The following is a 57,671-nucleotide window of genomic DNA, read 5'->3' as shown; positions in this document are numbered from 1 at the left end:
AGAACCAGAAATAGGCAAATGAGAATCAAGCTTTATAAATACATTTCCAGCAATTTTAATCTTTTCTATATTTTCTAATTCGCTTTTAAAAGTATTAATGCATTGTAAAGGACTTTCTATAATGCCATTGCTTTTTAAGGTTTGAGGGAAAAGAAGCTTTAAAAGTGGAGCAAAACGATTGAGTCTTAATCTTGCATCTTCTATATCTTCAAATTTAATTCCTTTAGAATTTAATTCTTCTTGTATATTGACATTTAAATTATCATTGAGCCAAAAACATTCTTTAACTTGTTTTAATTTTTCTAATAACATAATTATCCTTTAAATAAAATTAGATAAAATAAAGCTAAGACCTAGTCCCACCAAAGAAGCAACCGCAGTTGCACCTGTATAATACTTAAACATTTCTTTCATATTTAATTTTAAAGTTTCTTTAATAAGCCAAAATAAACTATCTGTAACTATAGTGCAACCTATGGCTCCACTGCCTATTGCTAAACATAAAGCTTCTTTGCTTATATTAGTATCTAAGCTTGAAACTATACCTGCTGCACTTATCATCGCCACAGTAGCACTGCCAACACTTGCGTGTAAGATGATAGCTATAAGCCAAGCGAGAAAAATAGGATTGAGGTGAAAACTACCAAGAACAGCCTTTAGAGCATCTCCTATATGGCTTTGGATTAAAATTTCATTAAAAGCACCTCCTGCACCGATAATAAGTAAAATTCCAGCAATTTGTAAAAAGGAATTTGTGCTTAAGTCGAGTAAATTTTGCATTTTATAATGTAGCCTTAAACCTAAGGTATAATAAGATACAAGCACACTAATTATAAGAGCTATTATAGGATTGCTTATAAACAAGATGATAGGATTTGTAAAAAACACCTTGCTAAGCATCAAAATAAGTGGTAATAAAATTGTAAAATAAGTTAAAAAAATTCCGGGATTTTTCTCTTTTTGTGCTTCATTTATGATTGTAAAATTTTCATCTTTAGAAAAATGAAAAAATTTCAAATAAACAATGCTTCCAAAAAATGCACAAATAATGCCTATTATTAAAGAAAAAATAATAACCTTAGAAATATCAGCTCCTAAAGTCGATACTATGGTTGTAGCAGCAGGGTGTGGAGGCACTAAACAATGAACGCACATTAAAGAAGTTCCTAGAGCAATGCCTATTTTAATGCGTGAAATATGCATTTGCCTAGCAACTACGAAAATCAAAGGTGCAAGTAAAACAAAGCCAACTTCCACAAATACAGGAATTCCAGCTATAAAACCTACCAATATCATAGCTATATCAGCTCTTTCTTTTCCAAACAAAGAAAGCAAAGAATTCGCAACTACTCTTGCTCCTCCACTCACTTCAAGCATTTTGCCTAAAATGGCTCCACAACCTATAATTACAGCTAAAAAACCCAAAGTGCCGCCCACTCCTTTTTCAAGTATATCTGCTATCTTTTCTAAAGGAATTTTAGTAAGTAAAGCTACAAAAATGCTTGCTAAAGAAAGGGCTAAAAAAGCGTGGATTTTAAGTTTTGTAATAGCTAAAATGATAAAAACAATCGCTAAAATAAGAATGCAAATCAATGAAAAATGGCTCATTTTAATCCTTAGTTTTTGTTTATTTTAAATAAAAGCAAAACAATTTAAACTTAAATTTATCTATTTTTACAATAATTTTTTAAGATAATAAAAATTTTTGTTACTATTTTAAACATCATTTTTAAGCATAAATTCTTTTTTTTAAGAAAATTTACTTGTCGCTCAAAATGGGCAAAGTGAGAAATTTAAAGTTTTAGAAAGCGGGTATTTTGATTATCCTCAAAAGCCACTTGAGTATGAAAATGAAGAATTAAAATATAAAATCTTAGCTTTCACTCTTTTCTAGCACTTCAAAATAGGCTTTCTCAAGCTTAATAAGCTCGCTTTGCGTAAGTTCAAGTTCTTCATAAAGCTTTGCAACGCCTTGCTCTTGGTATAATTCTTGCTTTGAAAGGGCGTGTTCTAATTCTTTGATTTTTGTTTCAAGATGAGTTATTTTATCGGGGTAAGTTTTTAGAATTTCTTGTTCTTTGTAGCTGAGTTTTGTGCTTTTGTTTGTTTTGGCATTTTTGCTTTTATTTTCAGCGTCATCAAGCTCTTTAAGGTTTAATTTCTGGCTTAGCTCCTCAAATTCTTTTAGCTCTTTTTCATCTTCTAAAAGTTGAGTATAACTTTTATGTTCTATCTCAATAGTAGCATTTGACTTAAAAACAAAGAGTTTTGAAACGATTTTATCCATAAAATATCTATCATGACTTACCAGTAAAATTGCACCATTAAAGCTTAGCAAATACTCCTCAAGTATATTAATAGTCGCAATGTCTAAATCATTTGTTGGCTCATCAAGCACGAGCATATCGTATTCTTTAGTAAAAAGCAAGGCTAAAGCCACCCTGTTTTTTTCACCTCCACTTAATACAGCTACATTTTGAGTTAAAAACTCCTTAGGAAATAAAAATTGCTTTAAATAGCCATAAATATGCATATTTTTACCCCTAACCTCCACCCTATCGCCTCCATTTGGGCAAAAAATTTCTTGTAGAGTTTTTTCGCCTTCAAGCAAGGCTCTTGCTTGATCAAAATAGCCAATTTTAAGCTCCCCTCTTTTCATCTTGCCACTATCTGGGCTAAGTTGTCCTAATAAAATCTTTAAAAGACTTGACTTGCCACAGCCGTTTTTACCTACTATGCCTATACGCTCAAATTGTAAAATACGCGTTGAAAAGTCCTTAAATAAAAGCTTTTCGCCCATACTTTTGCTGATATTTTCAAGCTCAAAAAGCATTTTTTGACGATTCGTGCTTTGAATTTGAGTGAAGTTTTTTTGTGCTCTTTGTAATTCAAGTTTGAGTTTATTAATTTGGCTTGGATTTTTCTTAGCTTCTTCTCTCATCTTTAAAATTCGTTCTTTACGCCCTTCATTTCGCTTAAGTCTTGCCTTTACCCCGCGTCTTAGCCACTCTTCCTCACTTTTAAGTTGTTTAACTAAGGTCTCATAGCTTTTACTAAGGCTAGCTAAAAGTTCAGCTTTTTTAGCTAAATAATAAGTATAATTTCCCTCAAATTTCCTCAACTCTCCTTCTTCAAGCTCCACACAGCGAGTAGCTACTTCATCGATAAAATAGCGATCATGGGAGATAAAAATTACGCAGGATTTTGAGTTTTTAAGATAATTTTCTAAAAAAGCACACATATATACATCTAAATGATTGCTTGGCTCATCTAAAAGCATAATATCAGGGCTTTTAAGCAAGATAGCACACAAGGCTATACGTCTTAGCTCACCCCCACTTAAAGAAAGCAAGCTTCTTTGCTCAAAACGTAGCAAATCAAGCTCTTTTAAGGCTCTATTCATTTTATTTTCTAAATTCCAAGCATCTTTGCTTGTGATAAAATCAAAAAGCGTATTAATCTGCTTTAAAAGTTCTGTATTTTCAGATTCGCTAGCAAGTTTTTCATTTAAGCTTTCATAGGCTTTTAAAGCCTTAAATTCCTCAGCCAAATGCTCTTTTAAAGCCTCTTTAACGCTTAAGCTTGAGTTAAAATCAAGCTCTTGAGCTAATAAAGCTACGCTTATATCATTTTGCTTAATCACGCGTCCGCTATCAAGTTTAAGCTTGCCATAAAGAGCTTTTAAAAGGCTTGATTTACCACAGCCATTTTTGCCGATAATAGCGATTTTTTCGCCCTTATTTGCACTGAAATTCACATCTTTTAAAATGATTTTTTCGCCAAATTTTTTGTTTGCCTCTATGCACTCAAGTAAAGCCATTTTTACTCCAATTCAAAAGAAAACTCACTGCCTTTGTTAAGCTCGCTTGAAATTTGAAGATAGCTTTTGTGTAGGCTGAGTATTTTTTTTACTAAAAAGAGCCCTATTCCAAAAGAATTTTCACTTTTTATATCAACTTTATAAAATTTTTTTGTGATAAGCTTGATTTGATCTTTAGCTATGCCTATACCCTTATCTTTAACGCTCGCTTTTTTATCTTTTATACTTAAAACTACCTCGTCTTTACTGTATTTAAGGGCATTTGAGATGAGATTTATAAGCACTTGTTCAATTAAAAACTCATTGGCAACAACCATAGAACTTTTACCTTCAAGTTTTATCCTACCATCATTTAAAGCTATTTTTTGAGCAAGCTTATACAGATCAAATTCGTTTTTTTCATTTTGACTTAAATTTAAATTAAAAACAAGATTAAGCTTAGTGGTGAGAAAATCAAGCTTTTTACTTTGATTTTTAATCTTCGCTAAAAGTTTTTCTTGACTAGCCTTATCTTGAAAATGCTCATTTTTTAGGCTTTCAACGCTTAGTTCTATAACGCTAAGTGGATTTTTAAGCTCATGGGATATGGCTGAGATAATGCTTGTAAGCTGGGTATTTTTGAGGTTGATCTTATCGCTTTGTTTTTTGTTTTGTTTTTGTTTTTTAAGTAAGGCGGATTTGGTTTCGTAAAGCTTTGCATTGAGTAAATTAAGCTCTTTAAAGATAGAGTTTTCAAGTAAAATTTCATCTTTGCTGTCTATTTTACTTAAAAAAATTAAAATTTTCTTAAAGCTTTGTTGTAATTTTTTAGCAAAAAAGCCTATCAGCACAAAAAAAGCTAAAGCACAAAAGCTAAAAATCCCAAAAATACCCAGCCAATAATTTTTAAGTTCTAAAATTCTTGGATACACCAAAAGTATAAAAAAATCATCTTGATTGATCTTATAAAGCTTATATAAAAGCTTTTTACCTTTAAATTCAGTCTCTTGAATGCTTTCATTGGCATGTTTTAAGAAAAAATCATACTCTTTAAGTGAAGAGAAAATACTCTCGTCTTTTTTGATGATAAGATCAATGCGAGTTTGTATGCTAAATTCTTTTATATTATTTTCATTAAGGCTTTCAAATAAAGAAAAACGTAAGGCATCATCAAGGGTTTTTAGCTTTTGCTCATACTGCTTAAAAAGCAAGGTTTGTATATTTGAGTAAATCAGCACTGCTGCACTTAAGGTAAATATACTTAAAATGCCCACAAAAAGGAGCATAAAAATGTGTTTTGTTTTTAGCATAATTTATAGCCAATGCCCCTAACACTAATGATATGTTCTTTAAGGCTTGGAAATTTTGCCCTAAGCCTTGTTAGAGCTATGTTTATGGTTTTGTCATTTACATTATCATCTTGCCAGACATTTTCACTCAAAAATTGCCTGCTTAAAAGGGTATTTTTATTTTCAAAAAAGCATTTTAAAAGCTCAAATTCTAAATTTGATAAGATCACTTCCTTGTCTTTAAAAAAGCATTGGTGATTGTTTAGATCAAGCAAGAAGTCTTTATAAGCTAGAGTTTCGCTTTCTTTTTTACTACGTTTAAGCAAGGCTTTGATACGAAAAACGAGCTCGTTAAAATCAAAAGGCTTGATAATATAATCATCACAGCCCTTTTTAAAGCCTTCTATTATATCTTCTTGCAAGCTTTTTGCGGTGAGAAAAATCACAGGCTCGTTATAACCCTGTTTTCGAAGGCTGACAAGCTTTTCTATACTATCTCCGCTTGGTAAATTTCTATCCACAAGCAAAAGATCAAAATCCTTTTCATCTAAGCACTCACGCACTCCTTGAAAATCAAACAAGCTTTCAAGCTCAAAACCCTCCTTTTGAAGTCTTAAAGTTAAAAGCTCGTTTAAGTCTGTATCATCTTCAATTAAAAGTATTCTCATAATTCTGCATAATATGCATACACACAAGCTTCAAGCCCATTAAGCTCATCAAGGACTTTTTTATCTATCTTTTCATCAAGTAAAATCACAGCTAAAGCATAACCTGAGCCATCGCGTCCTAGTCTAAAATCAGCGATATTGATATGATTTTGTGCCAAAATTCCACTAATTGCTGCGATAACGCCCGGAATGTCCTTATTTTTAAAGATAATCATCTTTCCTTTTGGTTTAAAATCAGTCTTAAAGCCATTTAAAGAAACAATTCTTTGATTATTTTCCTCAAATACAGTTCCAGAAACACTAAAGCTTGAATTTGCAGTGCTTATTTTTACGCTTATTTTGTTGTTATAGCCTGAATTTGGCAGAACTTCAAAGCCAAGTTCTATACCCTTTTCTTTGCACACAAACTCGGCATTGACATAATTTATACTATCGCCCAAGATATTTTTTAAAGCTCCAACGCTAGCAAAAGTAAGCAAGGACTTCGCATATTCAGCCACTGCTCCTTCTGCTTCAAGCTTGATACTTGTAATGGCAGTTTTTTGCATTTGAGAACATAAAAATGCCATTTTTGAAACAAGTTCAACATAAGGAGCGATAAAAGGCGGTAAATCTTCTGTTTTTATAGGTAAGTTTAAAGCATTAGCAAAGGCTATGTTACGTGCTGCATTTAAAGCTTGTTCGCAAGCTTGAATGGCGATATTTCTTTGACTTTCAAGGGTATTGGCTCCAAGATGAGCGGTAACTGAGATATTTTCAAAGTCTAAAAGCGGGTTATTTGTAGCTGGTTCTTTATCAAAAACATCTATACCAAGCCAAGCGATCTTGCCACTTTTAAGCCCCTCGCAAAGTGCTTCTTCGGTGTAAAGTCCGCCCCTTGCACAATTAATAAGCCTTACGCCATCTTTCATTTTAGCAAGCTCATTAAGCCCTATCATACCCTTAGTTTCAGTTGTTTTTGGGGTGTGAATGGTAATAAAATCACTTTGAGTTAAAATTTCATCTAAACTTTTGGCTACTTTCATATCTAAATCTGTGATTTTTGAATGTGGCACATAAGGATCATAAGCTAAAATTTTCATACCAAAGGCTTTTGCACGAATGGCTACTCTTGAGCCTATATTTCCAAAGCCAATGACTCCTAAAACCTTATCTTTAAGCTCTATACCATACCATTTTTCTCTTTGCCATTTTCTTTCTTGCTTGAGTTGGTTATGTGCATTGACAAAAGATCGAGCCGCACACAAAAGATGAGCAAGACTCAATTCAACAGCTGCTATGGTATTTGCCGTTGGGACATTCATCACGATCACGCCTTGCTTTGAAGCAGCATTTATATCGACATTATCAACCCCTACTCCGGCTCTTATTAGGGCTTTAAGCTTTGGTGCGGCTTGCAAAAACTTCTCATCTACATCAGTTGAACTTCTTGTAATTGCTACTTCAACATCACTAAGTTTGGTTAAAAGTTCATCTTTTGGCACTTTTGCCGCTTCGATAAGTTCTATATCTTCAGCCTTTCTTAAAAATTCTACACCCTCATCTAAGATCGCATCACAAACGATAATCTTTTTTTTCATAGCCATATCTCCTTTATCTGTGTGTTTATATCATAAATTTTAAGTCTTGCTTGTATATCTTTAAGCAAGTTTTGATTATCTGTATCTAAGAAAATTTCAGTATTTGTTCCAGTTGAGGTAAGCGAATATTTTACCTTGAAAAAATTTAAGGTTTGTTTGAGACAAAACAAAGAATATATATCATTTTTATCAACAATAAGCTGAAAAAATCTGCTCTTGGGCTGGTATTGACTCGTATCTGGAGTAAAAACCATAGAAAATTGTTCTACAGCAGGCGTGTAGTTTTTAGGGCTTAAATTTGCAAATCTATCCTGCCAAGTTTGATTATTTTGCTCTTGAATAGAAATTTGTGTTTCGCTTTCTTCATGCAAGTCATTAAAATTTGGCGCTGCATCATTTTCTGAAAAAAATAAAGAAAAGATAGCTATCAAAAGCCCTAAAAACAATACAGCTAAAACAGCAAAAAAGCTATATTTTTTCATCGCTCATTTTATTTAAGAAAGTTGTTCTTTGATGATATCGCCTAAACTTACTCTATCATTATTGTTGGTTTCGTTAAGAACTTCTCTTTCTTTCATTCTTTTGAGATTTTTTACGCTAAGACGAATCCTGTTTTTCTTTTCATCAACAAAACTAATGACTGATTCTATCTCATCGCCTACTTTAAGTTCTTCCATATCTTTAACGCTAATATCTTCTTTGTGAATGAGCGCATCAACTCCGTCTCTAAGTTCAACGAAAATACCAAAATCCTTAATGTCTTTGATCTTGCCTTTTACGATCTTGCCTATACCAAATTCTTTGATATAAGTTTGCACCGGACTTTGGCTGAGTTCTCTTATGCTTAAAGAAACTTTTTGATTTTCTGGATCAATTTTGATGATCTTTACTTCAAGTTCATCGCCTATTTTGTATAGGTCTTTGCACTTATCATTTCTATCCCAAGAGCAATCTTCATTATGAAGCAAAGCTTCAATTCCATCTATAACTATAAAAGCTCCAAAATTAGTAAGTGAGCTTACTTTTCCTCTGATAATATCGCCTACTTTATATTTTTTTACAAATTCATCAAAAGGCTTTGCAAGAAGATTTTTTAAAGAAACTCTTAAACGCTTTTGATTTGGATCAATTTCAATCACCTCAACTTCAAGTTCTTGTCCTTTGCTGATATAATCTCTTGGGTGTTTGATATTTTTATCCCAAGAAAGCTCACTGATATGCAAAAAGCCTTCTATATCATTTCCCAAATCCACGAAAGCACCATAATTTTCTATATTTGAAACGATAACCTTAATCGTATCACCAAGCTCTAAGCTGTCTTTAATCTCTTTCCAGGGATCAGGTTGAGCTGCTTTGATCGATAAAGAAAGGTGTTTTTTGTCTTTGTCGTATTTTATAGCTTTTACACTTACACTATCACCTTCTTTATAAAGTGCATTTGGATTGACATGCCCTTTATATGAAATTTCGCTATAATGCACAAGCCCATCTACACCGCCAACATCAACAAACATCCCATAACTTGTGATTTTTTTAATGACACCCTTGATGATCTTATCCTCTTCGACAATATCGCTGACAAGTTCTTTGCGTTTCTTGCGTTCATCATCAAGAATTTTTTTGCGTGAAACGACTATGCTTTGTTCATCTTGATCGATCTTAATAATCTTTACTTTCAAGCTTTTGCCAATAACATTACTATCTTTTGCAAGATACTGCGAGCGAGGTAAGAAAAACTCAACACCATCATCATCGACACAAACAAAACCACCTTTGTTTTTAGAGATGATTTTTACATTAAGGATTTTATTGTCATCTTCTGTATAATTTTTGATAAATTCAACAACTTTTTGCTTTCTTAAAGCTTTTTTATGAGAGACAAGAGGCTTGCCATTACGATTTCCTATCACAGCAACTTCAAGTTTGTCACCTTCTTTATAGAGTAAATTTCCTCCAGCATCTTTAAGTTCGTCTATTGCTAGAATTCCTTCTGATTTTTTGCCTATATCAACAAAAGCTTCTTCGTCTTTAATCGCAACAATCACACCTTGTGTTATGGCACCTTCATCTTTTTTATCAAATTCTTTTAACAATTGCTCAAAGTTTTCTTCATCAGTGAAATCGTCCATACTTGTTTGAACTTTTTTGTTCGCCTCAGCCATCTTGGTCCTTTTAAAAATAATAAAAGCTTCATTGTAGCAGATTTTTTCTTTAATTAGAGTTAATTTTTACTTAAATTCTCTATTTTTTTGATGACCTTTTGTATGATCCAATCAGGAGTTGAAGCCCCAGCACTGATCCCGCAGTGTTTTTTACTTTTAAACCACTGGGCTTTTAGTTCAGCTTCAGTTTCGATTAAATAGCTGTCTTGACAATTATTTTGTGAGATTAAAAAAAGCTGTTTTGTATTTGCTGAGTTTCGTCCACCAACGATGATCATCACATCGCTTTTCTTGGAAAGTTCTAAAATAGCTTCTTGATTTTTAAAAGTTGCATCACAAATAGTGTTGAACACCCGCACTTCTTTGCAAACTAGCATTAAAAAATTGACAATCTTCATAAAATTTTCAGCTTTTTTTGTAGTTTGACTCACCACAGCGATTTTGCTTGGTAGCTTTATGTCCTTAAGTTCGCTTTCGTTTAAAATCACATAAGCTTTTGTGCTTACATAGCTTTTCACGCCTTTTACTTCAGGATGATTTTCATCGCCAAAAATCACGACTTCATAGCCTTCAGCACTCATTTTTTCACAAATTTGTTGAGGCTTGGTTACAAAAGGACAAGTCGCATCAAAAATTTCTATATCTTGCTTTTTAAGCTCGGCTAAATCCTGCTTAGTAATGCCATGTGTGCGTATGATAGCTTTTTTTTCATTGCTTAATTCTCTTATATTTTGCAAGGTTTTGACATTAAAACCCTTAGCAAGCCTTGAAATTTCTTCATTATTGTGGATAAGCGGTCCAATCGTCGCTGCATCTTTGATCTGTTCAGCTTTTTTAATCGCTCTTTTTACCCCAAAACAAAAACCATAATTCTTAGCTAACTCAATAATCAATCTTTGCCCCCAAGCTTAAAAGTATATTTTTAAAATTTGGAAAAGAAGTATTTATGCACTCACTCTCGTCTATTTCAATGCCACACACAAGCCCTAAAATCGCAAAACTCATAGCTATGCGGTGATCGCCAAAGCTTTTAATTTGTGCTTTTTTTGGTATGCCACCTTCAACCTCAAAGCCATCTTTAAGCTCGCTTGCCTTAATGCCACATTTTTGTAAATTTTCAACCATAGCTTTAATCCTATCGCTTTCTTTTACGCGTAATTCTTTAGCGTTTTTAAGCACACTTTTGCCCTTTGCTAAAGCAAAAGCTATAGCTAAAGCTGGAGCTTCATCGATGAGCCAAGCGATATTTTCACTGACTTTTACAGCCTTAAGTTCGCTACTTTTTACCCAAATTTCACCGATTTGTTCGAAGCTTTTTTCATAGAGTTTGTATTGTATGTTTGCACCCATTTTCTCAAGCACCTTAAAAGCTTCTATACGGGTAGGATTAAGCAAAACATTTTGAATGCAAATTTCACAACAAGGCAAAATACACGCTGCTAAAGCAAAATAAAACGCTGATGAGGGATCATTTGGTATAGTGATATTTAAAGGCTTTAAAGGTTCTTTTAAAGGACTGATCTCAAGGCTAAGTTCATCTTGACTTATCTTTAAAGGTGCATTCATCGCCTTTAGCATAAGCTCGCTATGATTTCTACTCAAGCTTATCTCGCTAAAATAAGACTTCTTGCTTGCCATAAAGCCAGCTAAAATCATTGCTGTTTTTACTTGAGCTGAAGAAATTTCACTTTTATAATCAAAGCCTTTAAGCTTGCTTCCTTGCACACAAATAGGCGCAAGATTTGCATTATCCCTGCCATAAATTTGTGCTCCAATGGCTCTTAAGGGCTTGCTTATTCTTTGCATAGGACGTTTGTTAAGGTATTCATCTCCGCTTAAGACAAAAAAGCCCTCAATCCCACTTAACAAACCTAGCATTAAACGCATGCTCGTGCCTGAATTTCCGCATTCTAAAACCTGATTTGGTGAAATGACTTTTAAGGGCGGGGTGATAAAAACTTCATTGTCTTGTCTTAAAACCTCTGCACCTAGAGCTTTGACTATATTAAGAGTGTTTAAAGTGTCTTCAGCCAAAAGATAGTTTTGAGCATGATTTTGCCCTTTGCTAAGCAAGGAAAAAATCGCAAAGCGATGAGATATACTTTTATCTGCAGCGATTTGATCTAGCTTTGCGTTAATTTTTTTATTGAGAGGATAAATTTTCATCGTAACTCTAACTTTAGTTTTGCTTTTAAGTGTGCTAAAATCGCTTCTATAGCAGCTGTTACTTCGCTTTCTTCAAGAGTCTTATCTAAAGACTTGAAAAGGAAATTTATGCTTAAACTAAACTGCTCTTTTAAGCTTTCATCATGATAAATATCAACTATCCTAAAGCTTTCTAAGATAGGAATTTCAAGCTCATTTACGGCTTGTTTTAAAGCACTATATGCAAAACCTTTTGGCACAAGCAAGCTTAAATCCCTACTCATACTCGGAAATTTCGAATACACTTTTGCTTTTTTAAACTCAATCTTAAGCTTTGATAAATCAAGTTCAGCGACATAAGTTTGAAGCAAGTCCTTATCTTGCTCGATTTTTAGATGCACTCTACCAACAAAGCCAATTAAAACGCCGTCTTTATAAATATCTGCTTGCTCATAAGGGCTCAAAAAATGATGACTTGAATTTTGAAGCTCAAAAGAACCGATGATATTTTTAAGCTTGAGTAAAAAGGCATAAAAGCTTACAAGCTGTGGTTTTGCTTTATTTGCGATCTTTGCTTCTTCAACAAAACCACAACTTAAAAAGGCAATTTTGTGGATTTCATTTGCCCTTTCATCAAATGTAGCCCCGCTTTGAAAAAGCTTGATAACTTTTTGAGAATTTTTGATATTAAAGCTTGCTGCATTTAAAAGCTGGTTAATCAAAGTACTTCTTAGGGCATTAAGATCAGAATTTATAGGATTTACAAGCTTGATTTTACTTGTGTCAAAGCCAAGCTCATGAAGCTCTTTTTGACTATCAAGCACATAATGCACACTTTCAAAATAGCCATTTGCTACAGCTTTAAGCCTTATATCTTTAAGCAGTTTATACTCATCATAAGTTTGATTAAAACGTTTTTTTTCTACAAATTCAAGCCCTTGTGCCTTGATATTATCAATGCCTATCATACGCACGATTTCTTCGCAGATATCAGAAACATTGCTTATATCACTTCGCCAAATCGGCACCTTAGCATTTAAATTTTGATCGCTAATGACGCTGAGTTCAAAGCCAAGTTTTTGTAAAATTTTAACAATTTCATTTTTATCTATGTCAATACCTATCATTTTGTTGGTATCAGCGACATTAAAATTCACTTCTTTTCGTTTTCTTTCACAAAGCACTTGTTGAGAACCTGTATAAATAGCTATACTTGGGTATTTAAGCATTTTTTTAAGCAAGTATTCTATACCCAAACTCAGTCTTGGCTCACTTCCTCTAAAGCTACGATACACCACTTCGCTATCTTGTTCTTTGTAGTGTGGTTTAGCTTCAGCGATGATATTTGGACAAGTGTAGCTTGCTTCGATAATGATAAGCTTTGAGTTTTCATTAAGTTTAGCAAATTTTTCTTCATAAATGCCTGTTATAGCGATTTGTTTGTTATTGCAAGAAACTATACTTTCGGCAAATTTTCCTTTCGAAATTTTTAAACTTAATTCGCTTTCACTAGCTTCTAAAACCTTAAAATCATAAGCATTAAAAATCACACCAGTTGAGTGTGTGGCGTAGTTTAAAAAATTCATCACTTCATTTTGACTTAAATTTTGTATAGTGGCTAAGCGAAGCTTCATCGTCAAAGAAGGCTTAAGTTCACCTTTAAGCTCTATAACGCGGTAATTAAAAGTGCTTTGAAGCTCTTTTTCAGCAGTAATTCTTAACACTCTTCCTATACCAAGTGTGTGTTCTGGCTCGCTAAAGCTTTCTTGTTTTTTAAACTCAAGTTCTAAAGCAGCTACTAAATCCCTTGCTATGCCATAAATGCTTAAGCAATCACCTCTATTTGGGGTAAGTTCAACTTCTATATACTCATCATTAAAAAGCTCATATTCATTTAAAGCTTTGCCCGGGATTAAATCCCCCAAGCTCTCATCAAGCACCATAATGCCATCATTTATCTTAGCAAAACCAAGCTCGGTGCTTGAGCATATCATACCACACGATTCAACACCTCTAAGCTTAGCTTTTTTAATTTGTACGTCATTTGGTAGCTTTGCACCTACTAAGGCTACGGCTACAAACTGCCCTGCTTCAACATTGCTTGCTCCACAAACAATTTGTAAGTCAGTTTCACCAACATCAACCTTGCAAACATTAAGTTTATCTGCACATTCGTGCTTGTTTTTTTCTTTAACAAAGCCCACGACTACTTTATCTGGAGCTTTTAATTTATGTGCATCATCAACTTCTATACCTATGGTGTTTAAGGTTTTAACTAAATCTTGCAAGCTTTTAGAGCTTAAATCTACAAATTCATTCAACCAAGTTTTTGTAAGTATCATTTAAACTGCTCCAATAATCTTAAATCACCTTCAAATAAAGAACGCAAGTCTGGAATTTCATGCAAGAGCATAGCAAATCGCTCAACTCCAAGCCCAAAGGCATAGCCACTCACATTTTCATAGCCCACAAATTTAAAGACATTTGGATCAACAACCCCGCACCCTAAAACTTCAAGCCAACCTGTTTGCTTACAAACCCTACAGCCTTGTCCTTTGCAAAACACGCATGATATATCAACTTCAGCAGAAGGTTCTGTAAAAGGAAAAAAACTTGGGCGAAAACGCACTCTAACATCACCAAACATAAAGATTAAAAACTCTTCTAAAATACTTTTTAAATTCGCAAAATTAACCTTTTGCCCTTCCTCAACCACAAGCCCTTCTACTTGGTGAAACATAGGTGTGTGAGTAAGGTCTAAGTCCCTTCTAAACACAGCTCCGGGAGTAATCATACGAATAGGAGGCTTAGTAGCAAGCATGGTGCGAATTTGCACCGGCGAAGTATGTGTGCGTAAAAGTCTTTTATCATCAAAATAAAAAGTATCTTGCATATCCCTTGCTGGATGGGATTTAGGTAAATTTAAAGCTTCAAAATTATGAAAATCATCTTCTATCAAAGGTCCTTTTTCTATGCTGAAGTTTAAAGCTAAAAAGTATTCTATGATCTTATCCATAGTCGCCATCACAGGGTGTAAGGCTCCAACCTGAGCATTTTCATCAAAATAACTAAAATGCTGTGCATTTTCTTTCATCTTTTCATCAAGTGCAAGTGCATTTAGCTCTTTAACCTTGCTTTCAAAAGCCTTGTTAAAAGCGTCTTTTTGCATATTTAATGAGTTTGCGAATTCTTTCTTTTCCTCGCCTTGCATATCCTTTAACTTTGCAAACTCAAGCGTTAAAGAACCTTTCTTGCCGAGTATTTTAACACGCATTTTATCGAGTTCGCTCAAACTCGTGCAAGCTTGTATTTTTGAAATAAGTTTTTGCAAATATTTTCCTTTTTTTGGAGTATAAAATTAAATTTTGGGGTATTTTAGCCTATTTTTAATTAAAAAACACATAAAACTTAGGGTATAATTGCTTAAATTTAAATCATAAAGGAAAATTATGCAAGAAAAAAGCGTGTTTGAACTCATCGTTGAAGGGAAAATTCCTTGCAATAAAGTGCTTGAAAGTGAGGATTTCTTGGCTTTTCATGATATCAACCCAAAAGCAAAAATTCACATACTCGTGATACCAAAAAAACATTTTAAAGACTTTCAAGAACTCGATCCTGAAGTGATGATGAAAATGACAAGTTTTATTCAAGAACTTGCTATACTTTTAGGCGTGGATAAAAGCGGTTATAAACTTCTTACAAATTGCGGTAAAGCAGCTGAACAAGAGGTATTTCACTTGCATTTTCATCTTTTAGCTGGATTTTAAGCAAATTTTTGTATCTCAAATTTCAAATATTGCTAAAGTGAGCTTAAATGTTTTGGGACAAAAAGGCCTTTCATATCCACACCTTCATGTTCTAAAAGCTTGATTTTGGTTTGTATCCCACCTGCATAGCCTGTGAGATTGCCATTTGATCCCACAACTCTATGACAAGGAATGATGATTGAGATAGGATTATGCCCTACAGCAGAACCTACAGCTTGAGCGGACATTTTAGCTTTGCCTTTTTCTTTAGCGATGATTTTAGCGATATCGCCATAAGTCATTAGCTTTGCGTAAGGAATTTCACACAAAATTTGCCAAACTCTTTGCCTAAACTCACTACCTATAGGTGCAAGCGAAAGCTTTGAAATGGCTGGTTTTTCGCCTTTAAAATAGCTTTTTAGCCAAGCTTTGGTTTTTGCAAAGATTTCTAAATCATCATTATATATAGCTTGAGCTTTAAGTTCGCTATCAAAATGCTTTTGACTTTTAAGCCATAAGCCTATAAGATTTTTGCCATCACAAACTAGACTAATATCCCCAAAAGAAGAAATGTAGTTTGTTTGATAATAACTTTTCACTTTTTTTCACCTTAACCTCTGTTTAAAAGTGATAATATCATAATTTTATTACATTGCAAAATTTATGTTTTGTGGCTTAGGCTACTTTATCTCCTTTCAAGAAGTTTTCTAAAATCTTGATCTGCTTTTCTACGCTTTTTACAGCACTTGAACCCTCGCTTTGCTTTGCATTTAAAGAATTTTCAAAATTTAAAAGCCTTTTTGCATTTACTTCATCAAAAAGTGGTTCAAGTTCGTGTAAATTAGAAAGCTCGCTTAAATCAAGCCCCATTTTATCAGCCTTTGCTACCACTTCGCCGACTATGAAATGTGCCTTTCTAAAGGGGATATTTTTTTCACGCACTAAAAAGTCCGCTAAATCAGTAGCTAGCAAATGTCCTTTTTGACAAGCTTTAAGCATATTTTCTTTTTTTATGCTAATTTCTTTAAGCATAGCATTTAGGATAATAAGGCTTTGTGTAGCATTTTTAACACTATCAAAAAGCCCTTCTTTATCCTCTTGCATATCTTTATTATACGCAAGCGGTAGAGCTTTCATAGTGGTTAAAAGAGCGATTAAATTCCCATAAGCCCTGCCTGTCTTACCTCGTATAAGCTCACATACATCAGGATTTTTTTTCTGTGGCATGATAGAACTTCCTGTAGAATACGCATCGCTAATTTGTATAAAATCAAACTCAGCACTTGAAAAAAGTATAAGCTCCTCACACAGCCTTGAAGTATGCATGAAAATCACAGCTATATTATAAAGCAAATCAAGAGCAAAGTCCCTATCACTCACGCCGTCCATCGCATTTGGCATAATGTCTTTAAAACCAAGCAAATTTGCACTCATCGTTCTATCTGTTTTATAACTCGTGCCAGCACAAGCACAACTTCCAAGTGGGGAAAAATCAGCCAATTCAAAACTTGCCTTAAGCCTTTTAATATCACGCATAAACATAAAAGCATAACTTAAAATCCAAAAAGAAAAGCTTATAGGCTGAGCATGTTGTAAATGCGTAAAGCTAGGCATTATGGTCGTTTTATGAGTTTTTGCATGAGTAAGTAAGGTTTCAATGAGTTCTTTGAGTAAATTTTGTAAAAGCTGGTTTTGTTCTTTTGCAAAAAGTTTAAAATCAGTTACTACTTGATCATTTCTACTTCTTGCGGTGTGGAGCTTGCCACCTATTTCAGCACCTATCAAGGCTGAAAGACGTTTTTCAATCGCCATATGTATGTCTTCATCTTTAATATCAAAGCTAAAATTTCTAGCTTCAATCTCAGCTTCAATCTGCTTTAAACCCTTAATCATAGCATCTTTTTCAGCCTCACTGATGATAGCACAATGACAAAGCATATTCGCATGAGCGATTGAACCTTGTATGTCTTGTTTGTATAAAAGCTTATCAAAAGTTAAACTTGCATTAAAAACTTGCAAAAGCTCGCTACTTTGGCTTTCAAAGCGACCAGACCACATGGAATTTTTCATTTATTTATGCCTTAGGACCAAAACCAGAATATTCTTTGCCTTCAGCTACATCTTCATAACGTTTGAAATTTTCTACAAACATACTAGCAAGTTTAGCTCTTGCTTGTTTATAGGCGTTTGTATCGCTCCAAGTATTTATAGGGTTTAAAAGCTTACTTTCCACTCCAGCAAGAGCCTTAGGAATAGTTAAATTAAAAAGCTCGAAATTCTCAAATTCACAAGCTTTTATAGAACCATCAAGTATAGCATTAATACACGCTCTTGTTGCTTTGATACTCATTCTTTGCCCTACTCCATAGCCTCCACCGCTCCAGCCTGTATTAACTAGATATACACTTACATTATGCTTGTCTATTTTTTGTCCTAAAAGTTTGGCATATACGGTTGGATGAAGGGGCATAAAAGGCTCACCAAAGCATGCTGAAAAAGTCGCTTGAGGCTCTGTAACACCTCGTTCTGTGCCAGCTACCTTAGCTGTATAGCCGCTTAAAAAATAATACATTGCCTGCTCTTTGGTAAGCTTGCTTATAGGAGGTAAAACTCCAAAAGCATCAGCGGTTAAAAAGATGATATTGCTTGGATGCCCAGCTTTTAAGCTTGGTTCGTGATTTAAAATGTGTTCGATTGGATAAGATACACGTGTGTTTTCAGTCTTTGAAGCGTCTTTAAAATCCACGCTTTTATCTGCTTTTAAAACTACATTTTCTAAAAGGGCATTTCTTTTAATGGCTGCATAAATTTCAGGCTCATTCTCGGCACTTAAATTTACACATTTTGCATAACAACCGCCCTCAAAATTAAACACACCCTCATCGTCCCAACCATGTTCATCATCGCCGATTAATTTTCGTTTTGGATCGGTTGAAAGCGTGGTTTTTCCAGTGCCACTAAGCCCAAAAAAGAGGGCTACATCGCCTTTAGCACCCACATTTGCCGAGCAGTGCATAGGAAATTTATTTTCTAAAGGTAGCCAATAATTCATCATAGAAAAAATGCCCTTTTTCATTTCCCCGCCATACCAAGTGCCACCGATCACACCGATATTTGTTTCTATATCAAAGATCACAAAAACTTCTGAATTTAAGCCTTGCTTTTTATAGTCTTCATTGACACATTTGCACGCATTATACACCACAAAATCCGCACTAAAATCCTTTAGTTCTTCTTCATTTGGACGAATAAACATATTTTTAACAAAATGAGCTTGCCAAGCAATTTCGCTGACAAAACGCACAGCTTTTCTACTTTGTAAAGACGCCCCACAAAACACATCTTGTATATAAATATTTTTATTGCTGAGTTGCTTTTTAGCTTTTGCTAGAAGTGTTTCAAAGAGTTCTTTTGAAATTGGGCGATTAATCTTGCCCCAAGCGAGGTATTTTTGACTTGGATCTTGCTTGACAAAATACTTATCTTTTGGACTTCTACCAGTAAATTCGCCTGTATCGACTGCAAAAGTGCCGTTTTTGGTAACTTCACCTTCTTTGTTTTGTTCTTCATGCTTAAAAAGCTCATCATAGCTTAGATTGTGAAAAACCTGCTTAACATTAACAAGTCCTAATTTATCAAAATCTTTAATCATTTGCATTTTTATTTCCTCATTCATATATCGCTAAAATTTGTCCTTCAGCTACGCTATCGCCAGCTTTTACGACTATTTCTTTAATCACTCCATCTTTTGGAGCAAGTGCCTTAATCTCCATTTTCATCGCTTCAAGCACGATAACAACTTGTCCAGCTTTTACCTTATCGCCAGCTTTGGCAACGATTTTAAAGACATTACCGGAAATGCTTGCTTTTACGCCATCAGTATTTTCATCGCTTGCAACTTGAGTAGAAGTTTTTTCATCACTGCTTTCTTCTACCTTACTTACACTTTTAATATTGACATCTTTATCAAAACCAGCATGCACTTCAACATGGTATTTGTTGCCATTTACAGCTATGGTAAATTGAGTTTCATCTGCACTGATATTTGAGCTTTTTAGCATGCTTGAAACTTTACGCACATTCAGCTTTGCCTCGCCTTTTAAGAAGGCTATGCCTTTTTCTTTACACGCTGCAGCGATAAAGATATTTTCTTCGCTTGTTTCAATGCCTTCTTTTTCAAGAATTTTACGTGCAAATTCCAAGCTCTTAGTTTCGTCTTTATCAGCCAAATCAATGGCAAGTTCAGTTGTTGGCTTTAAATTAAGCTGTTCGCTGGCTAACTTTATGACTTCACTATCAGCTGGAACAGGGGTTTTTCCAAAATAACCAAGCACCATTTTACCATATCCATCAGCGATCTTTTTCCACTTTCCAAACATAATATTATTAAAAGCTTGTTGAAAATAAAATTGAGAAACAGGAGTAACCGAAGTGCCAAAACCACCCTTTTCAACCACTTCTCTCATAGCTTTAATCACTTCAGGGAATTTATCTAAAATATTATTATCCCTCATCATTTGAGTATTTGCAGTCAAAGCTCCACCCGGCATAGGTGAAAAAGGTATGAGAGGACTTACCACAGTCGCTTCAGGTGGCAAGAAATAATCTTTCAAACACTCTTTAAGCACTTCTTCATAAACAAGAATCTTTTCTGCATCAAGCCCACCTAGATCGTAATTTTTGCCCTTCACTGCATGAAGCATGGTCAAAATATCAGGCTGACTCGTGCCACCACTTACAGGAGAGGCTGCTAAATCTATACCATCAACCCCGGCTTCTAAAGCCGCTAGATAACACGCTACGCTCACCCCAGCAGTTTCGTGCGTATGTAATCTCAAATGTGTGTTTTCAGGTAAAAGCTTACGCGCCATTTTTATGGTTTCATATACTTTTTGAGGGCTACTTGTTCCACTTGCATCTTTAAAGCAAACGCTATGAAAAGGAATTTCAGCCTCTAAAATCTGTTTTAAACTCTTTTCATAAAAAGCAACATCATGAGCACCCTTACAACCCGGTGGCAAATCCATGATAGTAACGACTATCTCGTGTTTTAAACCATGCTTGACTATACATTCGCCACTAAATTTAAGATTATTGGCATCATTTAAAGCGTCAAAATTACGTATGGTTGTCGTGCCGTGTTTTGCAAAAAGCTTTGCGTGCAGATCAATAAGCTCTCTACTTCCTGTATCCAAAGCAACAGTGTTTACACCTCTTGCAAGGGTTTGAAGGTTGGCTTCTTTACCGACTATTGAGCGGAATTTATCCATCATTTCAAAAGCATCTTCATTAAGATAAAAATAAAGACTTTGAAAACGTGCCCCACCACCAAACTCAAAATGAGTAATGCCAGCTTCCTTAGCCGCTTCTAAAGCAGGGAAAAAATCCTGCATCAATACCCTAGCCCCATAAACAGACTGAAAGCCATCTCTAAAGCTCGTATCCATAATGTCAACAAACTTCTTTGCCACCTTTTCTCTCCTTACTTACAAAAAGCAGATTTTAACAAATCAACTTTAAATTTTGATGAGTTTTTTATTAAATTATACAAAAAAATTATAAAAACTTATAAAAATAATAGCAAAAGGCGTGATAAAACGCAATACAAAAAACCAAAATTTAAACATTTTTCTACTCATAAAAGAGTTAAAAAGTCTGTAAATTTGGCTCGTTTTGACAAAAAATCCTACAAAAATACTTATACAAAACACTCCTAAAGGAAGCAAAAAATTTGAAGTGAGTTTATCCAAAAAATCAAAAAAATTCAGTTCAAATACCATAAAATACATAGAAAAAGAGGCATTAAAAGATAAAATGCAAGCTACAGAGAACACAAATACCACAAAAGCACTTATCATCAAAGCTTTTAAACGACTTATCTTAAAAGTACGTGTAAGATAAAAGATGAGGGGTTCTATCATAGAAACTGCACTTGTAATACCAGCAAAAAACAAAGCTAAAAAGAAATAAAAGGCTAAAAAATTCCCAAATACACCAAGCTGCTTAAATAAACTCACCAAAGACACAAACACAAGCCCAGATCCTTGCATACTAGGATCAGATCCAAATTCAAAAATAAAAGTAAAAACGATAAGTCCCATCATCAAAGCGATAAAAAGATTGATACACACTATAAATATAGAGCTTTGAAGTAAATTCACTTTCTTTGGCAAAGCTGCTGCATAAGTAACTATACACCCTATACCTAGACATAGAGTAAAAAAAGCAAGTCCTAGTGCATCAAGCAAAGAATCAAAACTAAAAACCTTTAAATTTGAGCTGAAAAGGTGTAAAAAAGCTTGTTTGAAGCCTTCAAATTGCATGCAATATAAAAGCATAGCCAAAAGCATAAGAAACAAACTTGGCATAATGATAATATTAAGCTTTTCTATGCCTTTAATCAAACCACGAGAAAGCACTGCAAAAGTAAGTATAAAAGAGATAAAAAAGCACAAAAACGATACAGCTAAATCTTGACTTAAAAGCATATCAAAATCCACTTTTGCTTGAGTAATATCTTTTGGTAGATAAAAAAGGCTAAAAAACATATATTTTAAAACCCAGCCCATAATCACAAGGTAAAAACTCAACACAAAAACGCCACTGATCATAAAAATGCCGCCAAATTTCCAATACTTCGCACCTCTTACAGCCAAACTTTCAAAAGAATGAGCTAAATCTTTTCTGCTTAGCCTTCCCATAGCAATTTCAGCTAAAAACACACTCAAGCCTAAAGTCAGCGTAAGAAGTAGATACAAGAGCACAAAGCTAAATCCACCATTTTTTGCAGCTAGAGTTGGAAATTTCCACGCATTTCCAAGCCCCACAGCCGAGCCAGCTACAACTAAAACAAAGCCTATTTTACTAAAATATATCCTCATAAGCTTTTATCCAAAAAGCCTTATAATAACTGCTTGAGCGGATAAATGGAATTTATAGCAATAAGTATAATTATAAATGGTGCAATAAAACGCAAGAAAAAATACCAAAGTTCAAAAAAGAAGCTATTCATACAAGGTGCAAAAAGAATTTGCAAAGCTTCTTTTTTCACCACAAAGCCTACAAAAATCGCTGCACAAAGCCCACCTATTGGCATAATGATATTTTGCACGAGATAATCAAGCACTTCAAAGAAACTTTTATCACCAAAGAAAGTGAAAGCAGTAGCTTGATTTGATGAGAGTATGCAAATCACACCGAGTATATAGACAAACACGCCTATATATACAAGAGCTTTAAGACGCGAAAAGTTAAAGGTATTGATAAGATAAAAGGCAAAAGGCTCGATCATGGAAATCGCACTTGTAATGCCTGCAAAAAATAAAGACACAAAAAAGCATACAGCTAAAATATTTCCCACAACGCCAAGTTTTGCAAAGAGCGTAGCTAAAGAGATAAAAATGAGTCCGGGACCTTGCTGAGTAGGATCAGCTCCAAATTCAAAAATAAAAGTAAAAACAATGAGCCCCATCATCAAGCCTATGAGTATATTTATAAAGATAATAGAAAGTGTGCTTGTGATGAAATTAGTGCGATCGGGTAAAGAAGCTGAATAAGTAATGATAGTGCCAACACCCAAAGAAAGACTAAAAAAGGCAAGTCCTAAAGCTTCAAGTATAGAACTAACGCTAATTTTGCTAAAGTCTGGTTTAAATAAAAACTCAAGAGCTTGCAAAGAACCATCTTTGCTTAAAGCATAAAAAAGCATAAGCACAAGCAAGATAAAAAGACTTGGCATCATCCAGACATTAAGCCTTTCAATACCATTTTTAATGCCCTTTGATACCACATAAAAAACAAGAAAAAACACAAAAGTAAAACACACAAGCTGAAGCAAAGGGCTATTACTCACAAGCTCACTAAATTCACCTGCTGAACTTTGAATATCACTCGGTAAGGTTAAGGCACTAAAAACGGCGTATTTAACAATCCAAGCAATAACCAAGGAGTAAAAAGAAAGAAGCAAAATCGCCCCAAGCATAGTAAAACCGGCTAAGCCCCATGCTTTTTTGCCTTCTGGAGCAAGGTTTTTGTAGGCATTTACGGGATCTTTTTCGCTTAGTTTTCCTATACTAAGCTCTGCTAAAAACACCACAAAGCCAACACAAAGTGTTAAAAACAAATAAAGCAAAATAAAAGCAGAACCTCCGTTTTGTCCAACTAAAGTAGGAAATTTCCACGCATTTCCAAGTCCAACTGCTGATCCAGCCACGGCTAAAACAAAGCCGATCTTTGAGAATTTTGAATTCAAGGTTAAGCCTTTTAAACTTTATAATGTCAAAATTAAAGCTAAAAATACCTAAAAACTTGTTTAAATGCTTGATAAAATGCTTATTTTTTGATATTTGATGATAAAAGGTAGAAATTTTTCACAATGCTTACAAATTTATAGATAGCTTTTAGATTTTATTTTAAACAAAATTAAAGTTTAAAAAGGTTAAGATTATGGTTTTAAAACAGATTTTTAAAGCTCTAAGTAGGGATACGCAAGCCGAACTAGTTTTAAAAAGCTGAAATAAAGGAGAAAATATGAAAAAAATCGTTTTTTTGGTGCTTGCTTTGGCAAGTGTAGCCTTGGCTCAAACAACAGGTGCTCCTATTGAACAAGAGTCTATTAATGTATGGATTAAAGCCTTTTCAGTGCTTGCAGCTGGCTTAGGGTTAGGCGTTGCTGCTCTTGGTGGGGCTATTGGTATGGGACATACTGCTGCAGCAACTATAGCTGGAACAGCAAGAAATCCGGGTCTTGGCGGAAAATTAATGACAACAATGTTTATCGCCCTTGCGATGATAGAAGCTCAAGTTATCTACGCTCTTGTTATCGCTCTTATCGCACTTTATGCAAATCCTTTTATCGCTTTTGCTTAAAAATCAAGCCTCTTCTTTAGAGGCTTTTACTTTCAATGCGGTTATGGTGGAATTGGTAGACACGCTATCTTGAGGGGGTAGTGCGCTTCGCGTGTGCGAGTTCAAATCTCGCTAACCGCACCATTCATTTTTATAAACTTAAGTTTTAAGAAAGCAATTCTTATGAAAAATATCGACTATGAAACAAGAACAAAATGTGTTGTCAGTGGTGATGAAAATTTAGAACTCCTTTCAAGCGAAAAATATCCTTTGTTTTGTGGTTGCACAGAAGAAGTGCAAAGTGAAGATATTATCGCTGATATGAATTTTTGCATTAGTAAGAATTCTGGAGTTATTCAGCTTCAAAAACTTATACCCTTAAATTTACTTTATGCCAATGGACATGATGCTGGTTCAGTTGGTGCTATCTGGCAAGAACACCACAAACAATTTGCCCGTTTTGTCATGCAATACAAACCAAAAAAAATTCTTGAAATAGGCGGTGGACACGGAAAACTTGCTCTTGAGTGCTTAAAACTTGATGAAAATTTAAACTATACTATACTTGAACCAAATTCAAACTATAAGCATGAAAAAATTTCTTATATTGATGCTTTTTTTAGTAAGGATTTGGTGGCAGATAAAAATTTTGATACCATAGTGCATTCACACACTTTTGAACATATTTATAATCCTCATGAGTTTTTAGAAGAGCTCTCATCTACATTGACGGGGGGGGGCATATAATTTTTACTCTGCCAAATATGCAAAAGTGGCTTGAAAATAAATTTACTAATTGTCTTAATTTTGAACATACCATCTTTTTAAGCGAGGCTGTGATAGAGTTTTTACTCAACAAACATAAATTAAAAATCATTAATAAATTCTATTTTAAAGAACATAGCATTTTTTATGCTGTTTCAAAAGATGAAAGTATAGATACTCAAACAATACAAGCTCCAAATGAATACACGAAAAACAAAAAACTTTATGAAAATATGCAAAAATTCTATACAGCTAAAATCGCTGAACTTAATGAAATTTTAAAAATAAGCAAGCAAGAAATTTATCTTTTTGGGGCTCATCTTTTTAGTCAATACCTCCTTTATCACGGCTTAAAAAGCGATACAATTAAGGCTATTTTAGATAATAACATAAACAAACAAGGAAAAAGGCTTTATGGCACTTCTTTGTTTGTTCAAAGCCCAAAAATCCTCAAAGATAAAGATAATGCTTTATTGATACTTAATGCTGGTGCTTATAATGAAGAAATCAAAAAAGATATTTTAGAAAATATCAATAATAAAATTCAAATTATAAGTTTTTGATCTGTAAAAAATACTTTATTTTAAGTATAAAAGATTAAAAAATATTTGAATTTTGCCGATTTTGTAAATGGAAAATAAATTTTAAGGCAAGACAATGACAATTCATTCTTACAATACAGGTTTGAATTTCACATTTTCAAATCCTGCTACTACGCAAAATGAGGAAAAAGACAAACAAAACACTCAAGCACAGCAAAATAATGCGAATTTAAATACAGCAAATGCACTCACCAATTCTCAAAACAATATTAAACAACAAACAAAAAGCGAAAATATATCAAATTCTGTTCAAGAAAGCCCTTCTGATATCATAAAAAACATAAATGCTGAGGCAACTAAAAAGTTGAGTCAAACAACAAGCAGTGAAGAAGATAATCAAAAAGAAGAAGATATCCTAGATAAGCTCAAAGAACAACTGAAAATGCTTCAACAACAACTCGAAAAAACAAGTGATATGGAACTTAAAATGCAGCTGCTTTCACAAATCATCGTTATCATGGCACAGATTGCCGAACTTCAAAGTATTTTAGGCGATAGTGGTGGCTTGAGTTTTAAAGCTTAAAAAACCAAAATTTTTAAGGCTATGATATGCTTTTTTATAACAGAATATCCAAAGCTAATAAAAATATCTTTACACCACAAAAGTAATATCTAAAAAACCAACAAAAGCTTGTGGTGTAAAACTGACAACGATAAATGAAGCAAATGAAAAACAAAAGACAAGATTGTTTCTACTCTAAAGCCCCTATTTTGCTTTCTTTATGGTGTATGTATCGCTCATCATTTTCTAGAGTATCGATAAAACGCCCTATTCTCTCCCAGCGTATATTTTTGTTTTCGTCCCAAGAAAAATACGTAAACCAAGGTGTGCCAACAATAAATTTATAAGGCACAGAACCCCAAAAACGACTATCATTTGAATGATCGCGATTATCACCCATCATAAAATACTCATCTTGAGGCACAGCATAATAATACGCATTTGCCCCATTCGCACCCACTTCGCCAAAACCTGACAAAATAATAGGCTGCATAGCAAAGGCATTTCTGCTTAGATAAAGATTATAAGTTGCCTCCATATCTACTCGCTCATCAGTATGTATGCCTTTTTGCTTGTAAGGTTCTTTAACAAAAATTTGATTTTGAATATAAACGATACTATCTGCATAGTTTTGTTTCATATATTCATCACCCTCGCTCATCTTAACATACAGAGTCGAACCAACCATCACAACTTCATCGCCACCCTTTGCCACAAGACGTTTAACAAAATGAATTTTTGGATCGAGTGGATTACGAAAAACAACTATATCACCACGTTGTGGCTCTTTACCGCGAAGCAAATGTCCATCGCCGTTAAAATCTGGTAAAATAGGCACTTCAACCCAAGGAATATGTGGAATTGGCAAACCATAACTAAATTTCTTTACAAATAAAAAATCCCCAACCAAAAGCGTGTTTTTCATCGAACCACTCGGTATAGTAAAAGCTTGAATAAAGAAAAAAATTACAAGCAAAACGATGATAATTGTGCCTATCCAAGATTGTGAGAATTTATGAATACTCTTAAGTTTTTGCATTTTCTTCCTTAAAATGAGCTTTTATTTTAGAAGCTGTTTTGTGAATTTTAAAGTTGTATTTTAAACTAAACAAGCAAATGAACGCTTAATTTTCAAATTTAACGCGGTTTTTGGCTGCTTTGATGGTGTTTTTCAAAAGCATAGCTATAGTCATAGGTCCTACACCGCCAGGAACTGGTGAGATGAAGCTTGCTTTTTTGCCTACTTCTTCAAAATCTACATCGCCCACAAGCTTACCATTAATGTGGTTTATCCCCACATCAACGACGATAACACCTTCTTTTACCATATCAGCTTTTAAAAGCCCAGCATACCCAGCTGCGACCACGATCAAATCAGCCCTTTTAGTGTATAAACTTAAATCCTTAGTTTTAATATGGCAAATACTCACACTTGCCCCTTCATTTAAAAGCAAAGTTGCCATAGGACGACCAACTATGTTTGAAGCTCCTATAACCACGGCATCAAGCCCACTTAACTTTATGCCATAGCTTTTTAAAAGATAAATCACACCTTGTGGGGTGCAAGCAACAAATCCACCTTTTAAATTTGAGCTCAAACAGCCCACATTAAAGGGATGAAAGCCATCAACGTCTTTGTTTGAATTGATACTTTCAAGCACTATATTTTTGTTGATATGAGCTGGTAAGGGAAGTTGCACTAAAATTCCATCAATGCTATCATCATAATTTAAAGTGTTAATAAGAGCTAAAAGCTCATTTTGCGTTGTTTGCTCATTGAGCTTATAAACCAAAGACTTTATCTTACACGCCTCGCAAGCTTTGGCTTTATTATTTACATAAGTATTGCTTGCTAGATCATTGCCTACTAAAACTACAGCCAAACAAGGCTCTATTCCTTGTTCTTTAAGTTTTTTAGCCTCATTTACCACTTCTGTTTTAAGTTCTTGGCTGATTTTTTTTCCGTCAAGTAAGGTCATCATTTTTCCTTGAATTTATAGCTTTTTTTATAAAAAAAATTGTATCATAATAAAACTTTTTTTTCATTAAAGATAGACAATAAAGGTAAAAAAATTGAAACTTATGATTTTATGCGTATTTGGGCTGAGTTTTGCTTTAGCTGAAGATTTTATCACTTTAAAAGAATATGCAAAAATGCTCTATGAAAATCCTCGTGGCATATCATGTAAAGAATGCCATGGAGCTGATGGGGCTTCGCAGGTCTTGGGTTATTACACCAAAAAAGGTGAGAAAGAGCCTTTCACTGTGCCAAGCATACAAAATTTAAGCTTTGAAGCATTTAAAGAGGCTTTGATTGAAGATAAAGATACAAAAAGCATAATGCCTACTTATTCGCTTACACCAAGTGAAATTGTTACGCTTTATAATTATATACAAGAACTCAACAAGGAGAAAAAATGACAAACAAAAAAGCCTTTAAACAAGCTTGCAAGTTCATCGTTGGTGGGGTTAATTCACCTGTTCGTGCTTTTAGTTCGGTGGGTTCAAATCCTTTGTTTATCGATAAAGGTAAAGGAGCTTTTATCAGCGATATAGAAGGTAAAAGCTATATAGACTTCGTGCAAAGTTGGGGACCTTTGCTCTTTGGGCATTGTGATAAAGATATCACAAAAGCCTGTGAAAAAGCCTTGAAAAAAGGCACGAGCTTTGGAGCACCAACCCTTTTAGAAACACAGCTTGCCAAACTTGTCCTAGAAAATTTCAAGCACCTTGATAAAATCCGCTTTGTAAGCAGTGGCACAGAAGCGACAATGAGTGCCATTCGCCTTGCAAGAGGCTTCACACAACGCGATAAAATCCTCAAATTTGAAGGTTGCTATCACGGACATAGTGATTCTTTGCTCGTAAGTGCTGGTTCTGGACTAGCCACTTTTAATACACCAAGTTCTTTAGGAGTTTTAAAAGATTTAGCTAAACACACTTTAGTGGCAAGTTATAATGATATAAAAAGTGTTGAGGCTCTTTTTGATACACACAAAGATATAGCTTGTGTTATCATCGAACCAATCGCTGGAAATATGGGACTTGTGCCAGCAAAGGCTAAATTTTTAGAAAATCTTGCTGAACTTTGCAAAAAACACGGCACACTTTTAATCTTTGATGAAGTGATGAGCGGATTTAGAGCAAGCTTAAAAGGCTCTTTTGGTATAAATGGCATAAAGGCTGATCTTGTAACTTTTGGCAAGGTTATAGGTGGAGGCTTACCTGCGGCTGCTTTTGCTGGCAGGGCTGAGATTATGGATTTGTTAAGTCCTTTGGGCGGAGTATATCAAGCAGGAACGCTAAGTGGCAATCCTTTAGCTATGGCAGCTGGCATAGCAAGTCTAAAAAAAGCGATGAAAGATAAAATGCTTTATACTAAACTTGGAGAACTTGGTGCAAGGCTGATGAAAGGCTTTAAAGAAGGTGCAAACTTAAAAAACATAGCCTTACAAACAACTTGCATTGGTTCTATGTTTGGTTTTTTCTTTAATGAAAACGAGGTTTTAAACTATCAAGATGCCTTAAAAAGCAATCTTAAACTTTTTGCTAAATTTCATCAAGCTATGCTTAAAAAGGGTGTTTATCTGGCTTGCTCTCAATTTGAAATAGGCTTTATTTGCGACAAAATGGATAAAAAGCTTATCGATGAAGTAAGTGAAAAAGCCTATGAAAGCTTTAAAAGTCTATGAGTAAAAGAACAAAATTCATCAAAAAAGGCGTAGAAGCAGCTGATGGCTTAAGTCTTGGAATTTCTATGGTTGTGGCTGTGCTTATAGGGGTTGGCTTGGGGTATTTGCTCAAAAAATATACAGGCATAAGCTGGCTTTTTTGGTTAGGCGTGTTTATAGGCGTAGCAGCAGCAATTTTAAATGTATATAAAGCCTATAAAGCCCAAGTAGCAAGCTATGAGGAGTTTAAAGATGGGGTGCGTTATGCCCCTAAAGACCTAGAAGAAGATGATTTTGATGAAGGTAAAACTGATCGATGAATGAGCTTTCAAACCTTGCAAAAAAAACTTTTATAGAGCAAAAAAATAACCTTTTTATAAGCCTTTTGTGTTTTCATTTGCTTGTGCTTTTTATAAGCTTTGCTTTTAGGGGCTTAAGTTTAGCTCTTTTTTTAAACTTTGAATTAAGCTTTTTTGGAGCCTTTTTTATCTTTTTAAGCTCGTATTTAAACTATAAAAAACTTATTTTAAGAGAGCTTGGAAGTTTAAGCATTATCACAAAGCCCTTGTGTATTTGGTATAAAAAACCTCAAAAAAAACTTGTATTTGTCAAATTTTTAGACACAAATGCCGATTTAAAACCAAAGTTTAAAAATTTTTTGTGGTTTTTTAGTGGCTTAAAAATCTTTGTATATATAGTGTTTGTGCTTATTTTTTTATTTTTACAAAAAAATGGATATTTGAGTATTTTTGGCTTGTTTGCCGGTATCTTTGCTTTGCTTCTAGGCATTTTGTATTTTGGGATTATGATTAGAAAAGTTGGAGTTACAATTAGAAAAAAATGAGTGTATATAAAAGGACGATAAAAAGCCTTGGGGCTTTGTTTATCTCGATGATCTTTGTTTTTGCAGGCTATGCACTCATCGTTTCTTCAGTGGGTGTGATACTTAAAGAGGCTGGGGTTTCCTTTTTTGGTATAGGGCTTGTAAATTCTTGCTTTTTCCTAGGTGCACTTTTAAGCACCATGAGCGCTCATAAAATCATCACAAAGATAGGACATATAAGGGCTTTTGGAGTGTTTGGCTCGTGTTTTGCCATTTGTATTATCTTACATTCTATAAGTGATGCGATTTGGTTTTGGACGATTTTAAGACTGGTGCTTGGGTATTGTTATTATGCTTTTTTAATGCTCATTGAATCATGGCTTAATGACAAAGCAAAAAATGCCAACCGCTCAAGAGCTTTAAGCCTTTATGAGGTTACTTTTTATCTTGCACTTGGTAGTGGGACATTACTTCTTGCTTTAAACTTAAACAAATATGAAATTTTCATCATTTCAGCTTGTCTTATCATGTTTTCATCTTTGCCTTTAAATCTTATCCGTATCAAAGAGCCTATTTTACAAAAGCAAAGTCAAATTTCACTCCCTAAGGTTTTTGATCTTGTGCCTTTGGCTTTTGTAACAAGTTTTATCGCTGGTATGCTCTTAAACGGCTTTTTTTCAATGTCTTCTTTGTATATACTTTTACAAGGCTTTGAGGCAGCTCAGGTTTCGATTTTTATGTTTGCGATGATGCTTGGAAGCTTTAGCGCACAGCTTGGAGTTGGCTTTATCTCTGATAAGATAGGGCGAAAATTTGCTATTATCCTGTGTGCAAGCATTGCTTTAAGTGCTATAAGCTTGCTTTTTTGCTTTAAGCTTGGCTTTGTTGTTCAATGCTTGCTTTCTTTTTTGCTCGGTGTTGGTATAGGACCGCTTTATGCCCTAGCTTTAGCACGTGCTAATGATATGCTTGAGGATAAAAGCAAGCTAGTTGAGCTTAACCGTTCAGTGCTTTTTTGCTACTCACTTGGCTCTTTGCTCTGCCCTACTCTTTTAGGTGCTTTAATGCAGTATTTTTCATATCAGGGCTTTACGCTTTTTTATTTGTGTGCCTTAGGCTTTTTAATCCTTTTTGCGATCAATAAGCCAAATATAAGGAAAAACCATGATTAATTCCTCCATCATCTCAAGTCAAGTCGCTCAAACAAATATTAATTCAAATTTAAACAAAACAGATTCAAAAGCTGAAAACAAAAATGATAAAAGTAATTCAAAAGAAGTCCTAACAGAAGCTTTAAAGAAAAATTTAGGGCTTTCAAGCACCACAGCTTTACCCATAAAAGAGCTTAACACAAACAGCGATGAGCTCAATTTAAAGCTTAAAGAACTCGTCAATAAGCTCTTAAACCAACTTGGCACTAAAGACAGCTCAAAGCTCATCGAACAAGGAGAAAAGCTAAATTTTGCTCCAAATTTTAGTAACGAGCTTAAATTTCTTGCTAATGAGATGAAAAAAAATGAAATTTTTAAGGATTTGTTTGCAAAACTAGAGCAAATTTTAAAGCCAGCAAGCCAAATGAAGGCTGATAATCTTGCTCCTTTGTTTAAAAATTCAGGCGTATTTTTTGAAGCAAAATTAAAAAACGCACTTAACAAAGAACAACTTCCAAGCAGCTTTCACAGTCTTTTAAATACTATAAAATCGCTTTCAAGCCCAAAAATAGCTACTCAAATCATAGCCCTAGCTGACAAAGAACTTGACGCAAAAAGCTCTTTAAACGAGCTTAAAAACATCATACAAAATCAAAAAAATGAAAATGCAAGTCTTCTTAAAGGAAGTGCTTTTAAAACCCTACTTTCACTTAGCTCAAAACTTGAAAACTTCAAATTTTATATCAGTAAAAATCCAAATTTAGCCCAAGAAAAACTTAGCCAAATCGCAAATAACATACTCTCAAAGCTTGAAAAGCTTGAGCCACAATTTAAACAAGAGCTTTCAAAACCTCAAAATTTAGCCTTAAAAGATACAAATTTTTTGAAAGATTTAAATCAAAGCTTTATGAAACTCAAAGAAACACTTAAAGATATCATTCAAGCTAAGCCTTTTACGCCTCAAAACACCCAAAATATTCAGGATAAAAGCCCAAATTTTAACGCTTTTGTTGAGGTTAAAACAAATGCCAACGAAGAACAAACACACTCTAAAACCCCTTCATCAAATACAGAATTTAAAGATGAAAAGGTTCAAACTTTGCAAAAAAATGAAGCAAATAAGGATTTAAAAACACACAAAAACACACAAGAGCTTCTTCAAGATGAGGATCAAGAGCTATTAAAAACAGATCAAAATAATGAAAAAACTCAAATTAAAGACACGAATTTAAAAACAAATGAAATACAAAGCAAAAACACAAATGAAAAGGCAAATTTAAACGAACAAAACAAAGAAAACCTCACTCAAGATGAAACATCCTTAGATGAAAATATTCAAGAAACTATTATCAAAAAAGAGAAAGAAAACATTAAAGAAAGCCCAAAAGAAGCCTCTAAAGAAAGTATTAAAAATGAAACGAACAAGGATTTAAACAAAGAATTAGCTAAGGACTTGGGCAAGGAAATGAGCAAAAATACCAAAGAAATGCCAAAAGAAAACACAGCCCAAACTCTAAAAGAAAATCCTAAAAACCCACAAAATATCCAAATAAACACAAATTTAAATACACAAAACACCAAAATTTCGCAAGAAAAAATTATACAAACTCAACCAAATGAAGCCAATAAAGCCATACAAAATTTAGAAGCTAAGGTAAAAAACCTCGTCTTTTCAAATGAAAAAACCCAAATGCTTGAACTTGAACAACTTAGTAAAGATATAAATACGCTAAATAGAAAGCTCAATGAAAGCCTTAAACAACTTGATTTAGGTGCTAGTGAAGCGAAAAGCAATTTAAGCGAACTTAAAAATCTAACGCACAAAATGCAAAATGCAAGCAAAGATTTAGCTCAAATTACTACAAAAAATGAACACGAAGTCATAAATGAATTAAAAAGTGATATAAAATCTACGCTTTTGCAGGTTTCAAATTTAGCTAAAAGCACGGATAATGAGGCTATTGCTAATCAAGCCAACCGCCTTTTAGCTCAAATTGAAATGAACCAGCTTATGTCCTTAGCAAATGAAAGTATAAACACTTATCTGCCTTTTTTTTGGGAGGATTTAAACGACTCAAAACTTGTGTTTAAAAGGGGTAAAAAAGATAAATTTTTTGCCCAAATCAAGCTTGAGTTTGCTAAACTGGGCGAACTTGACATACTCATAGCCTTAAATAATGAAAAATACATTGATATTAATATCATGGCAGAAGATAAGGAATTTAGAAAACGAATTTATGAAAACGCTCATGAGCTTAAAAGAGCGATTAATAAAGCTGGACTTTTAAGCTCAAATTTTTTTGTGGGCGATATAGTGCGAAGTAAATTTGATCAAACAAATGCTGGTGTGAGGGATTATGATCTACAAATGGGTATAGATAAAAAGGCGTAAAATGGCAAAAAGTTCTATTAAAAAAGCTGTCGCACTAGGGTATAATCAAGAAAGCAATCAAGCCCCAAAAGTCCTTGCTACAGGCAAGGGTGAAAGTGCAGCAAAGATGATAAGTCTAGCCAAAGAACACGGCGTGCCGATCAAAGAAGATGAGGACTTAGTCGAGATACTTTCTAAACTTGACTTAGGCGATGAAATTCCGCCAAATATGTATAAAGCTGTAGCTGAAGTCTTTGCTTTTATCTATCAAATGGCGAATAGAAAGTAAAAATACATAAAAACTGAACTCAAACTACAATTTTTTTCGCATTTTATAGGCTTTTTATCGTAGGCAAAGTAAAGAAGATGAAAATTTACTTTTCTATTTTTTTGGAATTTTAGTGTAAATTTGAGCTATCTTACAAACAAGCTTTGATAAATTTATCTTGATTTAATGTTTTAAAATCCACTTAGCAAGATTTAAAAATCTGCCCTGTTTTATCTTAAGCCAAGCCATAAAAGATTTTAGATGTTAATAAAAAGCTTTTGCCTTTGTTTATCTAACTTTTATGAAATCATTTTCAAATTTTAAAATATAAATTTTATCAATTTATATTTTTGTGGTAGATGAAAAATTTAGCTATAAATGCAAAGCAAGCTCTAATTACTTGCTTTTGTTTCTTTGATTAGCCTAATCTTCATTCAAAAAGCTCAAATTGATCAAAAAGAGCTTTGTCTTGCTTAATGATATTTCTTAAAATCAAGCCCTCGACTACACTTTTATCACAATCTGTTTGCTCAGGCCAAGTCCTTGTATAACCCTCAAGATCGCCTTTTGCACTTGCATCAACGCCTACGCATTCATCTTTGATAAAAACATCTCTTTGAGCATCTATGTTATTTACCACACGCCAAAGGAGCATATATGGGTTTTCTAGGTGATTATTTGTATCCAAAAAAATGAGAATTTTAAAATGCTTTTTAAATTTTAAAAGTTTTTCAAAAAATTCTTTATGTGCTGTTTTTTTATCCACCAAAATGCAAGTTATAGGACTTTTACTTTGTATAAAAAACTGCTTTAAAGCGCTGATATTTTCATCAACTTGCTTAAAAAGTTTAAGTAAAGCTTCATCGTCAAGTCTTTCAAGCTCATCTTTACCAAGCTCATCATTTGTAGCATCAAGCCCAAGCTTTCCGCCAAAACAAGCATTTGGTGAAGCATGATCGAGTTGATCACACACCCCACTACTAATGAGTAAATTTTCAGCCTTAAAGCGGTTCAAGATATGCAAAATCAAAGCCTCATAATCCTCAAGTCTAGGTGCTTTTTCATCAACAAAAACAGCATGCTTAACAAAGCTCATCTGCCCTACTCCCCAAAAAGCGTGCATGATTTGCTGGGCATGTGCTGGGTAGTTTGGTTTGATCTTTGCTAAGATAAGATTGTGAAATACCCCATTTTCAGGCATTTTATAATCAATCAAATCAGGTGTAGTAGTTTGTAAAAGTGGCAAAAACACCCTTTCTGTGCCAAGCCCCATCACCCTATCTTCAAGCGGAGGCTTACCCACAACTGTGGCTTGATACACAGCATTTTTCTTAGCAAAAATCTTTTCCACCTTAATCACCGGAAAAAGTTCGGCTGGGGTATAAAAACCGGTATGATCGCCAAAAGGACCTTCAAGCTTAAATTCATTTGTATCCACAAAACCTTCGATGACTATGTCGCTATCTTTTGGCACAAAAAGTTCATTACTTTCACATTTTACAAGTTGAGCCGGATGTTTTTTGATAAAGCCATAAAGCAAAAGTTCAAAAATCCCCTTTGGCAAAGGAGCTTGAGCACACCAAATATAAAGCGGATCACCACCTATAGCTATACTTACAGGCATTTTTTTACCAGCCTTTTTGTATTCGTTAAAAAAATGCGTGCTGTCTTTGTGAATTTGAGTATGAAATAAAAGCTCATTTTGAGCACTTACTTGCAGGCGATACATACCAAGATTATTTTGCGTGCCATCAAGGCTTTGGGTATAAACTTGCCCCATAGTAATAAACTTACCAGCGTCTTTGCTCCAAGTTTTTAAGATAGGCAGTTCATCAAGATTTTTTAGGGTTTTAAATTTAAAGTCTGCTTGTAAGCCTTTAGCACGTTTTGGCGGGATATTTTTAAGACTAAGAAGGGTTTTAAAAAAATCAAGCTTTGCACCAAAATTTGTAGGGATATGGAGCTTTAAAAGGCTTGCTATTTCGCTTGCTACTTCTTCACAATCCTTGCCAAAGATTAGATAAAGGGCTTTTTTATTACAAAAGGTATTCATTAGCACGCTAAATTCATAGTTTTTATTTTCTTTTCTATTGATAGCATTTGTAAAAAGCAAAGCCTTGCCTTCCTCGCCTTTTTTGGCTTCTATATAGGCAATATGAGCCATTTCAAGTTCTGTATCAATTGGATCTGATATGACTTTAAGTAAGTTATTTTCTTCTAAAATTTTAATGAATTTTTGCATTATTTTTTCCTCTTATATCATCTTTTCAGCCTCTTTTAAAAGCTCTTTTGCACCTTGTTTGATGAATTGTTGAGCTAAGTTAGTTCCAGCTGTGTTATACTCAGCTTTTTTAATCACAAGTTTTTCTTGAATCATTTTACTTGCATCAGGCAAACCTAAAACCGCTCTAAGCTCTATTTCATCACCATTTATCTTTGCATTTATACCAATTGGCACTTGACAACCGCCTTCAAGCTCTTTTATAAAATCTCTTTCTATCTTGCTTTCAATGCTTGCATTTTCATCATTTAAACATTTTAAAAGCTCTAAAATTTCCTTTTTATCAACGCTTTCTATGCCAAGTATGCCTTGAGAAGCCGCTGGTATCATCTCATCAAGACTAAAAGTATAAATAAAATTCACAAGCTTATCTAAATTTAAGCGTTCAATACCAGCTTGAGCCAAAACTATAGCATCAAACTCGCCCTTTTTAAGCTTTTCTATGCGAGAATTAACATTTCCCCTTAAAGAGATGATATTTAAATCAGCACGTAAAGCAAGCAGCTGCATTTTACGTCTTAAGCTTGTCGTGCCTATCTTAGCACCCTTTGGTAAGGCTTGAAAATCTTTGAATTTATCGCTAAGCAAAGCATCATTTGGACTATGTCTTTTACAAAGTGCAGCTAAAACAAGCCCATGAGGTAAAAAACTTGGCACATCTTTAAGACTATGCACCGCAAGCTGGGCTTCTCCTCTTAGCATACTTTCTTCAAGCTCTTTAGTAAAAAGCCCCTTTCCGCCTATCTTAGCTAAGGGACTATCAAGCAAAACATCGCCTTTTGTCTTAAAGCCTTGAAGTAAAAGTTCTAAATTCGCATGCTCTTTTAAAAGACTTGTTCTGACAAATTCACTCTGCCACAAAGCAAGTTGGCTTTTTCGTGTTGCGATTATTAGTCTCATCTTTACTCCTTAATGATCTCTACATCAATGATTTCTTCATCATATACTTTGCTTTTACTCGATTTTTCTTCCCTGCTAAAGCTTGCAAAAGCCTGTTTTTCTCTTTTTTTACCTTTAAAAATAAGGGCAAAAATTAAGATAAAAAAGGCTATACATGAGCTTAAAACACCGGGAACTATAAATAAAAAAGCAGCGATAATATAAGCAAATTGGGCTAGCATTTCCTTAGGATGCAAAAGCTGAAATTCAAGCATATTTTTCCAAAACACGGCAAGTAAGATCACACCTACAATCACACTTGCAAGTAAAAAAATCAAAAAATTTCCAAAGCCAAAGGTAAAAACAAAAAGCACGCTTACTAAAAATTCAAGCAAAGCAAAAGGAAAGATAGAAAAGCGGAAGTAATTCATGATAAAACTTTTTTTAATTTTTCTTCAAGTTCGTTCAAATCAGCACTCAAGCGAGTTTTTTCAAGCTTTTCTCGCTTCACAAGCTCAACAAAGCCTTCTTCTAAGCCCTTACCTACAATTAAAGCATAAGAAAAGCCCATAAGTTCAAAATCATTAATCTTTACTCCATAACGTTCATTTCTATCATCAAAAAGCACTGATAAGCCTTGCTGGATGAGCTTATTATAAAGTTCTTCTCCAAATTTAAAGGCTTTTTCATCTTTGATATTTGAGATGATGATATGCAAAGCAAAAGGTGTGAGTGTTTTGTTCCATACTATGCCTTTTTCATCATGACTTGCCTCTACAGCTACAGCCACCAAACGACTTACGCCTATACCATAACACCCCATATAAAAAGGTTGAGCTTTGCCATTTTCATCTAAAAAATTCGCATTCATCGCACTTGAATACTTCGTGCGAAGCTTAAAGATGTGCCCCACTTCTATACCCTTACTCATCTTAAGCACACCGCCACAACACGCACATATATCATCTTCTTTTACCTCGCATAAGTCTTTGAAACGATCTTTGTTAAGATTGCTGACATTTATGCCTACAAGATGATAGTCTTTTTCATTTGCTCCCATGATCATATTGCTTTCTTCATAAAGCTCATTATCCACATAAAAATTGACATCTTTTAAGCCCACAAAGCCGATAAATCCGGGTGTTAAGCCAGATTCTATAAGCTCGCTTTCTTCAGCATCTACTATATCAAGAGCATTGCACGCATTTTTAGCTTTTGTCGTTTGCAAATCATCATCGCCCCTTAGAAAAAACACAACTAATTTACTTTCATTTTCATAAATAGCCCTTTTTACCACAGCCTTGATGGTATAAAATTCAGCAATTTTAAAAAATTCAGCCACAGCCTTGATAGTTTTTGTATTTGGAGTATGAAATTTACTTGCATAATTTGCTTCAGGACGCTCTTCTTTGCTCGTTCTTTTAGCTCTTTTTGCAACCTCAATATTTGCCGCATAAGAGCAGTTTTGACAAATAATGATATCATCTTCGCCACTTTTTGCAAGCACCATAAATTCCTTACTTCCGCTTCCTCCAATTGCTCCGCTATCAGCTTCAACAGCTCTAAAATCAAGTCCTAAGCGAGTAAAAATCCTTGAGTAAGTCTCAAACATATTATCAAATTCAGCCTCTAAACACTCCTCATTTGCATGAAAACTATACGCATCTTTCATCACAAATTCACGACATCTTAAAAGCCCAAATCTAGGACGTGCCTCATCTCTAAATTTAAGCCCTATTTGATATAAATTTAAAGGCAGTTGTTTATAACTTGTAATTTTGTTTTTAACTACACTTAACATCGCTTCTTCATGCGTTGCACCCAATACAAATTCATTTTCTTTTCTATCTTTAAAGCGCAAAAGCCCTTTTCCATATGTTTCATACCTTCCGCTTTCTTGCCATAAAGATGCTGGAGTTACAAAGCTTAGGCTAGTTTGTAAGGCTCCTGCTTTATCCATTTCTTCTTTAATGATAGCTTCTATCTTATCATAAACTTTTTTTCCAAGCGGCAAGAAATTATAAAGCCCACTGCCAATTTGCTCGATAAAACCAGCCCTAAGTAAGAAAATATGACTTGCTAAAATCGCATCTTTTGGACTTTCCTTAGTGCTTGGTGCATAAAATTTACTCATTTTCATCAGTTATCCTTTAAATTTAATTCACATTTGTATTCATTTAAGCCAGATTTTTCATCTTCTAAGGCAAAAACATAACGCAAAGCATTGATGATAGTATCGCTTTGAATTTGCCCTTCAAGCTCTTTAAGCCTTAATGTTGGCGTATGCAAAAAGGCTTTAAATGCTTGATGAATGAGCTTTCTTGCCTCTTCTTCATCTGAACCCTTCAAGTAACCCTTTTTTAAAGCCTTGCTTAAAATTTCTTGTGAACAGCGTTTTGCTTCAAGCCTTAAATCTCTAATTATAGGCGTTAAGGTTAGTTTGTTTAAATATCTAAAAAAGCTTTCTGTCATAGTGCCAATGATCTTATATGCTATTTTAGCTTGTTCCTCTCTTAAGGCAAGATTTGTTTTTACCACTTCTTTTAAGTCATCTACGGCAAAAACTTGCACATTTTTACCTTGCTTTAAGTCAATATCCCTTGGCACAGCTATATCAAAAAAATAACGCGTAAAACTCACTTCTTTAAGCATAGTATCAGTAATGATACAATGAGGCGAATTTGTAGCCGAGAAAAAAAGTTCGTGTGTGTTAAGATAGTGTTCAAGTTTATCAAGGCTATCAATTTTTACACCTCTACCAAGCTTTAAGGCAAGTTCTTTGGATTTTTCTAAACTTCTATTGAGTAAAATAATATGAGCCCTTGCAGCAAGCAAATACTTACATGCTAGCTCACTCATCTCTCCAGCACCAATAACTATAACTTTTCTATCTTCTAAAGAAAGCAGTTCTTTAGCCTTAGCCACAGCTACAGAAGAAACTGAAACAGGATTTTTGGAAATTTGCGTTTGAGCTCTAATTACAGCTGCACATTTAAAGGCATAATGCACCGCCCTTGAAAGATGAATATCACAAAATTTATGCTCCAAAGCAAAGATAAAGGCTTCTTTGAGTTGTCTAGCGATCTGTGTTTCGCCAACAACTAGACTATCAAGTGAGCTAGCGACTGAAAAAAGATGGTGAATAGCTCCTGTATCTTCAAAAAGATCAGCTCTATTATAAAGCTCATTTGTATCAAGTTTGTAAAATTCAGCCAAAACGCTAGCTAGCAAATAACCAGCCTTGTTCTTATCCTTTACAAAAGCAAAAATTTCAACCCTATTGCAAGTGCTTAAAAGCAGAGATTCTTGTATATTTTGATGCTTAATAAGTTGGGAAAGAAATTGTTTTTTTGTTTCTTCATCTGAAAAAGAAAATTTCTCACGCAGAATAAGCTCTGTATTTTTATGCGTCCAGCTTATACAAAAATAAGTCATCAAAACTCCCTATTTATCATTGTTTTGGCGATATCTTCTAAAGCCTCATTATGATAACTTTCTATAGCCTTTAAAGCTCTTTGTGTATAATTTTTTGCTAAAATAAAGCTTTGATCTAAATAAGGAGCAATGATATCTTTAAGCCAAGTTGCTTCATCTTGACAGAGTTCTTTTTTAAATAAGCTTTCAAGTTTTATTTTTTCATCTTTTTGCAAATTCTTGTGTGCAAAGATATATGCCAGTGTGCATTTTCCTTCTTTAAAATCGTTCATCGCCGGTTTTCCAAGTGTTTGAGCGTCATTTTTAATATCAAGTATATCATCTACGATCTGAAAGGCTATGCCAAGATTTTTACCATACAAAGCAAATTTTTCCTCATCAAAACCAGCTAGTATTGCCCCACACCTCGCACTTGCTTCAATCAATGCTGCGGTTTTATGATCGATCATCTCAAGATAAGCCTTTTCATCATCATTAAAACTCTTGCTTAATTCTATATCCATAAGCTCGCCTTTTGAAAGCTTTAAAACAGCATTTGAGATGATTTGTGCAAAACTTGTATCAAGCTTTGAAAGCTCAAAAAAAGCCTTAGAATACAAAATATCGCCCAGCATGATCGTATTTTTAGCCCCAAATTCAGCATTAATACTTTTTGCTCCTCGTCTTAATTCTGCTTCATCAATAACATCATCATGAAGCAAGCTTGCAAGGTGAATAAGCTCGATTAAAGCACAAATTTTAAAGGCTTCTTGGCTTGGCTTAGCTATATTTAAAAGGAGCTTTGAGCGAAGTTTTTTACCTGGTTTCAGCTTTGAACACATTAAAAGTATAGGTTTATACTCCAAATCCTTTATAAAACTTGCTATAAACTCATCGATTTCTTGCACTTTCTTATCCTTTGTTTTAATTTTCTTGATTTAATGGTGCTTGAGGGTTAGTCTGCCCTACTTCGTTTGGTTCTAAAACTTGAGGTATTTGCTCTGTTTGAGGAGCTGGTTGAAGGCTTGTGTTTTTCTCCTCATTAAAATAAATCCCCGGAACTATCTTTGTTGCATCGCTTGTTTTACTTGGATCAAGTTTGCTTGGATCTAAAAAATCCACTGCTAGCCTTGCTTGCTTATCCTCGATATACACCTTAAACTTAGCCTCTCCTCTTGAAAAATCACTAAATTCTAAGATAAGTCTGGCTCTATCTATGTGAGGATTCGTATAATCAGGGATCAAAGTTTGAGTCGCCCAGTTAAGATTTCTACGCAAAGCTAAAACAAACTGCCTTGAAAATTTGCGGTATCTTGTATGCACGATGATTTTATTTGTATCAAAAAGAGTCCAATAAAAGTCAAAATTTTGTTTATCATCATACGCAAGTTCAGTAATGCTTACAGAAGCTCGTTCGTCTTTTTTAAGGCTAAACTCGTAACTATGCTCAAACGCAGGAGTAGCTGCAAAACTTACATAAATAAGCAAAGAACAAAGAGTGATTACCCTCATCTATCCTTCTTGTCCTAAAATTTTAGCTCCAAGCTCTATATAATGATCATTTAAACGTTCTTGAATCAAAAGTTCATTTTCCATTTTATAAAGCTCAAGTTCATCTTCACTCACGCCCTTTTGCTCTAAAAGCTCAAGCATGGCGATATGTTCGCTTATAAAAGCTCTTAAACACTTCTCAACAGCCCCCAAAGGTGCATGTCTTAAGGTTTCAAAAAATTTCTCCTCAGGGCTTTTAGAAAACATCTCATCAAATATATCCACAACTACCGCCTTTTATGCTTCTTTCTTAAACTAAAACTTACATTATAGGATTTATTAAATTAAAAGAGAATAAAAAGACTCAAAGCAAGACTTTTTACCCTTTCTCAACTCTTCTTTTTTAAAAGTGCTCTATTTTAAAGCCATTTTTTAAAAATAAAATTCCAATTAAGACTTAAATCCTCATACAAAATACTTCAACGCTCTTTCATAGTCTTGCTGGGTATCTATGCCTATACTTTTTGTGCTTATTTCAAGCATTTTGATTTTTTTGCCATTTTCTAGGGCTCTAAGTTGCTCAAGCTTTTCAGCTTGCTCTAAATTTGAGCTTTTTAAGATGCAAAACTCATTTAATGCCCTTACACTATAAGCATAAATGCCTAAATGTGCTTTAAAAGCTTCATTATAATTTGCTCTTTCAAAAGGAATTTTTGAGCGAGAAAAATAAAGGGCGAAATTATCTTTATCAAGCACGACTTTGACAAGATTATTATCTTCTGCTTCTTTGCTTGTGCAGGTTTTAAAGCAACTTGTCATAAAGGCTGTTTTATCAAGGTTTTCTTGGCTAAAATCTTTAAATTTGTGTAAGTTTTCTGGCTCTATAAAAGGCTCATCAGCTTGGACATTGATGATTATTTCATCATCTTTTAAGCCCAAAAGCTTGCATGCTTCATTAAGCCTATCTGTGCCACTTTCATGCTCTTTGCTTGTAAGCACAGCCTTAAAACCATACTTTTTAGCCTCGTCAAACACCTTTTCATCATCAACGGCTATACATACTTCATCAACACCCTTTACTCTTAAAGCTGTTGCGATAAACATAGGCACGCCCTTAATCTCGCATAAAATTTTTTCAGGCATTCTGCTTGATTTTAGCCTTGCTGGTATGATGATCATTTTTTTACCCACCTTAAAATTTCATCTTTTAAAGCACTTGCTTCATAACTTTGAATGGCTTGTTTTTCAAGATCAAAAAGATCCAAAAGCTCGGTTTTTATCCCCTCGCCGTAAGTTTCAGCGATTTGAAGCATTGCTTCTTTTTCATCATTGCAAGGCTTGTCAAATAAAGCTTCATACATACTTGGCACAAATTTACTCCACTCAGCTGTTGAGGTAATGAGTGTAATTTTATGCGGATTTAAAAGCTTAAAACAAGTTGCAGTGTGCGGATCGATGATGGCGCTTTTTGAAAAGTCTTTGATAAAATGCTTACATTCTAAATCCGTGCAAAAATCAGCCTCAAAATCTTGTTTTAAACTCTCAAGCTCATTTTTTGTAAGTTCAAAATGAAGCTCTTCTTTTAAAGCATTCATCAACTCTAGCGTTCGCAAATCCCCAAATTGATCAAAAAGCAAACGTTCTATATTTGAGGATATGAGTATATCCATAGCTGGAGAAAGCGTTTTTACTAGCTTTTTACCTCTTAAATCATATTTACCTGTGTTAAAAAATTCGCTTAAGATATTGTTTGCGTTTGAAGCGATCTTTATACGCTTGATCTTTGCACCCATTTTTTTAGCATAATACGCCCCCAAAGCATCGCCAAAATTACCGCTTGGTATGATGATTTCAAGTTCTTTATCTATCTTTATGCAAGCATAATAATGATAAATGATTTGAAACAAAATACGGGCAAAATTTACTGAATTTGCTGCTGAAAGCTCTATATTTTCAATCTTTAAGGCTTGCTTAAACTTAGCATCATTAAGCAACGCTTTAAGCGTGTTTTGAGCCATATCAAAGTCGCCATTGATCGCAAAAACTTTCAGATTATCCTTATCTAAAGCTCTCATTTGTAAGGCTTGAAGCCCACTTGTGCCAACCTTTGGGTATATACATACGACTTTAACTTGGCTATTTTCAAAGCTTTTTAAGGTCGCAGGTCCAGTATCTCCGCTTGTCGCACAACACACAAGGAAATTTTTACCCTCGCTAAAACGCTTTAAAAGCACTCCAAAAGGCTGTAAAGCCATATCTTTAAATGCCCTTGTTGGTCCATGATAAAGCTCATTGATGAAAAGCTTTTGGCTGATTTGATTTAAATATACAGGACAGGTTTCATCATCAAAATTTTTATAGCTTTTTAAAGCCTCCTTAAAGTCCTCATCAAAGCCAAATTCAAAGCTTTGAATGAGCTTTAAAGCAAAATCATTGTAACTTAAATCTTTATACGCATAGCCATTAAACTCAGGTAAGCTTAAAGGTGCATACAAGCCGCCTAAATGAGCAGCTGGATTAAGCAAAGCTTCTTTAAAAGAAACACTTTGACTTTTATCTCTTGTTCCTACTAAAAGCATTTTTATCCTTTTATATCAAAGTTTTTAAAGCTCTTTATATAATTTATCAAAGCTTCTTTTAAACTTGGCATTAACTCAAGCTCAAGCTTGATAAGTTCATACTTAAAACCCATATCCTTAACCTTGACAAAGTCTTTAAAAGTCAGCATTAGTGTATCACAATTATGCTTTTTTAGCAAATTTTCAAGTTCGCTTTTTTTATAATCATGATGATCTTTAAAAAAATAACACGCCCTTGCCTTGATAAAATGTTCATACAATCTAAAAGGCTTGGCTATAGAAGCGATTAAAATCGCTTTTTGATTTTCTTTCACATAAGAATACCGCACAAAGTCCCTATCCTCAATGGCTATAAAATCAGCCTTTTTAGCATAGTTTGGCGGTAAGCGATACGCTCCACTTGGTAAGCTAAATTTAAAATAAGGTTTTATTCTGCTTTCGAGCAAAAGATCAAATTTTTTGATATAAAATTTAGAAAAAGCATCATCAAGCAAAATGATATTTGCTCCTAATTCAAGAGCTTTTTGTATGCCTTTTACCCTATCTTCGCTCACGATCACACCATAAATTGCCTTTTCAAAGGCATATTCCATAGCTTCATCGCCACTTTGCTCTACGCTACAAAGTATTTTTTCACTAAGTTTAACACATATTAAACCCTTGCTTTTTCGTTTATAACCTCTTAAAACGATAAAAATTTTAGCTTCCTTTAAGCCTTGTTGAGGTAAAAATTCTTGCAAAAACACAGCTATAGCCTTGCACATAGGTGTTTTTCCATTTCCGCCTAAGCTTAAATTTCCAACGCTAATGATTGGCACTTCAAAAGCTACTTTTTTCTTGAATTTGGTGTTTAAAATAGCAAAAAAAGCATAGATAAAACTTAAAGGCAAAAGCAGATAAACAAGCACTTTTTGGAAGAAATTTGGCTTATAAAAATACGAATCAAAAAAGTTCATTCATCAAGACTTATAAAACGGGGAAGTTCAAGTTTAAAAGCATTTTGCCTTTTTCTTTTTTCAATCATTTCAAGCAATTTTGGATCAAGTCTTGTTAGGATGCTTTTATCATTTGCTTCAAGTGCTTTTAAAGCTTCATCAATCTGTTCGTAGCTAAAACCAAGCTCGCCCTCATCACTTTGTCCCTCATACAAATCAGCACTTGGAGCCTTTTTGATAAAAACCTCATCTAAGCCTAGAAATTTTGCAAATTTAAAAATCTCACTCTTATACAATCTTGCTATAGGATTAAAAGCACAAGCCAAATCCCCATAAATCGTGCCATATCCCAACATCAGCTCGCTTTTATTGCTTGTACCAACGACCAAAGCATTTTTAAAGGCTGAATAATCATAAAGCAAACTCATACGAATTCTTGCACTTAGATTACCTATGCGGATTTTATTTGGATTTTCAATGTTTTGCAAGAAGACTTTGAGTATGTTTTCAATGTTTATGATCTTATGTTCGAGCTTTAAGTCTTCGCAAAGTTTTAAAGCATCTTTAAGATTTGCTTTATTAGAAAACTGACTTGGCATTAAAAGCACAAATACCTTTTCGCCTAAAGCTTTTTTACAAAGTGTAGCCACAAGAGCTGAGTCTATGCCTCCGCTAAGTCCTAAAACTACGCCTTTTAAGCAGGTATTTTCAAGCTCATCTTGTATAAATTTGCAAAGCTTTTTTTCCAAAAAAGCAAAATCCATTTTCTATCCTTCAACTTAAAAATGTATAATTATAACTAAAAATTAACAAGGATTAATAAATGCAAATTTTAAAAAAAGCATGCGGGGCTTACGGCACGAATTGCTACATACTCAAAAGCGAACAAGGAGACTTTGTCATTGATCCTGGAGATGGAGCATTTGACTTTGTAAAACAGAACACAACCCAGGTTAAAGCAATCTTAAACACACACGGACATTTTGATCATGTTTGGGATAATGAAGCGGTAAAAAGGCATTTTAAAGCTCCTATTTATATACATCAATTTGATGAGTTTATGCTAAATGATCCTTTTGGTATGGGACACGAGCAATCAAAAGCAGATGTTTTAATCACTGATGAAAATGAATTTGAGATCGCTGGAGTGAAATTTAAATTCCTTTTTTTTCCCGGACATACGCCGGGGTGTTGTATGATAGAGCTTGTTGGCGAAAATTTGGCTTTTAGTGGAGATTTTTTGTTTCAAGGAAGTATTGGAAGATATGATTTTCCTTATTCTGATGCAAATTTGATGAAGCAAAGCTTGGAGCGAGTGGCGAGCTTTAAAGATGAGCTAAGGCTTTTGCCCGGACATGGAAAAGAAACTACACTCAAAACCGAGCAAGCTCATCTTGACTTTTGGCTAAGGAACTTTTGATGGTATTTCAAACACTTTTTGATTCTTTATTTAAGTTTTTGCTGTATTATCTTAGCTTTTTAGCTCTTGTTTCGCTTATAGGAATGAAATTTGCAAAAAAACATGAGCAGTTAGAGCAAAACCCAAGCCAAAAATCAAGCCTTAAAAAGCTTTATAAAAATTGCCCATGTCGAAAAGCTGTGCAAAATGGTGTGATGAGCAGCGTGTGTATTTATAGTGCAGCAGTTGGTTTTATGCTTTCTTTAAGCAATATCGCTTTGATTTCAAACTATGCTTTGCGAAATTTCATCGTTTTGGTTTTAAGTTTGTTTTGTTTTTATCTAGGTTGGATATTGAAAAAATGAGTGTTGCTTTTTTGTATAAGATTTAGATAAAGTCTTGTTTTTAAGAAAAAATTTATTTTAGTTTGATTATGCTTTAAAGTATATTTCATTAGTTTCAAGAACAAGCTCAAAAGAAAGAACTTGAGTTAAAAAAAAGAAGAAATTTAAGAGGAAAAAAGCGAAAATCTGCTTGATATAAAAGCTTAAATACTTTGGGCTTTGCTTGAAAAGACAGGGTAAAAAAAAGTTAAGCAAAGCCCTCTTTACTCAAAAATACCTTCAAGCAAAGCTTGCAAATACTCATCGACGCTAAATTCAAGCAAGTCCTCTACACCCTCACCCACTCCTATATAAAGTATAGGAAGCTCAAGCTCTTTTGCTATACTAAACAAAGCCCCGCCCTTAGCCGTGCCATCAAGCTTGGTGATAATCACGCCATCAAGCTTAACAAGCTCATTAAAAGCTCTAGCTTGCAAAATGCCAGCGTTACCTTGAGTGCCATCAAGTACGAGGATTTTTTGATGAGGAGCGTTTGGCATAGCCTTAGCACAGATTCGCACGATTTTTTCAAGCTCGCTAGCAAGATTTTTTTGATTTTGCAAGCGTCCTGCTGTATCTAGGATCACCCTATCATACTTTTTAGCTAAAGCCTTACTGATCGCATCATAAGCTACGGCTGAGGGATCGTGACCTTGTGCGGAAGCAACTATATCAAGTTCGAGTTTTTTAGCCCAGAGCTTAAGCTGCTCAATAGCTCCAGCTCTAAAGGTATCACAAGCTCCTAAAATTACGTTTTGATTGTTTTGTTTATAAAAATTTGCAAGTTTAGCAATACTTGTGGTTTTTCCAGCTCCATTTACGCCTAAGACAAGCTGAATAAAGGGCTTTTCCTCGCTAGCTTTTGGCGTATCATAGATAAAATATGCTTTCATCACGCGTAACAAATCTTCTTTTTTTACCTCATCGCTTGGCGGAAGATAATATAAAATTTCTTCTATGATCTCATAACTCACATCAGCCTCTAAAAGCATTTCTTCGAGTAAATCTTTTGAAATTTTTTCCTTACCTTTTTTAAGTTCGCTAAAATTAGCAAAAGTTTTTTGCAAACCCTTTTTTAAAAAATCAAGCATCACATAATCGCTTTTTGAATGTCAATATCAAGCATTTCTTGAGGGATAATACCCAAATACTGCCTCACAAGCTCACCAGAACTTGAATAAAGTATCATCGTAGGTATAGCATTTACCCCGCCCACACTTTGAGCAAAAGTGAAATTTGGCTCGCCCAAAGCCACTTTAAAGCTTATTTGTTTTTCATTTATAAAGCTTGTTACTTCATTTGAGTTTTTATCTTCAAGTAAAACACCGATAATGTTAAAATTATCTTTATATTTTTCTTGAAGCTTATTAAGATGAGGAATTTCAGCTAAACACGGAGCACACCAAGTTGTAAAAAACACAAATAAAGTTGCTTTATCATTGCTCATAAACTCAAGTTTTCCTTCGTTTGACTTAATAAATAAATTCTCGCCATTATTGAGTTTAAGATCAAAGCTTTGCTTATTACTCTGTCCCCAAGAAAGAAGTGAGCTTGTATTTTGTTCATCTTTATCTTCGCTTGAGCACGAAATGAAAAAAAAAGCTAAAAATAAAATCATCAAAAATTTCATTTAATTTCCTTTTTAAATTCGTTAAAATCTTTCAAAAAATGCTAAAATTATATATGAAATTTATAAATAGACACATCATAAATGAAAGAAGAATTTAGAAAAAACCAAAAAAACAAATTAATCCAGCTTCAAAAACACCTTTTTAAACATGATTTTGTCGTGTTTAAAGAATGCTTTAAGCTCGTAAAAAGCACACAAGCAAAAAATGTTTTAATTTATCTGCCACTTACTTATGAACTTGATTTATATAAATTTAGGCATAAATTAAGTAAAAATTGTCAGCTTTTTGTTCCATTTATGCAAGATGAAAGTTTAAAAGTGGTAAAATTGAGACTACCTTTTTGTAAAAAGAGGTTTGGGGTTAAAGAGCCAAAGAATTCTTTGATGAGCGTTAGAATTGATTTAGCTATAGTGCCAGTACTTGGCGTAGATAAAAGCTTTAAAAGAATAGGACATGGTAAAGGTTTTTATGATAGGTTTTTTGCAAGCTTAAAATATAAACCTTTAATCGCTTTTGTGCAAGCTACGCAAGGTTTTAGCCAAATAAAACTAAGTCAAGAACACGATATACAAGGTGATTTCTATCTTAACCCTTTTAAAAAATTTTATAAGAAAGAGTTGAAAAATGCTGATAACTTTAACTGCATTTATCGCCGTTATCATAGGCGTAGGGATTGGGTATATGGTTGCCAAAAAAATAAACGATGCAAAGCATGATATTTTTGTTGAGCAAGCAAAAGCAAAAGCAAAAGCCATAGAATACGAAGCCGAGCTTGTGCTAAAAGATGCTAAAAATTCAGTTTTAAATGCTGAATTTGAAGCCAAAAAGAAATTTGAGGATAAAAGCCACAAAATACAAAAAGAATATTCTCAAAAATTTGATGATTTACACAAAAAAGAGCAAAACCTCAAAGAAAGCTCACAAGAGTTAGAAAAAAAACAAAAAAAGGCTAGAGAGCTTTTTGAAGAAAGCATTAATCTTAAAAGTAATTATGAAGAAAAACTTAAAGAAGTTTTAAAAACTTTAGAACGATCAGCTGGACTTACCCAAGAAGAAGCTAAAAAAATCGTTTTAAAAAAAGTTGAAGAAAACTCAAGGCAAGAAATCGCTTCTATAGTGCGTAAATACGAAGAAGAAGCTAAAAATGAGGGTAAAAGAAAGGCAAATTATATCATCGCACAAGCTACTTCTCGCTTTGCTGGCGAATTTGCGGCTGAAAGACTTATCAATGTAGTCAATATCAAAAACGATGAGCTTAAAGGACGCATTATAGGCAAAGAAGGACGCAATGTTAAAACACTAGAAATGGTGCTAGGTGTGGATATCATCATCGATGATACGCCCGGAGCTATCATAGTAAGTTGCTTTAATCTCTACCGCAGAGCCATAGCGACAAAAGTTATAGAACTTTTAGTTGAAGATGGACGCATTCAACCTGCCCGCATAGAAGAAATTTATGAAAAAGTCTGCAAAGACTTTGAAAGCTCAATCCTTGAAGAAGGCGAAAATATCATCATGGATTTAGGACTAAGCAAAATACATCCTGAGATAGTTAAACTCATCGGCAAGCTTAAATACAGAGCAAGTTACGGACAAAATGCCCTTGCTCACTCTTTAGAAGTGGCTCACTTAGCTGGCATCATCGCTGCTGAATGCGGAGGTGATGAAAGCTTGGCTCGTCGCGCTGGGCTTTTGCATGACATAGGCAAGGCTTTAACTCATGATTTTGAAGGCTCACATGTGGATTTAGGAGGCGAGCTTTGCAAGCGGTATAAAGAGCCTGAAGCTGTGATAAATGCCATTTATGCTCATCATGGACACGAAGAAGCTACAAGTGTAGAAAGTGCAGCTGTTTGCACTGCTGATGTGCTTTCAGCAGGGCGTCCGGGAGCTAGAAGAGAAGTTCTTGAAGCCTTTTTAAAGCGAGTGACTGAACTTGAAAATATAGCCAAAAACAAAGAAGGGATCAAAAACGCCTATGCTATCAATGCTGGACGTGAGATCAGAGTCATTGCTAATGCAAAACTTATCAATGATGATGAAGCCGTGCTTTTAGCTAAAGAAATTGCTAGTGAAATTCAAGATAAAGTGCAATTTCCGGGCGAAATAAAAGTTAATGTTATACGCGAGCTTAGAGCTGTAGATTATGCAAGATAAGAGGCTTTTTTATGAGTGAAACTATCACGAGCTTAGTTGAGTATGGTTATATTATATTGTTTGTGTATTCATTAGGCGGTGGAATGGTAGCTATCTTAGCTGCTGGAGTGCTTAGTGCTGGGGGGCATTTTAACCTCAGCCTTTGCATAGTCTTAGCCTTTGTGGCAAATACGCTTGGCTCGACACTTTTATTTATCTTAGGCAAATACTATAAAAAGGATTTAATGCCGTATTTTAAAAAACACCGTCGTAAGCTTGCTTTAGCTCAGATGAAGATCAAACAATACGGCGTTTTTTTACTTTTGCTTCAAAAATTCATTTATGGGCTAAAAACCTTTATCCCTATGGCAGCTGGATTTGCGAAATTTAACTTTTTAAAATTTCTCATCATTAACACACTTGCAAGCTTGCTTTGGGCTGTGGTTTTAGGATATGCTGGCTTCGCTTTTGGAGCTATTATCACGCCTTTTATGGATACTTTAGGCACTTATTCTTATCTTATACCTTTGTTTTTACTTGTTTTAATCGCTTTGATTTGGTTTTATCTTTATTCTTTTTCTAAAAAAACACAATGAAAAAATGGGTGAAAAAATACCAAGAATTCCTTTTTCTCGGATTTTTTTGCCTTTGTGTTTTTAGCCTCAACCTTTTTTATGAATACAGACAATTTTTAACTTTTAAAGAAAGTAAGCATATCTATCTTCGTGATCTTAGTGTGCTTTTAAGCTATATAAAAACAAATGAAAAAGGCAGAGCTTATAGGGTTTTAAAGCTTGTTAACAAGGACTTTAACTTTTATACCACCACAGCTAAAGATAAAGAAATTTCAAACTATGAAAAGTTGAATTTAAGAGCTATTACAACCAAAGTAAGCTTTAAAGACTATCTTTCAAAAAGTTTTTATATGCCAAGCTACGATCTTAATATCACTTCAAAAGAGCCTGCTTTTAAGCATAAAATCATTCCTTATTTTCTTAATCAACACCAAGATGAAAAGATGAGGGAATTTTATGGAGCTTTATTTTTTGCCCTTAGTATCTCAAAAGAACTTCGAAACGATGTTAATCACTATGGCATAGCTCATCTTATCGCCATTAGCGGCTATCATATCGCTTTGATTTTTTCTTTACTATTTTTTCTTTTTACTCCACTTTATAGCTTTTTTCAAAAGCGGTATTTTCCTTATAGAAATTTACGGCTTGATTTAAGTGTGATGATTTTTATATTTTTACTTTTTTATGCTTATCTCATCGGCTTTGTGCCAAGCTTCGCGCGTTCTTTAGTGATGGCTTTGTTTGGCTTTTATCTTTTAGCTAAACATAATAAAATCATTCATTTTGGGAATTTATTTTTTAGTGTGTTAATCTGTCTTGCTTTATTTCCTCAGCTTATTTTTAGTGTAGGCTTTTTATTTTCGGTTTTAGGAGTATTTTTCATCTTTTTATATTTACACCATTTTGCAAGCTATTTTAATGCTTTAAGTAACCTTATTTTGCTAAATTTATGGACTTTTTTAGCGATGATCATCCCAGTGTTATATTTTTTCCCACTCATTTCTTTCCAGCAGTTTTTAGCCATACCTTTAAGTGCGGCTTTTGTTGTGTTTTATCCTTGCACTTTGTTTTTGCACCTCATCGGTTTTGGGGGATTATTAGATAGCTATTTACTCGACTTTTTCAACTTTAAATTTCACGCCTTAAATTTTGCAAACATAAACTTAAACTTGCTCTTAGCTTATATGCTACTAGCTCTTATCAGCACTCGTTTTAAATGGCTCGCTCTTTTTTGCATTGTTTTGAATTTAGTGCCGTTTTGTGTTTTGCTTTAAGATGACATTGAAAAGCACTCAAAATATGGTGATTTTAATACCTTTCTACCTTATTTATGTTAATTAATATTATTCTAGTCTTTAATTGAAACTGCTTAAAAAAATGTAAATATAATGCTTATAAAAATATTCATTTTATATTTATTTAATAAAAATTCTGCTACAATGAGGCGAAATTTAAATTTTGGAGGTCTTTCTTATGAATAGAAGGGATTTTATCAAAAACTCTGCTATTGCTAGTGCTGCTGGCGTTGCCGGTTTGAGTATGCCAAGTTCAGTATTAGCTAATGCTGGGGAACAATGGCAATGGGATAAATCAGTATGCCGTTTTTGTGGAACAGGCTGTGGTATTATGGTTGCAAAAAAAGACGGCAAAATCGTCGCGATCAAAGGCGATCCAGCTGCTCCGGTAAATCGTGGGCTAAACTGCATTAAAGGGTATTTTAATGCTAAGATTATGTATGGTGAGGATCGTTTGGTGCAACCTTTGCTTCGTGTCAATGAAAAGGGCGAATTTGACAAAAAAGGTAAATTTCAGCAAGTTTCCTGGCAAAGAGCCTTTGATGAAATGGAAAAGCAGTTTAAAAAGGCTTATAATGAGCTTGGTGCAAGCGGTATAGCTGTTTTTGGTAGCGGACAATACACCGTTCAAGAAGGTTATGCAGCTGTGAAGCTTATCAAAGGAGGCTTTAGATCAAATAATATAGATCCAAACGCAAGACACTGTATGGCTTCAGCTGTTGTGGCTTTTATGCAAACTTATGGAGTTGATGAACCAGCAGGCTGTTATGATGATATAGAACTTACCGATACTATCATCACTTGGGGAGCAAATATGGCTGAAATGCATCCTATTTTATGGAGCCGCGTTTCAGATAGAAAGCTTTCAAATTTAGATAAGGTTAAGGTTGTCAATCTCTCGACTTTTTCAAACCGCACCAGTCATATCGCAGATAGTGAAATTATCTTCAAACCAAATACTGATTTAGCTATATGGAACTATATCGCTAGAGAGATTGTATATAATCACCCAGAAGCCTTGGATATGGACTTTATCCAAAATCACTGCATTTTCACTACAGGTTATGCTGATATTGGTTATGGTATGAGAAATAATCCAAACCACCCAAAATTCAAAGAAGCCGAAAAAGACATTGTCGCTAAACAAAACTCTATTGTTGTTGATGAAGAAGAAGCTGTAGCTTTAGCTTATCTTGGCATAAAAACAGGCGATACTTTAGAGATGAAACACGCAGGTGCAGCAGCAGCCCACTGGGAAATCAGTTTTGAAGACTTTAAAAAAGCACTTGAACCTTATACTTTAGACTATGTCGCTAAGGTTTCAAAAGGCGATGATAATGAAAACTTAGAAGATTACAAGAAAAAGCTTCAAGAACTTGCCAATCTTTACATAGAAAAAAACCGCAAAGTTGTGAGCTTTTGGACTATGGGCTTTAACCAACATACAAGAGGCACTTGGGTTAATGAACAAGCCTATATGGTGCATCATTTACTTGGCAAGCAAGCAAAACCGGGAAGTGGAGCATTTTCTCTCACAGGACAACCATCAGCCTGTGGCACAGCTAGAGAAGTAGGCACTTTTTCACACCGCTTACCCGCTGATATGGTTGTGGCAAATCCTAAACATAGAGAAATTACAGAAAAAATTTGGAAACTCCCAGCAAAAACCTTAAATCCAAAGCCTGGTGCTCCTTATCTTAAAATTATGCGTGATTTAGAAGATGGCAAGATCAAATTTGCTTGGGTGCAAGTGAATAATCCTTGGCAAAATACAGCAAACGCAAACCACTGGATAGCTGCAGCTCGCGAAATGGATAATTTCATCGTGGTAAGTGATAGCTACCCGGGTATTTCAGCAAAAGTAGCTGATCTAATCTTACCAAGTGCGATGATTTATGAAAAATGGGGTGCATATGGCAATGCTGAAAGAAGAACTCAGCACTGGAAACAGCAAGTCTTACCTATAGGTGAAGCAATGAGTGATACTTGGCAGATGATGGAATTTGCAAAACGCTTTAAGCTTAAAGAAGTATGGGGCGAAATAAAAGTTGATGAGCAAACCACTTTGCCAAGCGTTTTAGAAGAAGCTAAGGCTATGGGTTATAGTGAGGAAAGCACGCTTTTTGATGTGCTTTATGCAAACGAAGATGCGAAGAAATTTAGTGTTGATGATGCTCTAATGCAAGGTGTGGATAATAGCGAAGTTAAAGGCGATGCAAGAAAGGTTATAGGCAGTGATGGTAAGGAATTTACAGGTTATGGCTTTTTCGTGCAAAAATACCTTTGGGAAGAATACAGAAAATTCGGACTTGGACACGGACATGATCTAGCAGATTTTAACGCCTATCATCAAGTAAGAGGCTTAAGATGGCCTGTAGTAAATGGAAAAGAAACGCAGTGGCGTTTTAACACCAAATTTGATTATTATGCTAAAAAAGCAGCTCCAGATTCAGACTTTGCTTTTTATGGAGTAGCTGATAAAGCTTTACAAAGAGGAAATTTAACTGGTCCAACTTCAGGAGATGAAAAATTCTCACTTGCAAACAAAACAAAGATTTTCTTTCGTCCATTTATGAAAGCACCTGAACGCCCAAGTGCTGAGTATCCTTTCTGGCTTTCTACAGGTAGGGTTTTAGAGCATTGGCATAGTGGAACGATGACTATGCGTGTGCCTGAGCTCTACAGAGCCGTTCCTGAAGCATTGTGCTATATGAACGAACAAGATTGTGCGAAGCTTAGTTTAGCACAAGGCGATCTTGTATGGGTTGAATCGCGTCGTGGTAAAGTTAAAGCACGCGTTGATATGCGTGGCAGAAATAAACCGCCTGTTGGACTTGTATATGTGCCTTGGTTTGATGAAAATGTCTATATCAACAAAGTTACTTTAGATGCAACTTGCCCACTTTCAAATCAAACAGATTTTAAAAAATGTGCGGTAAAAATCACTAAAGTGTAAAAACAATGAAAAACCGAAGAGAGTTTATGCAAACTGGCTTTAAAGCCCTTTGTCTTTGTGCAGGCGGTGGCTTTTTAGCTACGCTTGCACTTAAGGCTGATGAGGGGTATTTTTTACGCCCACCCGGAGGCGAAGATGAAAAACATTTTTTATCTTTATGCATACGTTGTGGTTTATGTGTAAAAGCCTGTCCTTATGATACTTTAAAACTTGCAAGCGTTTTTGATAGCCCAAAAAATGGCACGCCCTTTTTTGACGCACGAAAAACGCCGTGCTATCTTTGCGAGGATATACCTTGCATAAGGGAATGTCCTACAAATGCTTTAGATCATCAATATTTAGAGCGTGAAAAAGGTGTTTTAGAGCTTAAAATGGGTATAGCCATACTTGATAGTGCAAGTTGCGTCGCTCACTGGGGTGTGCAATGTGATGCGTGCTATAGAGCCTGCCCTTTAATCGATAAGGCTTTAAAACTTGAGCTTAAACGCAATGAACGCACCGCTAAACATGCTTTTTTGCTCCCTGTTGTTGATCATGAAGTTTGTGTTGGCTGTGGGCTTTGTGAGCATGCTTGTATCACAGAAAAACCAGCTATCCGTGTTTTACCAAGAACTTATGTGCTTGGTAAAGCTGGAACAAACTATATCAAAGGCTGGGACAAGCAAGATGAACAAAGACTAAAAGACGCTGATACAAGCAAGAAAAACGAGCAAAACAAAGCTAGGGATTATCTTAATAGCAAGGATTTGCTATGAGATATTTACTTTTAAGAAGAGTCGTTCAGCTTGGAATTTTAGCTTGTCTTGGCTTTAGCTCACTTGATTTTATCGCCAAAGGCGATTTAAGCTCATCTGTGTGGTTTGATGCTATCCCACTAAGCGATCCTTTTGCTTTTTTACAAATCGTGCTTGCAAGTTTAAGCATAGATATTGCTGCTTTAAGCGGAGCCTTGATCATTGCTTTTGTGTATGCAGTATTTTTGGGGCGTGCATTTTGTGCGTGGGTATGTCCTATCAACCTTATCACTGATTTAGCAGCTTTTGTGAGAAAGAAACTTGGCTTTAAGTCTTCTAAATTTGTGACCTTACACAAAAACTTACGATACCTTGTGCTTATTTTGTGTTTAGTGTTTTCTTTTGTGCTTTCTTTACCTGTGTTTGAGAGCATTTCTTATATAGGCATAGTGCAAAGGGGTATTATTTTTGGCAGTGTTTCTTGGCTTTTTGTTGCTTTTGTGATCTTTTGCATAGATACCTTTTTAAGCCCAAGAGCAATTTGCTCCCATTTTTGTCCTTTGGGAGCATTTTATGCACTTATCTCTCGTTTTG

The 57,671-nt window shown here is 34.5% G+C and carries 55 protein-coding genes and 1 tRNA gene (2 of these 56 cut by a window edge); 22 read left to right on the top strand and 34 right to left on the bottom strand.

The window, feature by feature from the left end:
- The 12 genes from DMB91_RS00575 to pheS form a co-directional block, all read right to left on the bottom strand.
- Positions 1–312: the 5' end (the start) of a D-serine ammonia-lyase gene (locus DMB91_RS00575; protein WP_052043174.1), read on the bottom strand. 954 nt of this gene lie to the left of the window's left edge; 312 of the gene's 1,266 nt are visible here — the first part of the coding sequence; it begins with the start codon at positions 310–312; its stop codon lies off the left edge, out of view.
- 9 nt (positions 313–321) lie between these two features.
- Positions 322–1,608 carry a gluconate:H+ symporter gene (locus DMB91_RS00570; protein ID WP_034903888.1) on the bottom strand — a complete coding sequence of 429 codons (1,287 nt, stop codon included), beginning with the start codon at positions 1,606–1,608 and terminating at the stop codon, positions 322–324.
- Positions 1,609–1,873: 265 nt separating this feature from the next.
- The gene (gene abc-f / locus DMB91_RS00565; RefSeq protein ID WP_034903891.1) at positions 1,874–3,820 is read right to left on the bottom strand and encodes a ribosomal protection-like ABC-F family protein; all 1,947 of its coding nucleotides are present in this window, start codon (positions 3,818–3,820) and stop codon (positions 1,874–1,876) included.
- A gap of 2 nt (positions 3,821–3,822) precedes the next feature.
- Complete coding sequence (locus DMB91_RS00560) at positions 3,823–5,109, bottom strand: sensor histidine kinase (protein ID WP_034903894.1); 1,287 nt, start codon at positions 5,107–5,109, stop codon at positions 3,823–3,825.
- Positions 5,103–5,756 (bottom strand): response regulator transcription factor, encoded by a 654-nt coding sequence (locus DMB91_RS00555; RefSeq protein ID WP_034903897.1) that lies wholly within the window; start codon positions 5,754–5,756, stop codon positions 5,103–5,105. The genes DMB91_RS00560 and DMB91_RS00555 overlap by 7 nt, the downstream gene beginning before the upstream one ends.
- Positions 5,753–7,336 (bottom strand): phosphoglycerate dehydrogenase, encoded by a 1,584-nt coding sequence (serA, locus tag DMB91_RS00550; RefSeq protein WP_034903898.1) that lies wholly within the window; start codon positions 7,334–7,336, stop codon positions 5,753–5,755. Before serA ends, DMB91_RS00555 begins: the two co-directional genes overlap by 4 nt.
- A complete protein-coding gene (locus DMB91_RS00545) occupies positions 7,333–7,818 on the bottom strand; it encodes a hypothetical protein (RefSeq protein ID WP_034903899.1) in 486 nt (161 codons plus the stop codon). Before DMB91_RS00545 ends, serA begins: the two co-directional genes overlap by 4 nt.
- Positions 7,819–7,830: 12 nt before the next feature.
- Positions 7,831–9,498 (bottom strand): 30S ribosomal protein S1, encoded by a 1,668-nt coding sequence (locus DMB91_RS00540; protein WP_034903900.1) that lies wholly within the window; start codon positions 9,496–9,498, stop codon positions 7,831–7,833.
- Positions 9,499–9,557: 59 nt separating this feature from the next.
- Complete coding sequence (locus DMB91_RS00535; RefSeq protein WP_034903906.1) at positions 9,558–10,391, bottom strand: 4-hydroxy-3-methylbut-2-enyl diphosphate reductase; 834 nt, start codon at positions 10,389–10,391, stop codon at positions 9,558–9,560.
- Complete coding sequence (gene aroA / locus DMB91_RS00530; RefSeq protein ID WP_034903910.1) at positions 10,381–11,664, bottom strand: 3-phosphoshikimate 1-carboxyvinyltransferase; 1,284 nt, start codon at positions 11,662–11,664, stop codon at positions 10,381–10,383. The genes DMB91_RS00535 and aroA overlap by 11 nt, the downstream gene beginning before the upstream one ends.
- Positions 11,661–13,985: a phenylalanine--tRNA ligase subunit beta gene (gene pheT, locus DMB91_RS00525; RefSeq protein ID WP_034903913.1), complete on the bottom strand. Its 2,325-nt coding sequence runs from the start codon at positions 13,983–13,985 to the stop codon at positions 11,661–11,663. The genes aroA and pheT overlap by 4 nt, the downstream gene beginning before the upstream one ends.
- Complete coding sequence (pheS, locus tag DMB91_RS00520; protein ID WP_409513457.1) at positions 13,982–14,917, bottom strand: phenylalanine--tRNA ligase subunit alpha; 936 nt, start codon at positions 14,915–14,917, stop codon at positions 13,982–13,984. Before pheS ends, pheT begins: the two co-directional genes overlap by 4 nt.
- 175 nt (positions 14,918–15,092) lie before the next feature.
- Between pheS and DMB91_RS00515 the strand changes: the two genes are divergently transcribed.
- Positions 15,093–15,410, top strand: coding sequence for a histidine triad nucleotide-binding protein (locus DMB91_RS00515; protein WP_034903918.1), 318 nt, complete (start codon positions 15,093–15,095; stop codon positions 15,408–15,410).
- A gap of 32 nt (positions 15,411–15,442) precedes the next feature.
- Here DMB91_RS00515 and DMB91_RS00510 read toward each other — a convergent pair whose 3' ends face one another.
- From DMB91_RS00510 to DMB91_RS00485, 6 genes are all read right to left on the bottom strand, one after another.
- On the bottom strand, positions 15,443–15,988 hold the full coding sequence (locus tag DMB91_RS00510; RefSeq protein ID WP_034903920.1) for a methylated-DNA--[protein]-cysteine S-methyltransferase: 546 nt from the start codon (positions 15,986–15,988) through the stop codon (positions 15,443–15,445).
- A 76-nt stretch (positions 15,989–16,064) separates the two neighbouring features.
- Positions 16,065–17,459, bottom strand: a complete 1,395-nt coding sequence (gene argH, locus DMB91_RS00505; protein WP_034903923.1) for an argininosuccinate lyase — start codon at positions 17,457–17,459, stop codon at positions 16,065–16,067.
- Positions 17,460–17,463: 4 nt separating this feature from the next.
- The gene (gene pckA / locus DMB91_RS00500) at positions 17,464–19,038 is read right to left on the bottom strand and encodes a phosphoenolpyruvate carboxykinase (ATP) (protein WP_143116763.1); all 1,575 of its coding nucleotides are present in this window, start codon (positions 19,036–19,038) and stop codon (positions 17,464–17,466) included.
- A gap of 19 nt (positions 19,039–19,057) precedes the next feature.
- Positions 19,058–20,860 carry a biotin/lipoyl-containing protein gene (locus DMB91_RS00495; protein ID WP_034903927.1) on the bottom strand — a complete coding sequence of 601 codons (1,803 nt, stop codon included), beginning with the start codon at positions 20,858–20,860 and terminating at the stop codon, positions 19,058–19,060.
- 72 nt (positions 20,861–20,932) lie between these two features.
- The gene (locus DMB91_RS00490) at positions 20,933–22,270 is read right to left on the bottom strand and encodes a sodium-dependent transporter (RefSeq protein WP_034903928.1); all 1,338 of its coding nucleotides are present in this window, start codon (positions 22,268–22,270) and stop codon (positions 20,933–20,935) included.
- Positions 22,271–22,290: 20 nt separating this feature from the next.
- Positions 22,291–23,640: a sodium-dependent transporter gene (locus DMB91_RS00485; protein WP_034903930.1), complete on the bottom strand. Its 1,350-nt coding sequence runs from the start codon at positions 23,638–23,640 to the stop codon at positions 22,291–22,293.
- A gap of 278 nt (positions 23,641–23,918) precedes the next feature.
- On the opposite strand from DMB91_RS00485, the gene DMB91_RS00480 reads away from it, so the two are divergent.
- The 5 genes from DMB91_RS00480 to DMB91_RS00465 all read left to right on the top strand — a co-directional run bounded on the left by DMB91_RS00480 (position 23,919) and on the right by DMB91_RS00465 (position 26,126).
- Complete coding sequence (locus DMB91_RS00480) at positions 23,919–24,257, top strand: F0F1 ATP synthase subunit C (protein WP_034903934.1); 339 nt, start codon at positions 23,919–23,921, stop codon at positions 24,255–24,257.
- A gap of 37 nt (positions 24,258–24,294) precedes the next feature.
- Positions 24,295–24,380: transfer RNA gene (locus DMB91_RS00475), tRNA-Leu, on the top strand.
- A gap of 39 nt (positions 24,381–24,419) precedes the next feature.
- Complete coding sequence (locus DMB91_RS09215) at positions 24,420–24,983, top strand: methyltransferase domain-containing protein (protein ID WP_312845389.1); 564 nt, start codon at positions 24,420–24,422, stop codon at positions 24,981–24,983.
- Positions 24,984–25,000: 17 nt separating this feature from the next.
- The gene (locus DMB91_RS09210) at positions 25,001–25,564 is read left to right on the top strand and encodes a hypothetical protein (RefSeq protein WP_312845388.1); all 564 of its coding nucleotides are present in this window, start codon (positions 25,001–25,003) and stop codon (positions 25,562–25,564) included.
- Positions 25,565–25,658: 94 nt separating this feature from the next.
- Positions 25,659–26,126 carry a hypothetical protein gene (locus DMB91_RS00465; protein WP_034903936.1) on the top strand — a complete coding sequence of 156 codons (468 nt, stop codon included), beginning with the start codon at positions 25,659–25,661 and terminating at the stop codon, positions 26,124–26,126.
- Between the two features lie 169 nt (positions 26,127–26,295).
- On the opposite strand, the gene lepB is transcribed toward DMB91_RS00465, so the two are convergent.
- Both lepB and folD read right to left on the bottom strand, forming a co-directional pair.
- The gene (gene lepB, locus DMB91_RS00460) at positions 26,296–27,144 is read right to left on the bottom strand and encodes a signal peptidase I (RefSeq protein ID WP_034903940.1); all 849 of its coding nucleotides are present in this window, start codon (positions 27,142–27,144) and stop codon (positions 26,296–26,298) included.
- 85 nt (positions 27,145–27,229) lie between these two features.
- Positions 27,230–28,084, bottom strand: coding sequence for a bifunctional methylenetetrahydrofolate dehydrogenase/methenyltetrahydrofolate cyclohydrolase FolD (gene folD / locus DMB91_RS00455; RefSeq protein WP_034903943.1), 855 nt, complete (start codon positions 28,082–28,084; stop codon positions 27,230–27,232).
- Between the two features lie 103 nt (positions 28,085–28,187).
- On the opposite strand from folD, the gene DMB91_RS00450 reads away from it, so the two are divergent.
- The 7 genes from DMB91_RS00450 to DMB91_RS00420 are packed head-to-tail and all read left to right on the top strand — an operon-like array spanning position 28,188 to position 34,410.
- Entirely contained in the window at positions 28,188–28,526 is a 339-nt protein-coding gene (locus DMB91_RS00450; RefSeq protein ID WP_034904228.1) for a c-type cytochrome, read from the top strand.
- A complete protein-coding gene (hemL, locus tag DMB91_RS00445) occupies positions 28,523–29,797 on the top strand; it encodes a glutamate-1-semialdehyde 2,1-aminomutase (protein ID WP_034903946.1) in 1,275 nt (424 codons plus the stop codon). The genes DMB91_RS00450 and hemL overlap by 4 nt, the downstream gene beginning before the upstream one ends.
- Positions 29,794–30,096 (top strand): AtpZ/AtpI family protein, encoded by a 303-nt coding sequence (locus DMB91_RS00440; RefSeq protein ID WP_034903948.1) that lies wholly within the window; start codon positions 29,794–29,796, stop codon positions 30,094–30,096. The genes hemL and DMB91_RS00440 overlap by 4 nt, the downstream gene beginning before the upstream one ends.
- On the top strand, positions 30,093–30,620 hold the full coding sequence (locus DMB91_RS00435; protein ID WP_052043175.1) for a hypothetical protein: 528 nt from the start codon (positions 30,093–30,095) through the stop codon (positions 30,618–30,620). The genes DMB91_RS00440 and DMB91_RS00435 overlap by 4 nt, the downstream gene beginning before the upstream one ends.
- Entirely contained in the window at positions 30,617–31,771 is a 1,155-nt protein-coding gene (locus tag DMB91_RS00430; RefSeq protein ID WP_052043176.1) for an MFS transporter, read from the top strand. The genes DMB91_RS00435 and DMB91_RS00430 overlap by 4 nt, the downstream gene beginning before the upstream one ends.
- Complete coding sequence (locus DMB91_RS00425; RefSeq protein WP_034903950.1) at positions 31,764–34,142, top strand: flagellar hook-length control protein FliK; 2,379 nt, start codon at positions 31,764–31,766, stop codon at positions 34,140–34,142. Before DMB91_RS00430 ends, DMB91_RS00425 begins: the two co-directional genes overlap by 8 nt.
- A gap of 1 nt (position 34,143) precedes the next feature.
- Positions 34,144–34,410 (top strand): FlhB-like flagellar biosynthesis protein, encoded by a 267-nt coding sequence (locus DMB91_RS00420; RefSeq protein ID WP_034903953.1) that lies wholly within the window; start codon positions 34,144–34,146, stop codon positions 34,408–34,410.
- 409 nt (positions 34,411–34,819) lie between these two features.
- Here DMB91_RS00420 and DMB91_RS00415 read toward each other — a convergent pair whose 3' ends face one another.
- The 12 genes from DMB91_RS00415 to DMB91_RS00360 all read right to left on the bottom strand — a co-directional run bounded on the left by DMB91_RS00415 (position 34,820) and on the right by DMB91_RS00360 (position 46,732).
- A complete protein-coding gene (locus DMB91_RS00415) occupies positions 34,820–36,631 on the bottom strand; it encodes a menaquinone biosynthesis decarboxylase (protein ID WP_034903956.1) in 1,812 nt (603 codons plus the stop codon).
- 12 nt (positions 36,632–36,643) lie between these two features.
- Positions 36,644–37,570: a hydroxymethylbilane synthase gene (hemC, locus tag DMB91_RS00410; RefSeq protein ID WP_034903958.1), complete on the bottom strand. Its 927-nt coding sequence runs from the start codon at positions 37,568–37,570 to the stop codon at positions 36,644–36,646.
- A 2-nt stretch (positions 37,571–37,572) separates the two neighbouring features.
- Positions 37,573–37,980, bottom strand: a complete 408-nt coding sequence (locus DMB91_RS00405; RefSeq protein ID WP_034903963.1) for an integral membrane protein — start codon at positions 37,978–37,980, stop codon at positions 37,573–37,575.
- Positions 37,977–39,692 (bottom strand): proline--tRNA ligase, encoded by a 1,716-nt coding sequence (locus tag DMB91_RS00400; protein ID WP_143116757.1) that lies wholly within the window; start codon positions 39,690–39,692, stop codon positions 37,977–37,979. The genes DMB91_RS00405 and DMB91_RS00400 overlap by 4 nt, the downstream gene beginning before the upstream one ends.
- Positions 39,689–40,984 (bottom strand): glutamyl-tRNA reductase, encoded by a 1,296-nt coding sequence (gene hemA / locus DMB91_RS00395; protein WP_034903969.1) that lies wholly within the window; start codon positions 40,982–40,984, stop codon positions 39,689–39,691. Before hemA ends, DMB91_RS00400 begins: the two co-directional genes overlap by 4 nt.
- Complete coding sequence (locus tag DMB91_RS00390) at positions 40,984–41,871, bottom strand: polyprenyl synthetase family protein (protein WP_034903971.1); 888 nt, start codon at positions 41,869–41,871, stop codon at positions 40,984–40,986. The genes hemA and DMB91_RS00390 overlap by 1 nt, the downstream gene beginning before the upstream one ends.
- Before the next feature lie 16 nt (positions 41,872–41,887).
- Positions 41,888–42,475, bottom strand: a complete 588-nt coding sequence (locus DMB91_RS00385; protein WP_409513453.1) for an exporting protein — start codon at positions 42,473–42,475, stop codon at positions 41,888–41,890.
- Positions 42,476–42,739 carry a DUF2018 family protein gene (locus DMB91_RS00380; protein ID WP_034903973.1) on the bottom strand — a complete coding sequence of 88 codons (264 nt, stop codon included), beginning with the start codon at positions 42,737–42,739 and terminating at the stop codon, positions 42,476–42,478.
- Between the two features lie 180 nt (positions 42,740–42,919).
- On the bottom strand, positions 42,920–43,633 hold the full coding sequence (gene kdsB / locus DMB91_RS00375; RefSeq protein ID WP_034903976.1) for a 3-deoxy-manno-octulosonate cytidylyltransferase: 714 nt from the start codon (positions 43,631–43,633) through the stop codon (positions 42,920–42,922).
- The gene (gene thrC / locus DMB91_RS00370; protein WP_034903977.1) at positions 43,630–45,033 is read right to left on the bottom strand and encodes a threonine synthase; all 1,404 of its coding nucleotides are present in this window, start codon (positions 45,031–45,033) and stop codon (positions 43,630–43,632) included. Before thrC ends, kdsB begins: the two co-directional genes overlap by 4 nt.
- A 2-nt stretch (positions 45,034–45,035) precedes the next feature.
- Positions 45,036–45,989, bottom strand: a complete 954-nt coding sequence (locus DMB91_RS00365; RefSeq protein ID WP_034903979.1) for a tetraacyldisaccharide 4'-kinase — start codon at positions 45,987–45,989, stop codon at positions 45,036–45,038.
- Complete coding sequence (locus DMB91_RS00360; protein ID WP_034903981.1) at positions 45,986–46,732, bottom strand: NAD+ synthase; 747 nt, start codon at positions 46,730–46,732, stop codon at positions 45,986–45,988. Before DMB91_RS00360 ends, DMB91_RS00365 begins: the two co-directional genes overlap by 4 nt.
- A 59-nt stretch (positions 46,733–46,791) precedes the next feature.
- Between DMB91_RS00360 and DMB91_RS00355 the strand changes: the two genes are divergently transcribed.
- Both DMB91_RS00355 and DMB91_RS00350 read left to right on the top strand, forming a co-directional pair.
- A complete protein-coding gene (locus DMB91_RS00355; protein ID WP_034903982.1) occupies positions 46,792–47,388 on the top strand; it encodes an MBL fold metallo-hydrolase in 597 nt (198 codons plus the stop codon).
- A complete protein-coding gene (locus tag DMB91_RS00350; RefSeq protein ID WP_034903985.1) occupies positions 47,388–47,732 on the top strand; it encodes a hypothetical protein in 345 nt (114 codons plus the stop codon). Before DMB91_RS00355 ends, DMB91_RS00350 begins: the two co-directional genes overlap by 1 nt.
- Positions 47,733–47,974: 242 nt before the next feature.
- Here DMB91_RS00350 and ftsY read toward each other — a convergent pair whose 3' ends face one another.
- Together ftsY and DMB91_RS00340 are read right to left on the bottom strand one after the other, a co-directional pair.
- Positions 47,975–48,841 (bottom strand): signal recognition particle-docking protein FtsY, encoded by an 867-nt coding sequence (gene ftsY / locus DMB91_RS00345; protein WP_034904241.1) that lies wholly within the window; start codon positions 48,839–48,841, stop codon positions 47,975–47,977.
- A complete protein-coding gene (locus DMB91_RS00340; RefSeq protein WP_034903989.1) occupies positions 48,841–49,380 on the bottom strand; it encodes a TlpA family protein disulfide reductase in 540 nt (179 codons plus the stop codon). Before DMB91_RS00340 ends, ftsY begins: the two co-directional genes overlap by 1 nt.
- Before the next feature lie 81 nt (positions 49,381–49,461).
- Here DMB91_RS00340 and DMB91_RS00335 point away from each other — a divergent pair, with 81 nt between their 5' ends.
- The 7 genes from DMB91_RS00335 to napH all read left to right on the top strand — a co-directional run.
- Positions 49,462–50,097, top strand: a complete 636-nt coding sequence (locus DMB91_RS00335; protein ID WP_034903993.1) for a 5-formyltetrahydrofolate cyclo-ligase — start codon at positions 49,462–49,464, stop codon at positions 50,095–50,097.
- A complete protein-coding gene (rny, locus tag DMB91_RS00330; protein ID WP_034903995.1) occupies positions 50,006–51,538 on the top strand; it encodes a ribonuclease Y in 1,533 nt (510 codons plus the stop codon). The genes DMB91_RS00335 and rny overlap by 92 nt, the downstream gene beginning before the upstream one ends.
- 11 nt (positions 51,539–51,549) lie before the next feature.
- The gene (locus DMB91_RS00325; protein ID WP_034903997.1) at positions 51,550–52,113 is read left to right on the top strand and encodes a DedA family protein; all 564 of its coding nucleotides are present in this window, start codon (positions 51,550–51,552) and stop codon (positions 52,111–52,113) included.
- Positions 52,110–53,366 carry a ComEC/Rec2 family competence protein gene (locus DMB91_RS00320; RefSeq protein WP_034904000.1) on the top strand — a complete coding sequence of 419 codons (1,257 nt, stop codon included), beginning with the start codon at positions 52,110–52,112 and terminating at the stop codon, positions 53,364–53,366. Before DMB91_RS00325 ends, DMB91_RS00320 begins: the two co-directional genes overlap by 4 nt.
- 199 nt (positions 53,367–53,565) lie before the next feature.
- Entirely contained in the window at positions 53,566–56,343 is a 2,778-nt protein-coding gene (napA, locus tag DMB91_RS00315; RefSeq protein ID WP_034904002.1) for a periplasmic nitrate reductase subunit alpha, read from the top strand.
- A gap of 5 nt (positions 56,344–56,348) precedes the next feature.
- Positions 56,349–57,098: a ferredoxin-type protein NapG gene (napG, locus tag DMB91_RS00310; protein ID WP_034904004.1), complete on the top strand. Its 750-nt coding sequence runs from the start codon at positions 56,349–56,351 to the stop codon at positions 57,096–57,098.
- A protein-coding gene (gene napH / locus DMB91_RS00305) for a quinol dehydrogenase ferredoxin subunit NapH (protein WP_034904007.1) crosses the window boundary here: on the top strand, positions 57,095–57,671 show its 5' portion. 209 nt of this gene lie beyond the right edge of the window; the window shows 577 of its 786 coding nt (coding positions 1–577); its start codon is at positions 57,095–57,097; the stop codon falls past the right edge of the window. Before napG ends, napH begins: the two co-directional genes overlap by 4 nt.

This window comes from Campylobacter sp. MIT 97-5078 (assembly GCF_006864455.1).
In the GTDB taxonomy this organism is placed as follows: Bacteria; Campylobacterota; Campylobacteria; order Campylobacterales; family Campylobacteraceae; genus Campylobacter_D.
This window is presented reverse-complemented; position numbering and strand designations above follow the sequence as displayed.

Bases quoted from the DNA above. Each gene is read 5' to 3' on its own strand.
- DMB91_RS00515 (WP_034903918.1), top strand. From the start codon at position 15,093: ATGCAAGAAAAAAGCGTGTTTGAACTCATCGTTGAAGGGAAAATTCCT.
- DMB91_RS00540 (WP_034903900.1), bottom strand. From the start codon at position 9,498: ATGGCTGAGGCGAACAAAAAAGTTCAAACAAGTATGGACGATTTCACT.
- DMB91_RS00430 (WP_052043176.1), top strand. From the start codon at position 30,617: ATGAGTGTATATAAAAGGACGATAAAAAGCCTTGGGGCTTTGTTTATC.
- kdsB (WP_034903976.1), bottom strand. From the start codon at position 43,633: ATGATCATCATACCAGCAAGGCTAAAATCAAGCAGAATGCCTGAAAAA.
- DMB91_RS00440 (WP_034903948.1), top strand. From the start codon at position 29,794: ATGAGTAAAAGAACAAAATTCATCAAAAAAGGCGTAGAAGCAGCTGAT.
- hemA (WP_034903969.1), bottom strand. From the start codon at position 40,984: ATGACTTATTTTTGTATAAGCTGGACGCATAAAAATACAGAGCTTATT.
- DMB91_RS00405 (WP_034903963.1), bottom strand. From the start codon at position 37,980: ATGAATTACTTCCGCTTTTCTATCTTTCCTTTTGCTTTGCTTGAATTT.
- DMB91_RS00360 (WP_034903981.1), bottom strand. From the start codon at position 46,732: ATGGATTTTGCTTTTTTGGAAAAAAAGCTTTGCAAATTTATACAAGAT.
- DMB91_RS00320 (WP_034904000.1), top strand. From the start codon at position 52,110: ATGAAAAAATGGGTGAAAAAATACCAAGAATTCCTTTTTCTCGGATTT.
- DMB91_RS09210 (WP_312845388.1), top strand. From the start codon at position 25,001: ATGCAAAAGTGGCTTGAAAATAAATTTACTAATTGTCTTAATTTTGAA.
- DMB91_RS00350 (WP_034903985.1), top strand. From the start codon at position 47,388: ATGGTATTTCAAACACTTTTTGATTCTTTATTTAAGTTTTTGCTGTAT.
- DMB91_RS00340 (WP_034903989.1), bottom strand. From the start codon at position 49,380: ATGAAATTTTTGATGATTTTATTTTTAGCTTTTTTTTTCATTTCGTGC.
- rny (WP_034903995.1), top strand. From the start codon at position 50,006: ATGCTGATAACTTTAACTGCATTTATCGCCGTTATCATAGGCGTAGGG.
- argH (WP_034903923.1), bottom strand. From the start codon at position 17,459: ATGAAAAATTCCATGTGGTCTGGTCGCTTTGAAAGCCAAAGTAGCGAG.
- DMB91_RS09215 (WP_312845389.1), top strand. From the start codon at position 24,420: ATGAAAAATATCGACTATGAAACAAGAACAAAATGTGTTGTCAGTGGT.
- aroA (WP_034903910.1), bottom strand. From the start codon at position 11,664: ATGAAAATTTATCCTCTCAATAAAAAAATTAACGCAAAGCTAGATCAA.
- DMB91_RS00545 (WP_034903899.1), bottom strand. From the start codon at position 7,818: ATGAAAAAATATAGCTTTTTTGCTGTTTTAGCTGTATTGTTTTTAGGG.
- folD (WP_034903943.1), bottom strand. From the start codon at position 28,084: ATGACCTTACTTGACGGAAAAAAAATCAGCCAAGAACTTAAAACAGAA.
- hemL (WP_034903946.1), top strand. From the start codon at position 28,523: ATGACAAACAAAAAAGCCTTTAAACAAGCTTGCAAGTTCATCGTTGGT.
- DMB91_RS00325 (WP_034903997.1), top strand. From the start codon at position 51,550: ATGAGTGAAACTATCACGAGCTTAGTTGAGTATGGTTATATTATATTG.
- DMB91_RS00560 (WP_034903894.1), bottom strand. From the start codon at position 5,109: ATGCTAAAAACAAAACACATTTTTATGCTCCTTTTTGTGGGCATTTTA.
- lepB (WP_034903940.1), bottom strand. From the start codon at position 27,144: ATGCAAAAACTTAAGAGTATTCATAAATTCTCACAATCTTGGATAGGC.
- napG (WP_034904004.1), top strand. From the start codon at position 56,349: ATGAAAAACCGAAGAGAGTTTATGCAAACTGGCTTTAAAGCCCTTTGT.
- DMB91_RS00425 (WP_034903950.1), top strand. From the start codon at position 31,764: ATGATTAATTCCTCCATCATCTCAAGTCAAGTCGCTCAAACAAATATT.
- abc-f (WP_034903891.1), bottom strand. From the start codon at position 3,820: ATGGCTTTACTTGAGTGCATAGAGGCAAACAAAAAATTTGGCGAAAAA.
- pheT (WP_034903913.1), bottom strand. From the start codon at position 13,985: ATGATACTTACAAAAACTTGGTTGAATGAATTTGTAGATTTAAGCTCT.
- DMB91_RS00435 (WP_052043175.1), top strand. From the start codon at position 30,093: ATGAATGAGCTTTCAAACCTTGCAAAAAAAACTTTTATAGAGCAAAAA.
- thrC (WP_034903977.1), bottom strand. From the start codon at position 45,033: ATGCTTTTAGTAGGAACAAGAGATAAAAGTCAAAGTGTTTCTTTTAAA.
- ftsY (WP_034904241.1), bottom strand. From the start codon at position 48,841: ATGCTTGATTTTTTAAAAAAGGGTTTGCAAAAAACTTTTGCTAATTTT.
- DMB91_RS00365 (WP_034903979.1), bottom strand. From the start codon at position 45,989: ATGAACTTTTTTGATTCGTATTTTTATAAGCCAAATTTCTTCCAAAAA.
- DMB91_RS00385 (WP_409513453.1), bottom strand. From the start codon at position 42,475: ATGAGGGTAATCACTCTTTGTTCTTTGCTTATTTATGTAAGTTTTGCA.
- DMB91_RS00420 (WP_034903953.1), top strand. From the start codon at position 34,144: ATGGCAAAAAGTTCTATTAAAAAAGCTGTCGCACTAGGGTATAATCAA.
- DMB91_RS00335 (WP_034903993.1), top strand. From the start codon at position 49,462: ATGAAAGAAGAATTTAGAAAAAACCAAAAAAACAAATTAATCCAGCTT.
- hemC (WP_034903958.1), bottom strand. From the start codon at position 37,570: ATGAGACTAATAATCGCAACACGAAAAAGCCAACTTGCTTTGTGGCAG.
- DMB91_RS00480 (WP_034903934.1), top strand. From the start codon at position 23,919: ATGAAAAAAATCGTTTTTTTGGTGCTTGCTTTGGCAAGTGTAGCCTTG.
- DMB91_RS00570 (WP_034903888.1), bottom strand. From the start codon at position 1,608: ATGAGCCATTTTTCATTGATTTGCATTCTTATTTTAGCGATTGTTTTT.
- DMB91_RS00490 (WP_034903928.1), bottom strand. From the start codon at position 22,270: ATGAGGATATATTTTAGTAAAATAGGCTTTGTTTTAGTTGTAGCTGGC.
- DMB91_RS00465 (WP_034903936.1), top strand. From the start codon at position 25,659: ATGACAATTCATTCTTACAATACAGGTTTGAATTTCACATTTTCAAAT.
- DMB91_RS00415 (WP_034903956.1), bottom strand. From the start codon at position 36,631: ATGCAAAAATTCATTAAAATTTTAGAAGAAAATAACTTACTTAAAGTC.
- napA (WP_034904002.1), top strand. From the start codon at position 53,566: ATGAATAGAAGGGATTTTATCAAAAACTCTGCTATTGCTAGTGCTGCT.
- serA (WP_034903898.1), bottom strand. From the start codon at position 7,336: ATGAAAAAAAAGATTATCGTTTGTGATGCGATCTTAGATGAGGGTGTA.
- pheS (WP_409513457.1), bottom strand. From the start codon at position 14,917: ATGCGTGTTAAAATACTCGGCAAGAAAGGTTCTTTAACGCTTGAGTTT.
- DMB91_RS00355 (WP_034903982.1), top strand. From the start codon at position 46,792: ATGCAAATTTTAAAAAAAGCATGCGGGGCTTACGGCACGAATTGCTAC.
- DMB91_RS00555 (WP_034903897.1), bottom strand. From the start codon at position 5,756: ATGAGAATACTTTTAATTGAAGATGATACAGACTTAAACGAGCTTTTA.
- DMB91_RS00450 (WP_034904228.1), top strand. From the start codon at position 28,188: ATGATTTTATGCGTATTTGGGCTGAGTTTTGCTTTAGCTGAAGATTTT.